Genomic DNA, 57,671 nt, shown 5'->3' on the forward strand with positions numbered 1-57,671 from the left:
CGGGGTTAACCCCGCCCGTTGCTTCACCTGCGCTCATGCGCGAAAACCACGGTCGGTCTCTGGTTGCCGCTGGATGAAAGACCGGGGTCACGTCAGATGCAAAACGCTTTGACGTCGAGGGTACGCACCAGCCTTTATCGGCGAAATGATGAGGAGAGACAATTGTGGCTGAGAAAGCTGCGTTTATCCTCTTGGTTGAGGATGACCCTGACATAAGCGCCATCGCGGTCATGGCGTTACATCTTGATCCAGGCTTCACGGTGACAGCCATGCGCACGGGCGCCGATGCGCTGCAGCATCTAGAGCGCTCACCCAAACCGGATCTCATCCTGGCTGATAACAACCTGCCGGACATGGAAGGGGTGGCCCTCGTCAAGGCCATCAAGGCTGCCATGAGCGAGGCACCACCGATCGCCTTTTTCACCGCGTCGGTACGATCGTCCGACATCGCGCGTTATACAGACGCGGGCGCGATCGGCACGATCGCCAAGCCGTTTGATCCGATCGGCTTGGCTGCTCAGGCCCGGGCGCTACTCTCTTCGACGTTTAGCTAACGGGTGACGTCGTTTTTCATCTGCGTAGGCAGGATCTTCATTCAGCACTCGCGCGCTAGGAGGATCGCGCATCAGCGGTGAGGGTACTGCAATGACCGATCGAGCCGATCAGGTGGAGGCGTTCGCCTCTGTCTTCGCGGAGTGCTTCGGGATCCGGGCGGTGGAAGTTGCGGAGCGCCAGCGCGAGCAAGCACGCGGTACGGTTCGAGCGCGATGGCAGCAGATCGTCGAGGTGCTTCCCGTGGCTGCGTTTTCACCAGCGTAACGCCAGATCCTGCTCAGCCTTCTGGTCTCGCGAGAGTGGTTCAGGGCGCGCGGGGTGAACCGCTAGGCGCCGCGCCAGGTTCGATGGATCTGAGTTAAGCCGCGAGCCTGCGATCCACGGCCTGTCCGATCTCGTCCCACCGCTTAGCCGCAGCTAGATCGTGCGCGCGAATGGCCGCTATGATCTGATCAACTACCTGCTGCCTCGCGCGGGCTCCGTGGCGCGCGACAAGGGCAGCCGCCGTCTGTTCGATGTCATTGTCGTTTGAAAAGCGCACGCCGAGCAGATGGCGAGTGAGCGTGAGCGGCGCCACAGCAGACTTGATGAGCTGATCCCTTGCTGGGACGGTGCAATCCCGCGCCTAAGCCAGCGCGGCGCCGGCCCGCGCGGCAGAAGCTACAAACACTATGAGGTAGGCTCGGCGACAACCCCGGCGCGTCTCACCGGACCCCGCGGATCGCACATGCGCCGCCTTACCTTTTCTCCATGTGTGCTTCGGTCACGCCGCGATCGATGATGCCGTCCGATCGCCGGTCTACCGAGCTTTCCGCGGCCCGTTCAAGCCGGGTGGCTAGCCCTCTCGGCTACTGATAGCCGCCGTTCTCCTCGCGCTCTCGCGCGGCATCCTCTTGCACTTTCTCCATTTCCTCGGTCTCCTGCTCCGGTGTGGGGGCGGCATCGTCGTCGCTGCGATGGTCGGTCATCGACGTCTCCTCTGCGGCCAGAACGCAGCGCAGGCACGACATGTCCGCGACGGTCATGCCGACGTGGTGATTTCGCCTGCGGCGACCGCGATCATCGCTCTTCCTTGATCCGACAGACGATAGTGACCGGGGCGCTCCCGCTCGAACCAGCCGTAGACGTTGCGCGACAGAATGGTGCCGGCGTCCTCCGCCAGGTGGCGCAGATCACGCGGCCGCGCCCCGGCGTCGCGCATCGCCGCCGCGCAGGCGAGCGCGCGCTGACGATAGGCGGTCATGATCGGCTGGCGCGATGAGCCTCCGGCAGTCGGATCGCCCTGACGCATGGTATGTTCTTTCACGAGCCGGCGACGCAGCGGTAGGTTGGGGCGCGGGCGATATGGCACGGGCTCGCAGAGCACCGCGACGAGGTCCAGACGCAGGTCGACAGCGAGCAATCCCACACCCAGCAGGCGGCACAGGCGTGTGACCCGCTGATCCTGGTCGCGGCCGCGGCGCGAGGCGGCCACAGCGAGATAGACGATATCTGCGCCGCGCATCCGGTCTACGGCCTGGAGCACCAGCTCGAGCGTGAACGACAGCTTGAGCTCCGCGACCACGATGAGCGGCGGCTCGCCAACGCGAAGCCCGACGGCGTCGCAGCCGCAGATCTCGCCCTTGACCGCGAAGCCTTGAGCCTCAAGGAACGTCTTCACTGGTTCGTACAACGCGGTCTCGCGCCAGTCGGTGGCATGTGGCGCGCGAGCCGTCGCGTCAGACCCGCTCATGCCGCACCGCGCACCGCGACGGCGAGATCGCTTCGGACCGGACCGACCGCGGCGACGAGTTCGCCGCCCTCGCTCTCGGCTCGGGTGCGGGTGACGATCGCTCCGGCGCGCGTGTCATAGCAGACGACGTCATAGGCGCCGTCGGCTAGCCCCGGGACGTGCAGCACGGTGGCGCTCGCGTCGTGCCGCGGGGCAAGCGTGCCCTCCGCGTCGATCGCGTCGGTCCGTACGAGCCATGCGAGCGCCTGCCGCTCATCGCCGCAGCCGACCGTCGCCACCCCGCGATCGGCGCAGCGCAGCGCCGCGGAGAGATTGCGGCGACGAAAGGCGCTCCAGTCGATGAGTGGCAGGAAGTCCGCCAACCCTCGCTGTGCCACCCGCATCCCCCGCGTGAGAACATGCGGGTGGCGGTTGGGCCAGCGCATGCCACCGCCCGCGCCGCCGCTGGCGAGATGCGCCCATTGGATGTGGCGGAAATACTCGTCGTCGAAGGCGCTGGGCAGCGTCTGCTTGCGATCCTTGAAGCGGTGGATCGGGCCGTGCTCGGAGTCGAACACCGGGCGCGCGGGTCCGGCGTCGATCACCGCGGCGCGCATCAGCCGGGCAGCTGCGAGCGCCGGAGCGACGGTGTCGCGCGGGTTGTCGATCGTGCCATGCTCGTAGAGGTGGGTGTTGGCGAAATCGAGCGACCGGTGGCGGAAGATCGGCTCCACCAGCGCGGGGAAGCGGATCAGCTCGGGGCCGAAGATCGAGACGGTCTGGAGATTGGCGTAACCGAGCCGGCTGCGCTCATGCGTGCGCAGCCATCTCGACAGGTCATCGATAAAGGGAGCGATCGCGGCCGGGTCGTCGCCGCCGTGCGCCGGGTGGATCTCGTTCCACAAGTCCCAGGCGAACAGTGCGGGGCTGCCGCCCCAGCGGTCGCTCGCGAACGCCAGCCTCTGCTTGATCGCGCGTCGCGTCTCGGGACAGGTCAGCCACGTGTCGCGGCCGGCACACGGGCCGCCGTTCGCGCGAGCATAGGGATGCCGCTGCCAACGGATCCACATGAAGAAGGTGTCATAGGGCGTGAGCAGCACCCTCAGCCCGACGCGCTCGAGCAGGCGGAACAGGTCGTCCCACAACCGCACCATGGCAGGGACGAACCGTCCGGCGGGACGTTCGAGATAGCGGTGCTCGCCATGACAATATTCCAGCATCAGCCGGATGCAGGTGACGCCGTGCGCGCGCAGCTCGAGCAGGTGCCGCTCGACCGCCGCGAGGTCGCGCCGCCGGAACAGTGGCGCGAGGTCGGGCCAGGTGATCGCGTCATTGTGCCCGATCGGCGTCCAGGATGCGCCGTCGTCGGTCGTGAAATAGGGTGAGCCGGGCACCACGCGGACGCGGGCCATCGCCGGGGCGAGCGAACCTAACGGAACATGCACCGGCGCCGGATAGCCAGTCCGGCATGCCGGCACCATCGCGAAATCACCGCGGTGGAGCGACGACGCGGCTTACTTGATGTGGCGCAATCACATTCTGCTGAAGCCGAGGCGGATCGATCGCTGGCCGCTCGGAACGGCGGACTCGACCACGTGGTCGCGCAACCACCGACGCATCGCCGTCGGCATAGCGCCACCTAGCGATCCCTCTCTCGAGCGGCACGTGGGCAACCTCCCTGTGCGATCGCGTCACACAGAAGGATGTCCGACGCAGGATCTCGCGATCCGGGTCAGCGTTAGGCTGCCGCTACATAGGAGCAAACGCATGGCCAGACTGGCAAAATTCACGATTGAGCCCGACGGCGATGGATATCTGCTGCACATCGAGGGCGACGACGGAGAGTCGCTCGAACTGGTCGCCTCGGTCGAGCAGCTCGATCTACTCGGTGAAGCGATCGACCAACTGCTGGAGCAGGAAGACGCCGACGCCGACGACGAATAGCGCCTCCTGACCCGGACGGCGCATCCAGCGCTCGCCCGAGTCCGAGGTGACGAGCTGCCGGATCGTCGCGGCGATCCGGCGCTTCACAGAGGTCTTTCAGCTCATCGCCGGGCCGAGCACCATCGTCGACGGCGAAGGGTCTCCTGCGGCCCCGCCCAGCGGACGGAGATAGCGGATAAGCTATCCGGCGCTGCCGTATTCTGGCCAGACTGCCTGCGAGAAGACGCCACCGTCGACCAGCAAGGTCTGCCCGGTGACGAAGGCGGACTCCGGTCCGGCGAGCCAGACCACCGCTGCGGCCACATCCTCTACCGTGCCGACGCGTCTCATCGGTGTGATCGGCGACCAGCGGCCCGCGTAATCATCCACTTCGGCGCGCGTGCGATCGGTCTCGATCGCGCCTGGCGCCACGCAATTGACGCGTATGCCATGCGGCCCCAGCTCGAGCGCCGACACCTTGGTGAGCTGCTCGATACCGCCCTTGGAGGCGGTGTAGTCGACCAGACGCGGGAAGGCGAGCAGATTGCAACCGGATCCCACGTTGATGATGGCGCCGCCTGTCCCGGCCGCGACCATCCGGCGGGCAGCCGCTTGAGTATGCAGGAAGCAGCCTTTGAGGTTGGTCCGGATCACGCGATCCCAGTCCTCCTCTTCGAGCTCCAGCAGCGGCGACCATGTCTGAACCCCGGCATTGTTGACGAGGACGTCAGGCGTTCCACCCCAGTCTGCGAGAGCGGCGTAGAAGGCGTCGACCTCGCGCTTCACCCCGACATCCGATCGGTGTGCCATGGCGCGCCTTCCCATGGCCTCGACCGCCAAGACGAGCGTCGCGGAGTGATCCTCCCCCGTGGTAAAGTTGAACGCGACGTCACAGCCCCGGCGCGCCAACGCCAGCACCATCTCTCGGCCGAGACCGTCATTGCCGCCGGTGACCACCGCCGTTCTGCCCGAACCTGACATTCACGCATCCTCCTCGAAGATCGTCGAATAAAGCCGTGAAGGGCCATCGGGCGAAGGTCAAATCTCCCGCGGGCGGATAAGCCACTCAGCCGGCGAGTGGAGCATGGGAGAAGATCTGGAGGAGCGAACGGCAGAAGCTGGTGCCGGGGCGGGCCGCTCGAAATGATTGATCGTCGGTGGCGTGAGCGCCACCTGCGCCGAACCCCCCTGCATGCGCCCGCTATCACGTGCGGCCATGTTCTGATGCCGCGGCGAGCAACGTTTCTGCCGCTCCGGCGGGCGTCGGCCGGCCGAACAGATAGCCTTGGGCATGGCCACAGTTCTGCGCGAGCAGATAGGTCGCCTGCTCCGGCTTCTCCACGCCTTCGGCCACCACCGCGATCCCGAGTTGGTTGGCCAAGCCCAGCACGGCGTTGACGATGGCGGCGTCACCTGGGTTCGTCAGGAGATCGGCGACAAAGCTGCGATCGATCTTGATGACGTCGACCGGGAATTCCCGCAGGTGCTTGAGCGAGGCATAGCCCGTGCCGAAGTCGTCGAGCGCGACGGTGACGCCGGCATCGTGGAATGCGGCCAGCGTGTCGCCGACACTGTCTGCTCCGCGGCCGAGGAAGACGGTCTCGGTCACCTCGAGCTCAAGGAGCTCGGCGGGCAGCTCGTAACGGCCAAGCTGCCCCATGATGCGGTCGTACAGATCGTCGCGGCGGAACTCGGCAGGTGACAGGTTCAGCGCCACGCGCGTGGGCGGCAGGCCCATGTCGCGCCAGCGCGCGAGATCGGCACAGACCCGCTCGAGCATCTGCTCACCCAACGAGATCGCCGCGGTGAGATCGTCGAACGCGGCCGCGATCGTGTCGGGTCCCTGGATGCCCAGAGTGTCATGCCGCCAGCGCAGAAGCGCCTCGAACCCCGACAGCGTGCCGTCGCTCAGTCTCACCTTGGGTTGGTAGAACGGGATCACGCGATCATCGCGGGCGACCATCCGCGCGACCGAAAGCATCGACGTTCGGCGCTGCATGCTCGCCCGCATCTCGGGACGAAAGCGCGAGAGTTCTCCCCGCGCGCTTGCCTTGCCGGAATAGAGCGCGAGATCGGCCGTCTTCAGCAGATCACGCGCGCCGCGCCCATCCTGCGGATAAAAGGCCAGGCCCGCCGTCGCCTGGCAGGCGAGCGTGACCGAGTCGGTTGCGACGGGCGCGCGCAGCGCGCGCAATGCGGCTCGCAGGCGTTCCATCGCAGGCTCTTGTGAGGCGGCCTCGAAGATCGCGGCGAACTCATCGCCGCCAAGGCGCGCGATCACAGCGTCTCCGCCCAGCGCCGCGACGAGCCGCTCCGCGACGGTCCTGAGTAGCAGGTCGCCGGCGTCGTGCCCGACCGTGTCGTTGGTCTCCTTCAGATGATCGACGTCGAACAGCGCGAGCGTGAGCACCGCGCCAGCCGGTCGATCGGCGCGGGCGATGGCTCCATCGAGGAGGCTGTTGAAAGCGGCTCGGTTGACCAGTCCGGTCAGAGGATCGTGCTCGGCCGCCCAACGCACGCGCTGCTCGGCGGTGAGCTGCTCGGTGACGTCGCGGACGGTGACGAGGACGCGCTCAATCCGACCATTCGCCGACTTCACTCGCCAACCACTGGTCTGCATCCAGCGCAGCGCACCGTCGTCGGCGCGGTGAATGCGGACGGTCAGCTCGAAGCGAGGGTGAGCGTCGCCGTGGCTGATCGAGTCGACGAGCTGCTGCAGGATGGATCGGTCTTCCGGAACGACCAGGGCGAGGGCAGTGGCAGGCTCCGCCGGCACCTCGGGAGCGAGACCGAGCATGGCACGGAATACGTCCGACCATAGACGTTTGCCGAGCAGGACATCATAGTCCCAGATACCGACGCCCGCCGCCTCCGCGGCTAAGCGGAAGCGTTCCTCGCTAGCTTGCAGGGCCGCCTCAGCCCGTTTCCGATCGTCGATGTCTTCGAGCGTGCCGAACCAGCCGAGCACCGCGCCCGAGCGATCCACCCGTGGTGAGGCACATGAGCGGAACCAGCGATGGCCGCCGGGCGTGCGTAGACGATAGTCGACGTCGACCGGTGAGCTGGTCTCGAGCGCCAAACGCCAGGCGTGCAGCGTCGGCTCGACATCGTCCGGATGAAGTGCGTGAAGCCAGCCGCTGTCCAGCGCCTCGGCGAGATCGATGCCGGTGACGTCGGTCCACCGGGCGCTAACGGTGCGAATGGCGCCGCTCGCGTCCGCGCTCCAGCTGATGTGCCGGGCCATCTCGACGCTGGTGCGGTAGTGATCTGCCTCTCGCTGAGCGGCGGCAAACGCCTCCAGCAGAGACCTAGAGGCTTTGGAAGGCCTTGAGGCGAGGTCGAGTTTCGATGTTGGCCGCCGCATCGAACCAGCTTTCCAGCCTGCGTTACCCTATACAGCCCGTCAGCGATCACCGCTTGGCGCTGAAGAAACCTGTAGGTAGCAACACTTTAGGCTTGGTTAGCGCAAGCCAGTCCAGCGAGAAAAAGCAGGCAAATCGATAGACATAGGTCTAGCGTGATCCCGGTTGTGAGGCGGCCAAGGGCGTCCTGCGCTGAAGGAGCAGCATACTGCGGACTTGGCGAAGAGGCAGCTCCGCGACGCGCCGGGTCACCGTAAGATCGACAGGCAACCGAAGCTGCGGAACCGGCGAGGCACCGCGGCGACCGCGGTTGGGTCGACGTTCGCATTCTAAAATTCTGGGCTATGTCGCGGCCTACCAGTGTCCGCCTGTCGCGCTGCGGGTCATTCCGATGGGCGTCGCCTACGCCCCATCACGACCGCCGGCCGGCGGACGGAACCTGATCACTCTGCCTTTCAAACGGCCGCTCGCGTGCCGGTTTGCACGCAGCGGTGTTACGACGTCTTGTACGCGCGTCCGGACTGGATCAGCCGCTGACGAGCGGTGTTGCCGGGCACCGCTATGTGGGTCGCCGGGTCGAATTCGTGCCCGGCGCCTGGAGCGTCGTTCGGCACCCAGAGTTCCACGACGGTGTTGGAGTAGCTCACCGGGAGGTAGCGCACCCAATAGCCATCCGGGTGATGGCTCCAACGGCCGCTCGGTACGTCCGAGCTGCCCTTGCCAGTGGGCGCTGCCCCGGCGAGCACGGCGACGCGTTCGAGTTCGCCGAAGCTGGTGCCGGGTGTCACCAGCATGCGACGCAGGTCCGCTTCTGCCTGCATCGCCTGCCGGATCTCGCGCGGCAGATTGTCGGCGATCGGCCCCTGCGACACCATGTCCATCACAGAGCGATTGAGCGCGGCGAGTTGGCGCGGCGGCAGCAGTTGCGCCGCGATCGCCTTGTGCTCCGTCGAGAGATCCTCCAGCTTCGCGCGGGCGACGATCGCCCAGAGAAGCGTCTGGATGTCGTGCTGCTCGATCTCGGGGTGCTGGACCGAGTTGCGCACGATCGTGATGACCGCGTCCTTGGCCGCACCGAGCGGCGGTGCGTAGAGATAGCCGTCTCCGCCGCCCGGCCCGTAGGTTCCGGCGTGAAGGCAGTAGCTCTGGTCGTGGAAGCTGTAGTAGCCCGGCTGGAGGATGAAGCCGCCGGCGGGCGTGCGCTGGAGCGCGGTCAACGGCTGCTTGGGTGCGGGTGGTGCGAACCCGTCCTTCGTCGGGTCTGCCCATCGCGCATCGGCAAGACTGGTCGATATCGGCTCCTTGCGCAATGTCGGAAGGTTGATGCCGCCCGGCACCAGCTTCTTCAGCATGCCGAACTGACCACTCGCCGGCACCGCGAGCGTGGCGACCAATGAGGCGGTCACGGCACCGAGCAGAAAAGCGCGCAATTCCTGTCTCCCCCGAGAATTTTGGGTGCGGTCATTACGCTTGGACAACGCTCAGGGAAAGGGGCGGCGCGCTGAAGCGAGATCCTGACCGTCGACCCGATCACCCGAAGGTCGCACCGGCGATCGCGAGGGGCCTCGCGCCTCAGGCGAGCAGATCGGACTGCTTCGTAGCGCATCGACCGCCGTGGAGCGCATCCTCCCGTCGTCCAGGCGAGCTAACGATGCCGGTTCTGCTAAATCGCCGTGGCGCGAGGCGGCGGTAATTTACAATATTGATGAAAGCCGCGCTGATCCGATCACTGCCGCAGAATAGCGCTTGCTCAAGGCTGCGAAGACTGGATACCAGATAGATCATAACAAAGGGGCGGCGTAGATCGGCCCTCGCATCGGGGAGGATTGAAATGAAGGTTTCAGTCAAGGCGGCGCTGCTCGCCAGCGGGATGATCGTCGCGTTTCCAACCTTGGCGCAGGACATGCCGCAGACGGCGCCGCCCACGGCGGGGGCGCCGGTCACGAGCCCGCCCGGCACGGAGCAGGAGCCGACGCCCGTCGCGGCGCAGGTCGGACCGGGTGAGAGCGAGGCCGCTGACGAGATCGTCGTCACCGGCATTCGCGGCAGCCTCGCGTCGTCGGCGCGGATCAAGCGAGACGCGCAGCAGATCGTCGACACCATCTCGGCCGAGGACGTCGGCAAGTTCCCCGACGCCAACATCGCGGAATCCCTCCAGCGCATCACCGGCGTCGCGATCGACCGATCCGGCGGCGAGGGCCAGTTCATCACGGTGCGCGGGCTCGGGCCCGAGTTCAACACTGTCCTCGTCAACGGCCGCGTGATGGCGACCGACAATCCCGGGCGCGAGTTCTCGTTCGACGTGCTGTCGTCGAACATGATCCAGCGCACCGACGTGTTCAAGTCGAGCGTGCCCGAGCTGCAGGAAGGCGGCATCGGCGCCACCGTCAACGTCATCACGGCGCGCCCGCTCGATGGCCGCAGCGGCTTCCACGTCGCCGCCTCGGCGGGCGGCATCTACGACACGCTGCGCGAGAAGCTCAGCCCCGATTTCTCGGCGGTGACCTCGCTAACCAACGAGGCCAAGACGCTCGGCATCGTGCTCTCGGGATCTTACACCGATCGGCGCAGCCAGCTCGACTATATCCAGACCGATGGATGGTTGTTCGGCCCGCAGAACGTCGTCAACGGCAGCGCTACCTCCACCGGGCTGACGACGGGCGCGCTGGGCAACACCGGCGCCACCGTGAACGTGCCGCAGAACCTCGCCTTCGCGCGCCAGCTCGACCGCCGCCGTCGGATCAACCTGGCGGGCGCGGTCCAGGCGCAGGTGACCGACCAGCTGCTACTGACGGTTGACGGCATCTACTCCAAATTCGACGTGTTCACGCATCGGAACATCTTCGCCAACTTCTACTCGGCGCCCTATATCGGCTTGGAGCTCGACGATACCGCCTCGGCGATCGGCTTCAACCGGCCCGGGCAGCAGTTCCTCGCCGCCAACCCGCTGCTGGCGGACCGCGTGTCGCTCTCGCAGAACGACAACATCGTCAACAACAACGATCGCCGTACCGAGACCTACCAGGTAGGCGGCAACCTTAAGTGGAACCCGACCGAGGACGTCGAGGTTCGGCTCGACGCGTCGCGCACGCGCGCAACGCAGCGCAACCCCACCCAGTTCGTCGTCGTCGGCTCGCTCGCGCAGACCAGTCCGCGGTTCGACCTCAACGTCGGTGACCAGGTCCCCACCGCGTCCAACTTCGGCAACATCACCGATCCGTCGCTGATGCGCGCGCACTTCACCGGCATCGACGCCAATCGCGTGCGCGACACCAGCTCGGAATATCACATCGACACCGACTATAAGATCCACGACAGCGTGCTGCGCTCGGTGCGGATCGGCATGGCCTATTCGGACCGCACCAAGATCCGCCGCTTCTTCAGCAATTCCGACGGCAACTGCGCCTATTGCGGCTATGACATCCCGGTCGACCAGTCGCTGCTGTCGCCGTACACGCTCGACAACTTCCTCAAGGGCGTCTCCGGCGCGCAGAACGCGCCCGGGCAGTTCTTCACCTACGACACCGACGCGGTGATCGCCTTCCTCTCCAATCCCGCCAACCTCGCTCGCGCTCGTCAGGGCCGGACCGCGGCGGAGCAGGCCGCCGAGGCAGCGCGCCTGCTGGCGCTGCCGGGCGGTCCCTATGGCGTGCGCGAGAATGTCGGCAGCACAGCCAACGTCAACGAGCGGCTGCTCGCCGGCTATATCGCCATGTCCTTCGGCGGCGAGCGCTGGAGCGCCAACGCGGGCGTGCGCGTGGTGCGGACCCAGACCGTGTCGCGCGGCTTCGCCCAGCCGGTGATCAACATCACCAACACGCGCGGCGACGACACCTTGGTCTTCACCTACGGCGAGTCGACCCCGGTCTCGATCCGCAACAGCTACGTCAACGCGCTGCCGTCGGCGAACATCAAGTTCAACGTCACCGACAAGTTCATCGCGCGCGCGGCCTTCTCGCAGACCGTCACGCGGCCGACGCTGACTGACCTCGGCGTAGACAATTCGTACGGCGGCCGCGTGTCCGTGCCGCAGTCGAGCGGCGGCAACCCGACGCTAGAGCCGTTTAAGTCGACCAACTACGATGTCTCGCTCGAATATTACTTCAACTCGATCAGCTATCTCAGCGCCGGCGCCTTCTACAAGGACCTTAGCAACTTCCTCGAACTCCAGACGCTGCCGGTCGAGCGCTTCGGCCGCACCTTCCAGGACACGCGGACGCGCAACGGCCAGACCGGCTGGATCCGCGGCATCGAGGTAGGTGGGCAATATTCACTCGACTTCCTGCCCGGTCCTCTGTCCGGCTTCGGCGTCGCGGGCAACTACACCTATGTCGAGAGCAAGGCGGAGCGCGACGCCTCTCTCGCCGACTATGAGTGCGGCTACAACGGACTGTCGCCGCACTCGGCGAACGGCAGCGTGTTCTACGAGAAGTACGGCATCTCGGCGCGCGGCTCGTACAATTGGCGGTCCGAATACCTGCGCTCGTGCCGCTCGGACCAGGGTCGGCCCCGCAACCGGTCGAGCTACGGCCAGTTCGACTTCAACGTCGGCTACGACATCACGCCGAACGTCCAGATCTACGTTCAGGGCGTAAACGTCACCAACCAGCGGATCCACGAATGGTCCGCGATCGAAGAGCGCTTCCTGCTGCTCCAGGAGACCGGCGCGCGCTACAATTTCGGCGCGCGACTGAAGTTCTGACCGCGGCCGGGGAGAGGCACATGACGAAGGTGGCGCTCGCCGCCGCGCTCGCCGGCTGCCTCCTGGCGGCGCCCACGATGGCGCAGGCGGGGCCGCCCGCGGCGACGGAGACGCGCCGCAGCGTCACCGTCGCCGGGCTCGAGCTGACCGTCGCGGGGGCGCTCGACGGCTTCGCGCTCTCGGTGCGCGCCGAGCCGATCGCGCCCGGCGTGGCGCGCGCGGTGCTGACCCTGACGCGCGCCACGCCGGCACCCCCGCCGCGGCTGACGATCCGCTGGTCGCAGCCCTCGGTGGATATGGCGGGGATGTGGACACCCGACGCGAGCCTGGGCCGGACGATCGTGCCCGATTTCGCGTCGACGCGGCTGCGCTCGACGCTCACCGCCGCGGCGCCCGTCCTGGCACTCTACGGTCGCGGCGAGCAGAACCGGCTCACCGTCGCGGTCGAGGAGGCGGTAACGCCGGTGCTGCTCGCGGCCAGGCTGCGCGAGGAGGATGTGCGCGTGTACGGCAGCGTCGAGCTGTTCAGCGAGCGCCACGCGCCGATCACGCGCTACACCACCAGCCTGCGCCTCGACACGCGCGCGATCCCCGTCGCGGACGCGCTCGGCGACGTCGCGGCCTGGTGGTCGCGCCAGCCCGGCAAGGTGCCCGTGCCCGCGCCTACGGCCGCGCGCGAGCCGCTCGATTCGACCTGGTACAGCTATCACCAGGCGGTCGACGAGGCGACGGTGCTGGCCGAAGCCGAGGCGGCGGCGCGTCATGGCTTCAAGGTGATGATCGTCGACGACGGCTGGCAGACCGGCGACACGAACCGCGGCTACGCGCATGCCGGCGACTGGCGCCCGGAGCGGCTGCGGCGCATGCGCGTCGTCACCGACGCGCTGCACGCGCGCGGGATGAAGGGGATGCTGTGGTTCTCGGTGCCGCTGGTCGGCGACGAGGCGGCGGTGCTGCCGCGCTTCCGCGGCAAGATCCTGCGGCGCTGGGCGGAGCAGCGCACCAACGTGCTCGACCCGCGCTACCCCGAGGTGCGCGCCTATCTGGTCGAGACCTTCCGCCGCGCGGTGCGCGACTGGGGCTGGGACGGGCTCAAGCTCGACTTCATTGACATGTTCAGCAGCGACGAGACGACCGTGCTCGACCGCGCCGACGGGCGCGATACCGCCTCCGTCTACGAGGCGGTCAACCGCCTGATGGTGGACGTGATGGCGGCGCTGCGCGCGGTCCGCCCCGATGTCATGATCGAGTTCCGCCAGCCTTATAGCGGGCCGGTGATCCGCACCTTCGGCAACATGCTGCGCGCCTCGGACGCGCCGAACGAGTCGATCCTCAACCGCCAGCGCATCGTCGACCTGCGCCTGCTCGCCGGCGCCACCCCGGTCCACGCCGACCCGATCGTGTGGCACCCCGACGAGCCCAGCGACACCGCCGCGCTCCAGCTGCTCGACACGCTGTTCGCGGTGCCGCAGGTATCGATGCGGCTCGACACGCTGACGCCCGCGCACGCCGCGATGCTGACGCACTATCTCGCTTACTGGCGCGCCAACCGTGCCGTGCTGCTTGACGGGCGCCTTCGTGCGGAAGGACTCAACGCGCAGTACGAGCTCGTCCGCGCCACGTCCGCCGACAAGCAGATCGTCGCCGCTTACGCCGATCGCGCCATCGCGCTGGACGAGCCGGTACGCGCGATCGACCTCGTCAACGCCACCGCGGCGTCGCGGCTGGTGGTGGAGGCGACGCGCGATCTCGGGCGCTACGAGGCGCGCGCCGTCGACGCGGAAGGGCGAGCGGTGTCGCGCACGCTGATCGACCTGACGCGCGGCGCGCATGTCGTCGCGGTGCCGCGGGCAGGGATCGTCGCTCTGGTGCGTCGACCGTGAGCGGCGCATCGCTGACAGCAACGCCGGGCATCACGTCCGACGCGGCGGCGACGTCGACCGACGCGACCGCGCCGGGCAAGAGCCACTATGTCGTGCTCGACGGGCTGCGCGGCGTCGCGGCACTGATGGTGGTCCTGTTCCACACGTTCGAGGCATATGCCGATGGTGACCCGACGCGGCAGATCATCAACCACGGCTACCTGGCGGTCGACTTCTTCTTTCTGCTCTCGGGCTTCGTCATCGCTTACGCCTATGACGACCGCTGGGGGCGGATGGGGAAGCGAGAGTTCTACCTGCGCCGGCTGATCCGGCTCCAGCCGATGGTGGTGCTGGGCAGCCTGGTGGGCGCAGCGCTCTTCTACCTCCAGGCGGGCGAGCTGTTCCCCCGGATCGCGGCGACGCCGGTGTGGCAGATGCTGCTGGTGATGCTGCTCGGCTGCACGCTGCTGCCGCTACCCAAGCAGTTCGATATCCGCGGCTGGGACGAGATCCACCCGCTCAACGGCCCGGCCTGGTCGCTGTTCTACGAATATGTCGCGAACATGGCCTATGCGCTGGTGCTGCGGCGGCTGTCGGCGCGCGCGCTGACCGTGTTCGCGGCGCTCGCGGCAGCGCTGCTGCTGGAGGTCGCGCTGCTCGGGCCACGCCGTGACCTGATCGGCGGTTGGTCGCTCGACGCCGCGGGCGTGCATGTCGGCTTCGCGCGGCTGTGCTACCCGTTCCTCGCCGGCATGCTGCTGATGCGTTCGGGTTGGCGGCTGCATCACCGGCATGCCTTCGCGATCAGCGCCGCGCTGCTGATCGTCGCGCTCGCCCTGCCGCGACTGGGTGATACGCCGCACCACTGGACGAACGGCCTGTACGATGCCGGCTGCGTGCTGCTGCTGTTCCCGCTCGTGGTCGCGCTCGGCGCCGGGGACAAGGCCGCGACGGGACGGAGCGTGCGGATCGCGCGCTTCTTCGGCGACCTGTCGTTCCCGCTCTACATCACGCATTACCCGCTGATCTACGTCTACACCGCCTGGGTGGTCGACCGGAAGGTGCCCCCGCGGATCGGCGTTCCGGTCGGTGCGGCGCTCGTGGTGGCGGCGGTGGCGATGGCCTATGCCAGCCTGAAGCTCTACGACGAGCCGATGCGGCGATGGTTGAGCAGTCGTCTACTACGTCACCTTGGCCGTTGACCGAAGTGGAGCCGATGCGGTCCGGCCGGATGAGAGTGTCAGCGATGAGTCTGAACGAGTGCACGAAATCAGCACACGCTCAGGATGTCTCGCGTGACGGCTCTCGGGTCAGCTCTTAGGTCGCCTCGACAAGCTCGATCACCCAATCTCCCGCCATTAGGCGCTCCGCTTGGGCTTGTGCCACCTCGATCACCTTCTCCTCGCGGTAGATCCGGACAATTTGGCTGCCCGCTGCGTCACGCGCAGATGTGCCAATCTCCTCTGCTCGTACAGCACGTTCCCGCAGCTCGATCCGGCCAGCTCGCGTGACCAGGTCGGTGACGTAGTCAGCAACATGCGGTCCGGTGGTGCATTGGGCGAGCAGCTGTCCACCGAAGCTGACGGGATTGACGATGATGGTCGCGCCTGCGTCACGGGCAAGTAGCTCGTTCTCGATAGCCGCGATCGACACGGCGATGCCCGCACGCGGAGCAAGTCGACGACAGGTGAGGACGATAAGAACGGCGGTGTCGTCCCGGCCCGGGCAGACAATGATGTTGCTGGCAGCCTCAACCTTCGCGATCTCGAGTACCCGATTGTGGGTCGCATCGCCCTCGACCGTTGCGACGCCCCACTCCTCGGCGAGCCGCAATCGGCCGCTATCCTCATCGACGACGACGATGCGCTGGGGAGAATGACCTCGTTCAAGCAACTCGCTGACTGCCGCTGAGCCCGATCTGCCATAGCCGCAAACGATGACGTGATCCTTCAACTCATGTCTGACGAGGCCCATGCGCCACCGCTCCCAGCCTTGCCTCAGCATGAAGCTGTAGGCGCTACCCAGAAATATGAGGAACACGAAGATCCGAATAGGTGTGACGACGAACGTGTCGAACATGCGCGCAGAGTCGCTGACCGGTACGATGTCGCCGTACCCCACGGTCGTGACCGTGACCACGGTGAAATAGACGATGTCTAGGAAGCTGACCGACCCGTCCGTATTGTCCCTGAGCCCGTCCCGATCGACCCAGTGTCCGCCGAGCGCGATGCCGATGAGCACGAGCACCGCGACACCGCGGATCGCCAACGTCGTCAACGGACTCAGTCGTCCAGGACGGTAAAAGCGTGGGCGTATGTCTAGCACCGCGGACCGCGCCGCCATCCGACCTGGGATCAACGCCTGCGGTTTCGATCGGCGATGTCTCACTGAGCGAGGCCAGGAGCGGACTGGATCATACCGGCATTCTCGACGACGCCCTTTGCCACGCGCAAGGCTTTTCGTGCGGCGTGTATGGATGCTTCGGTCTGGTCGTGGTGCCGTCCCCGTCCAACGTACGCGTCACGAAGCCGCGGCGACGCCAGCCCGCGCGTCGGCGCATCGAGGAGGATGGTTCCGCACCGCGCCAGCCGCTTATGCCAACCTGCCTGGCGGCGAAGGCCAAGAACAGCGCTCGTCAGCACAGCGAAGCCCGCGATGTGGAGCACGTCCAATGCGGCGAACGGGCCAAGGATGGTGCCGCGGGCAACCGCCATGAAGGTCGCGACGAGGCCGGGCGGAACCATGATCAATGCGATAGCGGCGCCAGCCTAGCCTAGCCAAGCCGCCGGTGTAGCTCGACGTGCGGGCCTTCAGCAATCAATCAGCCCGGCAGCACGAAGAGGATGATCCAGGACGAGGGGACGATCGCAGGGACGGGCGCATCGGCGCTCTCCGTTCCTGCGGCACGCTGTTCCCCAGCACGATCATGGCGGAGCCTGGATCAGGCCTCGCCGAACAGCTCGCGCTGGCTCTTCTCCAGCTCCTCACCGTAGCGCCTCCGCACGTGCGCCTCGGTCAGCAGGCCAAGCACTTTGCCGCCCTCGTCCACCACCGCCAGCTCCTCGCGCTGCGCCGCGTCGAAGCACGCCATCACCGCGCGGATGTCCGTCTCGGGGCGCAGCATGTCGCCTTGCCCCTGTGCCAGCGTGAACACCTGCGTGTCGTCGTCGATCGCGCCGTCATGCGCCGCGACGGGATCGACGATCCCGGCATAGCGGCCAGCCTCGTCGAGGACGATCACGCGCTTGGTCGAGCCGAGCGGGAAGCGGCGGCGGAACGCGGCGGCGCCGGTGCTGCCCGCGACCATATTGGGCTGGCGCCGCATCATGCGCCCGGCGGTCAGCGCCTTGACCCAGCCGACGTCGCGCGCGCTGCGGATCGTTTCGCCGCGCAGGTGCAGCCGCCACGTCGAGAAGGAATAACCGAAGAACTGGCGCACGATCGTCGACGAGACCAGGCTCGCCGCCAGCACCGCGCCGCTCAGGCTAAAATTCCCCGTCGCCTCGAGCACCAGCATCGTCATGGTGAAGGGCGCACCGATCACGGCGACCGCGAGCGCCGCCATCCCCACCATCGCGGCGTTGCCCGGGTTGAGCATCGACTCCCCCGCCACCCAGCAAAGCGCGCCGGCATAGAGATGGCCCACCAGCGTACCGAGGAACAGCGAGGCGAAGAATAGCCCACCGCGGAAGCCGAAACCGAGCGAGACGATCGAGGCCAGCGCCTTGGTCAGCAGGATCGTCGCCACGAAGGCGAGCGGCACTCCACCGGTGATGTCGAGGTGGAGCGCGCTATGTCCGGCGGAGAGCACCTGCGGCGACACCGCCGCCAGCCCCGCCAGAAGCGCGCCGCCGATCACCGGACGACTCCACCCCGGCAAGCGCGCGCGCGTCTGCGCCTCCACCGCACCCACCGAGCGCATGATCGCGATGCCGATCAGCGCGCACAACACGCCAAGGACGCCGTAGATGAGGTATCCGAAGGTGTGGATCGTCGGCCCGCGCTCGACCGCGACGATATAGGGAGCGGTACCGAGTCGCTGCGCCACCTGCGATCCCGCCAGAGCAGCCGCGACGACCGGCGCGACCGCGGCCGGCGTGTAGGCGCCGATCACCACCTCGAAGGCGTAGAAGGCACCTGCCAAGGGTGCACCGAAGGCGGCGGCGATCGCCGCCCCCGCCCCCGAGCCTACCAGAGTGCGGACGTCGGCGCGGCGCAGCACCAGCCAACGCCCGCTCGCCGAGGCGATCAGCCCGCCGAGCTGCGCGTAGGCCGCCTCCAGCCCGACCGAGGCGCCGAAGCCGTTCGACAGGATCGTCTGCCCCGATACGATCGCGCTGTCGCGCGCGGAGAGCTGCCCGCCGTGCAGCGCATTGGCCTCGACCGCGTCGACTAACGAGCGGCGCCGCGCGCCGACGATCCGATTGAAAGCCACCAGCACCGCGCCGCCGAGCGGCAGCACGAGCAGCTGCCACCAGTCGAGCGCGGGTACGCCGCTGAGCCGCAGGTCATCGGGCAGACGGTACAGCAGGTGCTGCAGCGCTCGCGCCAGCGCGCCCTGCACCACCGTGAGCAGCCCGGCGCCCATGCCGACGAGCACCGCAACCAGCACGAAGAGCAACTCGAATGAGCGCACGCGGGCGCCAAGCGAGCGCGACCAGGCCGGCCAGCGACGCAGACCGCGCGCGATCACGTGCGCTTAGGTGCGGGGCGAGACATGGCACCGCAGTGCCTGCACGCGACGCGCCTGTCACCTCCTCGCACGACGTTTACGGCAGATGACAAGACCACGAGTCTGAACGTTCGAGTCCGATAAGGGGGCGCCCCAAGCTCGCGCTCGGCCGCGGGAACCGTCGGCATCTAGGTTATCGCTCTATCAGGTGGCCGGACAGCTGCGCGGAACGGCTAGGAGGCTTGAACGCCGAGATGAATGAATGGGGTGGATGGCTCCCGCTCACGGCATCGAGGTGCCAAAGTGCGAAGGCTGTCAGGCATTCGCGAGCATATGGGAGCCACCCGTTATCGAGATTAGCACGATCGGCCTTGATCTATGATCCGCTGAAGCTCGGCGCGGTGCCCGAGCCGGGGACGTGGATGAGCCTGATCGTGGGTATGGGGCTCGTCGGCATGATGCTGCGCCGGGCGCGTGCGGCGTCGAGGCTTAGGCGATCCGATACCGCGGCGAATAGCCCTTTCTGTCGAGATGAAGGACGAGCCGACGTTGAAAACCGAGTCAGTTCGCCCGGATGCTCGATACTGGATTGCGAGGCGTCTTTCGCGAACCTGTTAGATCAACCCTCGTGAACATCGAGCAGCACGCGCAGCCGTTCGGCATCTTCGGGTGACGCGGGATTATAGATGATCATCCCCAGCTCCGGCCTGCCTTCGACAGCGAAGGAGGAGAACTCCATCGCGAGCAGCCCTGCGTCGGGGTGGTGGATCCGTTTCACGCCCTCTCCGTGAGCGACCACGTCGTTGTCCTGCCACAGGGCCGCAAATTCGGGGCTGATCCCGCATAGCTCCCCCACCAGCTTCGTGACCTCCGCGCTGGCACTCGCGCCTGCCCGCGCCACGTCGGCGCGAAAGGCGCCGACGACGAACCGAGCGATGCTCTCCCAGTCTTCGTTCCGCCTGCGAACATGGTCGCTGCCGAACATCAGGCGGAGAATGTTGCGTCCTTCACGCGGCAGCTTTGCATAGTCGGTCAGCAGCACCGCCGCCGCACGGTTCCAGCCCACGACATCCCACATCGCCGTTTTGATGATGGCCGGGCTCAACACCATTCCGTCCAGCACGCGCTGCAGCCGGGAAGTGATGCCGTCAACTGCCCGATAGCGCGCCTCGGGCAGACGCCCGAGGCCCAGCATGTACAGGTGCTCGCGCTCGGGTTCGGTCAGCATCAGCCCCTTGGCGATACGGTCGAGCACGTCTGCCGACGGCGCGCCGCCGCGGCCCTGTTCCAGCCACGTGTACCACGTCGGGCTGATATTGGCTCGGCTCGCCACCTCCTCACGTCGGAGGCCAGGCGTGCGGCGCCGACCGCCGCCGAACCCGAACGCCGCCGGATCGAGCCGGGTGCGACGATCGCGCAGATACGTACCGAGCTGGTTGGGCGCCTCGCTCGTCATGGTCGATCCTGTTGCAGCTTATACCCCTATAATCTCACTACTTTAACAGGGTTCAGCTGTCCGCGATATGCCGCTTCGACAAGAAGGAGGCCCATCATGCGTGTGTTCCTGACCGGTGCGACCGGCTTCATCGGCTCGCACATCATCCCCGAACTGCTCGGCCGCGGCCATCGGGTGCTCGGGTTGACGCGTTCCGACGCGGGCGCCCGCCAGCTCGAAGCGGCCGGCGTCGACGTCCACCGCGGCGACCTCGATGCCCCCGCGACGCTCGTTAGTGGCGTCCAGGCGAGCGATGCGGTGATCCACTGCGCGTTCGATCACAACTTCGAGAGGTTCTTCGAGAACACCAGAAAGGATGAGCGCAACATCGCCGCCATGGGTGAGGCGCTGGCCGGCACGCAGAAGCCCATCCTGATCACCTCGGGCGTCGGTATCGGCACTCCGCTCCATGGAGGTCCGGCGACCGAAGACGTGCTCAACCCTCGCCACGCCAATCCGCGCATCGCGACCGAGCTCGCTGGCGCGGCGTTGATCGCGCGGCGCATCGACGTGCGCACTATCCGCTTGCCGCAGGTGCACGACACCACCAAGGCGGGGCTTATCACGCCGTTGATCGCGGAGGCGCGCCGCGCCGGCGCGGTGGCCTATCTCGGCGAGGGACAGTCGCGCTGGTCGGCGGCGCACGTCAGCGATGTGGCGAGGCTGTACGTGCTGGCACTGGAGAAGGGCGAGCCGGGCGCGCGTTACCATGCATCGGTGGAGGAGGGCGTCGCCGCCCGCGCCATCGCAGAGGCGATTGGCAAGGGCGCCGGGCTTCCGGTCCGCTCGGTCGCGGCAGAGGAAGTGGAACACTATTTCGGCTGGATGACGCCCTTTGCAGGCCTCGACATGACCGCATCGAACGCTTGGACCTGCGCGCGGCTTGGGTGGGAGCCGAGCGGCCCCGATCTCCTGACGGATCTCGCCAAAATGGATCATGCGGCGATCACCGCCGGCTGATCAATCGCCGTTGCTCGCTGACTGACCGGATCGTGAAGTCGGCAAGCAACGACACCAGACGCGTGGTCAGCGCATCCCGGCCTGTTCACGGATGACAAGTGACTGGATACGGGAAGACGCGAGGATCGCGTCGGCTAACGGCTTCGAGAATGCCAGGCAGATGGCCCACGTGGTGCTCGCTCCCTCACGGATCGCCGCGCGGGTCGTCTCAGGCGTGGGGTTCCTCGGTGCCGGGTCGATCCTGCTTCGCGGCAACACCGTGCGAGGGATAACGACGGCCGCCAGCATCTGGGCGGTAGCCCCACTTGGCCTTGCCGCAGGAGGCGGGCTCTACGCTGCTGCCGCGATCGCCACCGTCATCATCCTTGCCGGCCTCAAGCCGCTCGGGGGAGCGTGTCGAGCGCGTGTCCAAAGCTGCGTGATCCGCGCCGTGGCCGAAGGTGGCGCGCTGTGCAAGGAGCAGATCAGGAAGCTGTTGCGCGTGAGACGCGGGCAGGTCCGCAGGCTGCTGGTCACGCCGGTCGAGACGGATCAGGCAGCGTGGACGCATCACCTGACGCAAGTATCTCAGGCGGACATACGCGCTGGGGCAGGGCGCCTGCGGACGGTTCTCGTGTCGGCCGCTGAGAAGGCGATCCAGCCTTTTGGGCAGTCGCATCCTCTCATCCGGGCGAGAGTATATCGAAGGGCGCTGCGGGTTTCGCGTTGCGTTCGATCTTCAGCGGACGCGCCGCTCCCCTTGGAAAAGGGGAGCGGTCAGCCGATGATCAGAGCGTGGTAAGCACAACACCAACCACCAGCGCTTGCGCCGCGATCGCCAGCGCGGTGCTGGCGGCGGTCTCAAACATACGCATGGGGTAGTCTCCAAGGCCATATACCGGCCACGCGCTAAGTTAAGATTGTTTCCCTGATACGCAACAATCTGTCTCTGCAATCATGATTGCACAAGGTGCAACGAACCGGTTTGAGCACCGTACAAGTGACCCTTTCAGCACTTGTACCGCTAGCTGGTACGGCCGAAGGTAGGCGAGCGACGGGAGCGTCGGGACGGCTGCTTATGGGTCTTTGGCATCGCGTTGATTGGTGGCGCTTATTCTCCGCCATGCAGCTGAGCGACGAACGCCGCGACATTGTCTCCCAGCTCGGCGGTGGCATAGCCGCCTTCCATCGCCGTCACGATCGCCAGTCCGCTCGCCGCGAGCCGTGCGGCCAGCGCGGTGAAGTCGTCGCGCGCGAAGGTGAAATGCGAGATCGGGTCGCCCACGTAGAGATCCGCGCCGAGCGACAGCACCAGCAGCCGCGCGCCGTAGCACGCGATCGCGTCGAGCGCGCGGTCCAGCGCGGGTTCGTAGCTCGCCCAGCCGGTGCCGCGCGGCAGCGGCAGGTTGAGCGTCGCACCGCGACCCGCGCCCGTGCCGGTCTCGTCGGCATGGCCCCAGTAGAAGGGATAGTCGGTCGCCGGATCGGCGTGGATCGAGACGAACAGCATCTCTGCGTCGGCGTAGAAGATGTCCTGCGTGCCGTTGCCATGGTGATAGTCGACGTCGAGGATCGCCACCGGGCCGAGCCCGCGGCGGCGCGCCTCGGCCGCCACGATCGCGGCGTTGTTGAGGTAGCAATAGCCGCCGAGATAGTCGCGCCCGGCATGGTGGCCGGGCGGGCGGCACAGCGCGAAGGCCCGCCGCGTTGCCCCCGCGGCGACCTCGTCGAGCGCGGTCAGCGCGGTCTGCGCCGACCAATAGGCTGCCTCCCACGTGCCCGCCGCGATCGGCGTGCCCGCGTCGTAGCTGAAGCGCCCGAGCCGCGCGTCGATCCGCGTCAGGTCGAGCGCGCGCCGCCCCACCACCGGCCAGGTATAGCCGATCGCGTCGCCCTGCCGCCGCGCGGCGATCCAGTCGTCGTGCGCGACGCGGAGGAAGGCGAGATAATCGGGGTCGTGCACCGCCGCGAGCGGCGCGATGCCGAAGTCACGCGCCGGCATCGTGGCGCCGAGCGCCGCCACGATCGACTCCGCGCGCGCGGGGCATTCGTTGTAGGCGATCCAGTCGCCGTTGTGCAGCTCGCGCGCGGGGGCGTGCGCCAGCTGGCGCCGGTCGAACACGATCGTCACGCGAGGCTCCCGTCGACGCAACCCTGCGCGAAGGCGTAGAGCCGCGCCATCTTGTGGTTGACCGAGTCGCGACCGGCGCTGCCCTGATGGCCGGCGGCGAGGTCGGTGAGCAGCAGCGCGGGCGCGCGCGCGGTCGAGGCGGCGCGGACTGCGGCGACCAGCTTGGCCGGCTCCCAGTAACCGACGCGATCGTCCTTGAGCCCGGCGGTGGTGAACAGCGGCGGGTAGGGCGCCGGCCGCACGTTCTCATAGGGCGAGATGCTCAGCATGTAGTCGTAGTCGGCGGCGCTCGACAGCGGGTCGCCCCAGTCGGGGCGGAACAGCGGCACCAAGGGATGGTCGGCGTCGCTCATCGTGTTGAGCATGTCGACGAAGGGCACGGTCGCGATTACCCCGGCCCAGAGCGTCGGCGCCAGGTTCATCGCGCCGCCCACCAGCAGCCCGCCCGCGGACAGGCCGTAGGACACGATCCGGTCGCGCGCGGCATGACCCGCTGCGGCGAGATGCTGCGCGCAGGCGACGAAGTCGGTGAAGCTGTTGCGCTTATGGTGGCGCCGCCCGTCGAGGAACCAGCGCCGGCCCTTCTCCGCGCCGCCGCGCACGTGCGCGATCGCGTAGGTCCAGCCCTGCTCCACCAGGACGGTCGGCGCGACGTCGAACAGCGCCTCGCTCGATACGCCATAGGCGCCATAGCCGTAGAGCAGCAGCGGGGCACGCCCGTCCGCGCGCGCGCCGCGGCGCGTCAGCAGCGTGATCGGCACGCGCGCGCCGTCGGGCGCGGTGGCGTAGAGCCGGCGCACGGTGAAGCGCGCGGGGTCGTAGCCGGCGAACCGCTGCGTCGCGATCGTCGTCACGCGCGCGCTCGCGAGGTCGACCGCGACCCAGCGCGGTGGTGCGGCGGGGGTCTCGATCGTGGCGCGACAGGTCGGTGCGGCATAATCCTGCTCACCCGGCACGGTCAGCGCATAAGCGTCGCCGGCGAAGGTGACCTCACGCGCGGCGGCACCGGGAGCGAGGAGCATGAGCCGAGGCAGCGTGTCGCGGCGCTCGACCCAGGCCAGCGCGCGACGAAACGGCACCAGCTGGAGGATCTGCGTGCCGGCGCGGTGCGGCACCAACGTGTCGATCTCGGCGAAGCTGCGGCGATCCAGCCGGGCGACGCGTCCGTCGATCGCCTGCTCGTCCTCGATCAGCGCGATCAGCGCGCCGTCCCATTCATCGATCGCGTAGCGACGCCCGGGCGCGCGCGGGCGGACCAGCGCGGGGGCGCGCTCCTCCGCCTCGGCGGCGACGAGCCGCACCTCGCTCGTGTCCGGGCCCGAGAGCGTGATCGCGACGAAGCCGTCTGCCGCGGTGCGCGCGATCCCCATGAAGATCGCGGGATCGTGCTCCTCGTAGACCAACACGCGCTCGCCGCCGGTCACCGGCGTGCGATACACCCGCGTCGGCCGGTTGCGCGCGTCGCGCCAAATCCAGAACAGCCACCGTGACGAGGGCGAGAACACCAGTCCGCCATAGCCATAGGCGTCGGTGTCGACGACGACGCGCACCGCGCCGCTGGCGAGGTCGCGCACGCACAGCCGGTGCCGGTCGTTGCCGCCGACGTCCTCGGCCCAGGCGTAGAGCCGCCCGTCCGGGCTGACCTGCTGGCCGGTGGTGCGATAATAGGCCTGACCGCGCGCGCGCTCGTTCTCGTCGAGCAGCAGCTCGACCGCTCCGGTGTCGGCGCGGCGGCGGGTGTAGCGCGGGTGCGGGCCCGCGCTGTCGTCGACGCTGTAGGTCCAGCCGCCGCGCGTGACGTCGGGTTCGCCGCCGTCCAGCGGCGCGCGCGCGTCGAGCGCGGCGAGGAAGCGGCGCTCCGCGGCCGCGACGCGGTCGAGCACGGCGCCGGCATAAGCGTTCTCGGCGAGCAGATGGTCGCGGATCGCGGGCGGCATCGTCGCGATGTCGCGCTGCCCGTGGGGCGGGACGTATTTGAGCCAGGCGTAGGGATCGTCGCGCGTCCGCCCGAGCTGGTGCCGCAGCAGCGGCACGCGCGGCGTCACGGGCGGCATCGGCAGAGCGGCGCCCGCAGCGCGCGCCGGACCCTCGCTCGCGGCGAGCAGTGCCGTCGCACCGGCGCCGACGAGGAAGCGCCGCCGCGCGCGATCGGTCGGAGAAGAGGGCATGACGGTCAAGGATCCTCGCGCGCTGCGTCGTCGCCGACGCTAGGGCCAGGCCGGCACGTGCCGCAATCGCACGCGACCGAATGGCCCGATCGCGACGGCGATCGGCCCTGTTCGCGCGGCCACGCCGCAAGAATCAGCGTCAACTACGATCTCCGACAGCATTGTTGAAAAGAATGGGGGCGGCGATGCGCACGATCGTTTCACAACTCGCGGGGGCGAGCATTCTGGCAGCGGCGACGATGACGTTCGCGAGCACCACCGCCGCGGCGCAGACCGCATCGGCGGCGGCGAACGCGGACGCCGACGCGAACGCGGGCAGCGAGCGCGAGATCGTGGTGACCGCGACCAAGCGCGACGAGGCCGCGAGCGACGTCGCCGGCTCGGTGTCGGCGGTGACCCAGGAGAACCTGCAGCGGCTCAACGCGCAGAGCCTATCGGACTATATCACGCGCGTGCCGGGCGTGGTCTTCAACGACTATCAGCCGGGCGTCTCCGAGGTGGTGATCCGCGGTGTCGCCTCGACCACCTATCACGAGGCCAATCAGGCGACCACGGGCTATTACATCAACCAGATCCCGCTGGTGGAGCCGGGCTTCCCGCTCGTCATCCCCGACATCGACGCGTTCGACGTCAAGCAGGTGGAGGTGTTGCGCGGGCCGCAGGGCACGCTGTTCGGCTCCTCCTCGCTGGGCGGGGCGGTCAACTATGTCGTCAACGAGGCCGATCCCACGAAGCTCGACGCCGGTGCCGAGGGCATCGTCTCCAGCACGCGGCGAGCGGGCGAGGCGAGCTACGCCGCGAAGGCGATGGTCAACGTGCCGTTGGTCGACGACAAGCTGGCGGTGCGGCTGGTGGCGTTGCAGCGCTACGACGCGGGCTATCTCGACAATGTCGGCACCGGTGAGAAGGGCAGCAACGACCTGCGCGTGCGCGGGCTGCGCGGCTCGGTGGTATGGCAGCCGGGCGCGACGACCAAGCTCGCCGCGCTCGCGATGTACCAGGAATATGACCTCGACGACCAGACCTACGTGCTGTTCGGCGACAATCCCAAGACGTTCGAGCGGAACACCAACGTCGACGAATATCAGGACACCGAGATCCAGCTGTACAGCCTGCGGCTCGACCAGGAGCTCGGCTTCGCCAACTTCACCGCGATCGGCAGCTACACGCAGAAGAAGGCCGATCTGGCGTTCGACGACTCGATCTTCCTGGGCATCGACGCGCGCACCGGCACGCCGCAGCTCTCCAGCTCAACCGGCAAGTCCACCACCTATTACGGCGAGATGCGGTTGGCCTCGAGCGGCACCGGGCCCTTCACCTGGCTGATCGGCGCCAATTACACCAAGCTGCGGTCCGACTCGACCGACGGCGCGCGGCTCGACGGCATCGCCGAGTATATCGACGCCAACCCCGCCGACTTCGACGGCCAGCCCAGCAGCGTGATCGCGCCGGGGGACCTGCTGCGCCGCACCGTCAGCACCAACCGCGTGCGCGAGATCGCCGCCTTCGGCGAGCTGGCCTACACCTTCCTCGACCAGGTGACGCTGACGCTCGGCGGGCGCGTCTTCGAATATGAGTCGCGGCCGCGGTTGCAGTTCCTGCCCAACGCCGCGCTGATCGCGCCGTTCGACTATCAGCCCGGCTCGCAGAAACAGTCGGGCTTCGTCCCCAAGGTGTCGCTCGCCTACAAGCCGAGCGACCGCTTCACGCTCTACGGCCTCTATTCCGAGGGCTTCCGCATCGGCGGCGTCAACGTCTACAGCGCCGCCTCGGGCACGCCGCTGACGTTCGGCAGCGACAGCACGCAAAACTACGAGGTCGGCGCGAAGTTCGAGTTGGTGCCGGGCGCAATGTCGTTCGACATCGCCGCCTTCCACATCAAGTGGAACGACATCCAGTCGCGGCTGTTCACGCCCGTCACCTTCGATGCCTATACCGTCAACGGCGGCGGGGCGAAGATCGACGGCGTCGAGCTGTCGCTGGTCTTCCGCCCGACCGCCAACCTGACCTACAGCGCCAACGTCACCTACAATGACGCGCGGCTCTCCGGGCTACTGCCCGACAGCAGCGCGCCGGGCGGCGGCTATGCCGCGGGCACGCAGCTGCCCGGCGCGTCGGACTGGATCATCGCCAACCAGCTCGACTGGGAGCTGAGGAGCTCGCCGCTGCGGCCGCGCATCGGCATCGCGCACCGCTATCTCTCGGCGGCGCCGGTCGCCTTCGGCGCGACGCTGCAGAAGGGCGACTACAGCCTGGTCGACCTCAACGCCGCGGTCCGGCTCGGCGACGGCATCGAGGCCGGCGTGTTCGCCAAGAACCTGTTCGACACCTACGGCATCCTCAACGCCCCCTTCTCCTTCGCCGGCAGCGTGACCCGGCCGCGCACGGTGGGCGCCAACCTGCGCCTTGCGCTGCGGTGAGGGGCACCGCGGCCGCCATCGTGTCGGGCCCACGCCGCGGGCTTGTCCCGCCGCGGCGCGCGTGGCAGCTTCGCGACGATGGACCAGCCAGCATCGTGACCGGGCCGGACGGCCGCGCGGCACCGCCGGTACGCGGGCTCACCGACGAATATGGCGCGGGCTTCGTGGACCCGATGCACGCGCACGACTGGATCCAGGTGCTGTACGCCTGCTCGGGCGTGATGTCGGTGGAGACGCCGTCGACCAGCTTCGTTGTGCCGCCGCAGCGCGCTTTGTGGCTGCCGGCGGGGCAGCGCCACCAGGTGTCGTGCCGCGGCCCGGTGTCGCTACGCACGCTCTACGTCGACCCGGCGCTCTACCCCGATCCGCCGCCGTGCCGCGTGATCGAGGTGAGCGACTTCCTCAAGGCGCTGATCCTCAAGGTCGTGTCCTTCGGTGCCGACTATGGCGCGGACGGCCATGCCGGGCGCATCGTCGCGGTGCTGCTCGACGAGATCGCCGCCATGCCGCTGGCGCCTTATGGCGCGGTGATGCCCGCCGACGCGCGCCTGCTGCGCGTCTGCCGCGCCATCCTGGCGCAGCCGGCGGACGACCGCGACGTCGACGACTGGGCGCGCGTCGCGGGGATGGGGCGGCGCACCTTCACGCGCGCGTTCAAGCGCGAGACCGGCATGGGCCTCGCGGTATGGCGGCAGCAGGTGCGGCTGATGGAGGCGCTGTCACTGATGGCGGCGGGGCGCTCCGTCACGACGATCGCGTTCGATGTCGGCTATGACAGCCCCAGCGCCTTCACCGCGATGTTCCGCCGCGCCTATGGCGTACCGCCCAGCCTCTACGCGCTGCCGTGACTCGGCCCGCGCGCGCGCATGATCGGCCCGCGCGGATAGGGGCGGGAGGCACGACGGTGTGCGAGAGCGGCGGGCGAGAACGGGACAGCGCGACGGGCCGCCAGCGCCCGCGCGAGGAGCAGGACGCATGACTCTCACCTCCGAGGCGCTCGCCGCGCACGACGACGTCGACCCCGATATCCGCCGCTTCGTCGTCGCGCTCAACCACGGCTACGGCCAGTTCTCCGACTTCGCCGCGCTCCCGCTGCCCGAGCGCCGCGCCGCCGCGGAGGTGGTGCGCGCGCCATGGCGCGACGGCGGGCCGGTTATGGCCAAGACGCGCGACGGCACGCTCGCCGGCTGTCGCGCCCGCTTCCATTATCCCGGCACGAGTGCGACGCCGCGGCCGGCGCTGCTGTACGTGCATGGCGGCGGCTGGACGATGTTCAGCATCGACACGCACGACCGGTTGATGCGTGAATATGCCGCGCGCGCCGACGTGGTGGTGGTCGGGATCGACTATAGCCTCTCGCCCGAGGCGCGCTTCCCGGTCGCGCTCGACGAGGTGGTCGCGGCCTATCGTGAGCTGCGCGGCGAGGCGGCCGCATACGGCATCGCCGCGGAGCGGATCGCGGTGGGCGGCGACTCCGCCGGCGGCAACCTCGCGGTGGCGATGAGCCTGCGGTTGCGCGCATTGGGCGAGCCGCTGCCCGCCGCGCTGCTGCTCAATTATGGCGCCTTCGATCCGGCACCGACGCCGAGCTACGCGCGCTACGACGGCCCCGCCTATATGCTGACGATCGCGGAGATGGACCAGTTCTGGCGCGACTATGCCGGCGAGCCCGCGACGCTCGACGACCCTCTGGTTGTCCCCGCGCGCGCCGACCTGACCGGCCTGCCGCCCGCCTTCGTGACGATCCCCGAGTGCGACATTCTCGCCGACGCCAACCGCGCCATGGCGGAGCGGCTCCATGCCGCCGGGGTCGCGGTCGAGGCCTGCGTCTACCCCGGCGCGACGCACAGCTTCCTCGAGGCGGTGTCGGTCGCGCCGCTGGCCGACGCCGCGTTCGAGGACGCCGCGCGCTGGCTAGCGGCGGTGCTGGGGCACGCGCCGGCGTGAGCTTCGTCCCGCTCTCGCCGGCCGAGATCGGCGCGCTGATCCGCGATCACCCGCTCGCCTGGGTGGTGTCGGACGACCGCGACGCCACGCTGCTCCCGCTCATCGCCGAGTGCGACGCGAACGGCTTGCCGGTGGCGCTGGTCGGCCATTATCCCCGTCGCAACCCGCAGGTCGCCGCGTTCGAGCGCGACCCGCAGGCGCTGATCCTGTTCCGCGGGCCCGAGGGCTATGTCTCGCCGCGGCTGGTGTCGAACCCGACCTGGGGCGCGACCTGGAACTATGCCGCGCTGCGGATCGTCGCCACGCTCGCCTTCGTGCCGGAGGAGACGGAGAACGCGCTGCGCCGCCTCGCCGCGCAGCTCGAACCCGCCGGCGGGTGGCGCCCCGAGCAGATGGGGGCGCGCTTCGACGAGCTCGCGCACCACGTCGTCGCCTTCCGCGCGCGGATCGTCTCGTGCGAGCCGCAGTTCAAGCTGGGCCAGGACGAGCGCGCCGCGACCTTCGCCGAGATCGTCGCCGGGCACACCGACGCGGCGCTGGTCGCGGCCATGCGGAGGAACCGTCCCGACGATGCGAGCTGAGCGCGCCCCTGCCTCATCGAACGCGATCACGCCCGCGTGCTGAGCGGCCCCTCGGCGCGGATCCTCGCCGGGCTGGTGCTGGGGCTGGTCGCGGGCGCGCTGCTCGCGGGCAGCGCGGTGGCGCCCGCGGTCGCCGGTGTGGCCAAGCCGGTCGGCCGCTTGTGGCTCGACTCGCTGACCATGACGGTGGTGCCGCTGGTCTTCTCGCTGCTCGTCACCGGGGTGATGCGCGCCGCCGAGCAGGCCGCCGGCGGGCGGCTCGCGGCGCGCGCGCTGGGCTGGTTCGCGGTGCTGCTGCTCGCGGCGGCGCTGGTCGGCGCCGCGGCCACTGCGCTGCTGCTCCAGCTCGCGCCGCTGCCTGCGGCCGCGACGGCGCTGCCCGCGGCGGTGAGCGGCCCCGGCCCGGCGGTGCCCGCCGCGTCCGACTGGATCGGCAGCATCGTGCCGACCAACCCGGTGCGTGCCGCGGCCGAGAGCGCGATGGTGCCGCTGGTCGTCTTCGCGCTGCTGTTCGGCCTCGCCGCCAACGGGATCGAACCGGGGCCGCGCGCCGCGCTCGCGCAGGTGTTCACCGGCGTGGCGCAGACGATGCTGCGGATCGTCGGCTGGGTGCTGTGGGTGGCGCCGCTCGGAGTCTTCGCGCTCGCGATCGGCGTCGGACTGATGCTCGGCGGGGGCGCGGCGGGCGTGCTGGCGCATTATGTCGCGGTGATCGTCGGTGCCGCGCTCGCCTCGATCGTGCTCGCTTATGCCGCGGCGGCGCTGTTCGGCCGGATCAGCCCGCTCGCCTTCGCGCGCGCCGCGCTGCCGGCACAGGTGATCGCGGTGAGCACGCAATCCTCGCTCGCCTCCCTGCCCGCGATGGTGGCGGCGGCGCCGGCGCTGGGGGTGCGCGACGAGGCCGCGGGCGTGGTGCTGCCGCTCGCGGTGTCGCTGTTCCGCGCCACCACTGCGGCCGCCAATGTCGCGGTGGCGACGTATCTCGCCGCGGTGCACGGCGTCGCGCTTGCTCCGGCGACGCTGGGGCTGGGCGCGGTGGTCGCCGCGACGGTGAGCGTGGCCGCGGTCGGGCTGCCGGCGCAGGTATCGTTCTTCGCGGTGATCGCGCCGGTCTGCCTCGCCATGGGGGTGCCCGTGACTCTACTGCCGCTGCTGCTGGCGATCGAGACGGTGCCCGACATCTTCCGCACGCTCGGCAACGTCACCGCGGATCTGATGGTGCTGCGCATCGCCGGCGCGCGCGGCTTCGGCACGGGATCGTCACTGTGAGACATATGGCGCAGCTCGGGAAGTCCATAGCATCACCGGCGGTGAAGCCATTAACGAGCGGAGCGCCGCAGCGGCGCCGATGAGGCACAAACACCAGATCGACCAAAGGCCGGAGATGGGAGCATTCCAGATGCTACGAATGATCGCCTCTGGGTTAGGTCAATGGAAGCGCTCACCGCGCGCGAGCCGCTCGAGGATCCGCTGCATCGTGCGAGCCCGGAACTCCGGCCGCTTGGCCGTCTGAAGGCGATAGTAGATCGCGTAGAGGTTCTTGCGATCGAGGGTTCGGAAAAACGCGTCCGCCTCTGGCAGGGCCGCTAGCGCGTCCAGAAAATCCTGCGGGATGACCATCGCGGCCGACCCCTCATAGGCAGTGTCCCAACGTCCCTCGGCACGCGCGGCCTCGACATGGGCGAGGCCGGCCGGTGTGATGCGACCTTCAGCTATCAGCCGCTCGGCATGATCACGGTTCCTGGCGGACCAATTGGATCCCGGCCGACGTGGCGTGAGGCGCTGGAGGTACGAGCGCTCGTCCGCCGATCTCTTTAGGCCGTCGATCCAGCCGAAGCGGATCGCCTCCACGACGCAGTCGGTCCACGTAACGGACCGCTGTCCAGAGCCCTCCTTGTAGATGCGCACCCATAGCTCGCCGCTGGTGGCATGGTGCTCGGCAAGCCAGATGGCAAGTTCCTCGGGGATCTCGAAGGCGAGGGCTTCTGCTTGAGGGAGCGACATCAGCCGAGGCTAACCAGGAACGATCCCGCTGAGAAGCGGCGTGTCGCCGCCTTTCGTGGATGCGCCTCTGCCGCGGGGGGAGGGGTCGCATGAACCCAAGACTGATCTATCCGGATGACTCACCTGAACTGAGGTTGATACTTGACTATGATGGGCGCCTCATATAGTGAAGTCGTTACCGCAGTGAGGAGCTGGTCATGACAAACCCTGCCGCCGTCCATGGCAACTTCACCATCGAGCGGCGCTACCCGGTGGCGCCCGCCAAGGTGTTCGCCGCATGCGCCGATCCCGCGATCAAGAAGAGCTGGTATGCGGAGAGTGAGACGCACGAGATCAAGGCTTTCGAGAGTGATTTCAAAGTCGGTGGTGCCGAGCGGCTTACCTATCAGTTCGGACCGAACACGCCCTTTCCGGGTGTCGAGCTGACGAACGACGGCGTCTTCCATGACATCGTGGAGGGACAGCGCATCATCATATCGTCTCGTATGGCGATCGCGGGCAGGCCGATCTCGGTCGCCCTGGAGACAATCGAGATCGCGGAGGCGGACGGTGGCACAGCCCTCACGTGTACCTTCCAAGGTGTGTTCTTCGAGGGCTCCGACGGTCCCGTTATGCGCGAGCAGGGCTGGAGCGACCTGCTGGATCGGCTCGGCCGCTCACTGGCAGACTGACGTGGCGCGACCACGCCGTGAGGCCGACGCCGAGCCGATTGATCTGCTGCTCCATGCGCTGGGTGATCCGACGCGGCGGCGCATGATCGAACGGCTGGGCCAGCGCCCCCACGCCGTCTCGGCGTTGGCCGACCTGGCCGGGATCACGCTCACGGCTGTCGGTCAGCACATCCGGGTTCTCGAGGAGGCAGGGCTTGTCACCAGTAGCAAGTTAGGTCGTGTCCGGTCATGCCAGCTCGATCACGGTGGTTTGAAGATCGTGGAGCAGTGGTTGAGCGCGCGGCGATCAGCCTGGGACAGGCGGCTCGATGCGCTAGGCTCGGTCCTGTCTGGTCAGTAGGAAGGCGAGCTGTAAGCCCGCGAGCCGCCCTCGTCGGCTTGGCACATCGGCTTCAGGACTCTTGCGCATCGGAAACATTATGGCTGCCCGCAGGGACGAGCTCGCTCGCGCCTTGCCATCAGCGTCCCTTGGGGTGTCGCTACGCTGTGTCCGCCAACATAAGCCTCGAACTCCGATATGATCGAGCGACCAAGGTCGGGAAGCGGGACGTTCGAAACGACCTCCTCGTTGTCGCCGCCGAACAGCAACGCGACGTGGAGTTAGCCGCAATCCCTTACACGCGCGCCAGCGCGCATGACTCGGGCTGACAGTGGCGTATCCTACTGCGGGATCGCACCAGCAACGGCATCGCGACCAGCCTCCACCACGTGACGGGAACGTAGAATAATCTGACAATTCTCTTTCCTTTATCGGACTGCCTGTGCCATCCCGCTGACAAGACGGGCGGAACGCCTCGCAGGGAGAGAGACATGAGCAAGCTGGCCATCATCGTCGCGGCGCTCGCTGGCGCGGCGGCCTGCCCAGTCGCGAGGGCGCAGACCGCCCCCGCCACGCCAGCCGGCAAGATCTATACCAGCGATCTCGTCACGCGCTGGGGCCGCGCCGTCACCCCGGACAACGCCTGGCGCAGCTATCCCCGCCCGCAGATGAAGCGGGCCAGGTGGCTGAATCTCAACGGCCAGTGGGACTATGCCGTGCGCCCCAAGGCGGCGCCGCAGCCCGCGGCGATGGACGGCAAGATCCTCGTCCCCTTCGCGGTGGAGTCGCGCCTCTCGGGCGTGGCGCGTCCCGTCACGCCCGACGATCGGCTGTGGTACAAGCGCAGCTTCGCGGTGCCCGCCGACTGGCAGGGGCAGCGCGTGCTGCTCCACTTCGGCGCGGTCGACTATGAGGCGAGCATCATGGTCAACGGCAGCCTGGTCGGGACACACCGCGGCGGGTCGGACGCGTTCAGCCTCGACGTCACCGATTATCTGAAGTCGGGCGACAACGAGCTGGTGGTGCAGGTCACCGACCCGACCTCGACCGGCGCGCAGCCGCGCGGCAAGCAGGTGCTCAAGCCCAACAGCATCTGGTACACACCGGTCACCGGCATCTGGCAGACGGTGTGGCTCGAGCCCGTCCCCGCGCTCCACGTCGAGGACATGAAGATCACGCCGGACATCGACCGCGGCACGCTCGCGGTCGACGTCGCGCTCAATCGCAGCGCCGCCGACGATGACGCGGTGCGGATCACCGCCTCGCAGAAGGGCCGCACCGTCGCGACCACGCTGGTGCGTGGCAACCGCCCCGCGACGCTGGCGATCCCCGACGCGCACCTGTGGTCACCCGACGATCCCTTCCTCTACGACCTCAAGGTCGAGCTGGTGAAGGTGCGCAGCCCCTACACGGGGCCGGACAACAGCCCGCATCGCCAGCGCGGTGACTCGATCCTCACCGCGCAGGAGGCGGCGCTGTATCGCACCGCCGCGGTGCAGGGCGGCGCGCGCGACACGGTCGACGGCTATTTCGCAATGCGCAAGAGCTCCATCGGCGCGGGCAAGGTGTCCGGCCAGCCGGTCATGATGCTCAACAACAAGCCGCTCTTCCAGAACGGCACGCTCGATCAGGGCTGGTGGCCCGACGGGCTGCTCACCCCGCCGTCCGAGGAGGCGATCCGCTTCGAGATCGACTATCTCAAGTCCTCCGGCTTCAACATGTTGCGCAAGCACATCAAGGTCGAGCCGGCGCAATATTACTATGAGGCCGATCGGATGGGCATCCTGATCTGGCAGGACATGCCCTCGGGCGAGGAGGACGAGAGCCTCGACCAGTTCGTCCGCCCCTCGTCGCAGGGCGAGGCGCTGATGCCGCAGGAGACCACCAACGAGTTCGAATATGAGCTCACGCGGATGATCAGCGACCTGCGCAACCATCCCTCGATCGTCACCTGGGTCGTCAACAACGAGGGCTGGGGGCAATATGCCTCGACGCGCCTCGCCAAGATGGTCCACGAGCTCGATCCCAGCCGGCTGGTCAACAAGGTATCGGGCTGGCTCGACACCGGCGACGCTGGCTCCGACCTGTACGACATCCACACCTACGAGGACGTGCCGAAGGCACCGACCCACCAGACGCATCGCGCGATCGTGATCGGCGAGTTCGGCGGGATCGGCCTGCCGGTGCCGGGGCATCTCTGGTTCCCGGCGCGCAACAATTGGGGCTACCAGACTGCCAAGGACAAGGCCGACTATCAGGCGCGTTATCAGCGCAAATATGACGAGGTGATCCGCCAGGCGCGCGAGCTCGGGCTGAGCGCGGCGGTCTATACCCAGACCACCGACGTAGAGGGCGAAATCAACGGCCTGCTCACCTACGATCGCGCCGAGAGCAAGCTGCCGCCCGCTACCTTCGCGCGAATCCATGCGCCGCTCCACGCCGCCGAGCCGGGCGCGGGAAAGTAGGAGCGCGGTCTGCATGCAGACGCGATGGTGAACCGTGCTCTGCGCTCGCAGGAGTGCAGATCGACCGGCGTCGCGTTCGTGGCCCCGGTCTCCTGCGTGCGCAGGAGCACGGTCCGTCTCAGACTGACTGATCCGAGCCGTGCCGTACTCCCGCGCCACGCGGGAGCACAAAACGGCAGGCGGTGACGCTTGCCACTCCGGCGTGCGTCGCAGCACGCTGACTGTTCGGACGCGGTGGCTCAGGCGCTCGGCGTCCGCGATCCCTTGCGCAGCAGCGCGGCCCAGCGACGCCAGCCGGTCGGGCGGTGGAAGGTGTCGAGCCCGCGATCGTCGAGCGCGCGGACCAGATCGCGCGTGAGCGAGCGCAGCTGCCGCTCGTTCACCGCCAGGCTGACCCGCTCATAATCCTGCCGCCGCACGTCTTCCGCCGAGCGCGCCAGCTGCAGCGTCACCACGTAGCCGTGGCGGGTGCGGTCGCGCTTCCAGCCGACCAGGATCGCGGGCGCCTCGGTCATTCTATACCCCCCGGTGCGCGCCCGCGCGCGGACGCATCGATGCGTCGGAATGCTGGACCCGCCGACCGATGGTGGCAAGGTGCCGCGATCGGCCGATCGGTCCGGCCGTGCGGCGTTCGATGTAAAATGCGCGGTCTGCTCGTTCGACTTCGGTCTTAACCGCCGGCAGTGAAGCAACGTCGCTAGCACCTGCTTAACCAGATCGGCCGCTGATCGCTCTCGCACGCCCACATCGGGCGAGACGCGGGGGTATAGGCGATGACGCCGGGACGGTGGATGGCAGGAATGGCGGTGATCGCGGCGGCGCTGTCGCTCGCGGCGCCGACCCGCGCCGCCACGCCCGCCGGCACGCGCATCGTCAACACCGCACAGCTGGTCGTCGCCGGCGACGCGCCGCGCGCGATCGACAGCAACACGGTCTCGGTCGCGGTCGACGCGCTGGTCGACGTCGCGCTCGCCGCCGACGCCGCCAGCGTGGCGGTGACCGGCGCCGCGACCCTCCCGGTTGCCTTCACCGTCACCAACAGCGGCAACGCGCCGGCGGGTTATAATCTCACCGCCTCGGTCGACCTGGGAGCGAGCGTCACCGCGATCGTGCCCGACGTCGACGGGAACGGCCGCTACGATCCCGCGATCGACAAGGGCGAGGCCACGGTGACGCTCGCCGCGGGTGCCAGCGCGCGCGTCTTCGTGCTGGTCGCCGGTGCCGCGAACGGCGCGACCGTGGCCGCCACGGCGACCGCGCACGCGGGCAGCGGTGCCGCGGGGACGCTGCTCCCCGCCGCGGGCCCCGCCGGTGCCGACGCGGTGGTGGGGACCAGCGGCGCGCGCGCCAGCGCCACCAGCCGGCTCGCCGCCGACGCTGCCGCGGCGCGGCTCGACAAGGCGCAGTCGGTCGTCGCGCCGGACGGCAGCGCGCGCGCCGTCGTCGGCTCGGTCGTGACGTACACACTGGTCGCTCGCTTCGCGCGCGACTGCCCCGCGGTCGAGGTCAGCGACGTCGTGCCCGACGGCACCCGCTTCGTCGCCGGCAGCATGACGCTCGACGACCGCCCGCTGAGCGACGGGGCCGACGGCGACGTCGCGCGGCTCGACGGCAGCACCGTCCGCGTCGCGCTCGGCGACATGCCTGCCGGCACCACCCGCACCATCCGCTTCAAGGCCATCATCCTGTGAGGAGTCTCCGCATGATCCGTCCGCTCCTGCTGCTCGGCGCGGCGCTCGCCGCGCCCGCCGCTGTCGCCGCAGCCCCCGCCGGCCCGCTCCAGGTCACCTCCAAGGTGCTGGTGGAGAGCAAGCAGCGCGCCGCCGACGGCACCACGCGCGTCGCGCTGGTGCCCGCGAAGCGCGCGGTGCCGGGCGACCGCGTCGTCTTCGTGCTGGCCTATCGCAACACCGGTACGCAGCCGCTCAGCAACATCGTGTTCGACAATCCGGTGCCGCGCGGGGTCGCGTATCGCGCGCCGCTGCCGGGCTCGGTCGCGCCCGAGCTGTCGGTCGACGGTCGCGCCTATGGCGCGCTCGATCAGCTGACCGTCGCGGCGAACGGCGCGCGCCGCGCCGCCGCGGTCGACGACGTGACCCACGTGCGCTGGCGCCTCGCGCGCCCGCTCGCGCCTGGTGCGCAGGGCGAGTTCGCCTTCCAGGCCGCGCTCAAGTGATCCCGAAGACCCACGCTTAACAGGAAGGACCCAACATGTTCGTGAGAAGGGCCATGGCCGTGCTGCTGGCGGGAACAGCCCTCGCCGGTCTCGCCGGAGCGGCGCAGGCGCAGACCGCGGCGGCGCAGCTGACCACCGCCGGCACGCGGATCGACAACACCGCCTCGGTGACCTACTCGGTCAACGGCACCAACCAGTCGACCACGTCGACCACCGCCTCGTTCGTGGTCGACAAGAAGGTCAACTTCACCGTCGTCACGGCGCAGACCGGGCCGACCCAGGTCAATCTGGGCGACCAGAATGCGGTGACGACCTTCCGCGTCACCAACCTGACCAACGACGTGCAGGATTTCCTGCTCGATCCCGATCAGCAGAACATCTCGCTCGGGCTGTTCCCCGGCAGCGACAATTTCGATCTGACGAGCCTGCGCGCCTATGTCGATTCGAACGGCAACGGCCGCTACGACGCGGGAGTCGACACGCAGACCTGGATCGACGAGCTCGCCCCCGACGCCTCGGTCACCGTGTTCATCGTCGGCAACGTCCCCAACCAGGCGGGCGCGCAATATGCCTATGACTCGCTCCGGGTCGTCGCCGCGGCGGGGGGCCAGTCCGGGACGCAGGGCAGCGCGCTGATCGCGACCGACCTCAACCTCAACGGCGCCGACGGCACCGTCGACATCGTCTTCGCCGACGATGACAGCGACGGCGCGCTGCTCGGCGACATCGCGCGCAACGGTCAGGGCCGGGCCTATTCGGGCTATTTCGTCGCGATCAACAACGTCGCGCTGAGCGTCGCCAAATCGGCGCGCGTGCTGGCGGACGGGCTCGGCTCCTCCAATCCCAAGGCGATCCCCGGCGCCACCGTCGAATATTGCCTGCGGGTCAGCAACGCCACGCTCAACGCCAGCGCCAACGGCGTGACGCTGAACGACGTCGTCCCCGCGCACACGACTTACGTGCCCGGCTCGATCTCGATCGGCACGCCGGGCGCGCTCGGCATCGCCTGCGTCGTCAACGGATCGACCGAGGACGACGACTCGGATGACGCGACCGAGACCGACGGCGTGACCGCGTCGTTCGACGGCGTCGCCAAGAAGGTGATCGCCAATGTCGGCACCGTCAGCGGCGGCGGCGCGGTGGCGGCGTCGTTCAAGGTGACGATCGACTAAGCCTCGCTCAGCTCCCGCTCGTCATCCACCCCCGGCGCGCTCGCGCGCGCCGGGCAGGGACCCTGCATGCCCACATCGCGCGCCCTCTCTGCCTTCGCCACGCTGCGCACGCTCGCGGCGGCGACGCTGTGCGCGCTCACCGCGCTGGCGACCGGCGCGGAGGGGCAGCTCGCGCAGGTGAGCAACACCGCGCGGCTCAGCTTCGGCGCGCCCGCCGGCCGCACGACGATCGACTCGAACACCGTCACGCTCGCGGTCGACCGGACAAGACGGCCAAGCTCGCTGAGCTTCCGGCTGCTGCCGATCGGCTATCGGCTCACCGGCATGCACTGCGAACCCGACGCCGCGGCGCCGTTCACCCCGGCGCCGATCGAGGCCGTGGATCTCGCCCGCGCGGCGCCGCTGCGCACGATCGATACCAAGCAGCCGATGATCATCGTGCTCGACGCCGCGGCGGACAACCACGATCCCGCCGTACGCGAGACCGACTGGATCGACGTCACCACTGACTCACGCACCGTCAAGCTGCCGTTGCTCGAGACCGGGCCGAACACCGGCGTCTTCGCCGGCGGCGTGCCGGGCGGCGGCACCCAGCTTGAGCTCGCTGCCTGCGACCCGACCCGCAATCGCGGCATGCGGCTGCGCATGTCGTACGCGGGCAACGCGCTGAGCATGGCGTCGGAGGCGTCGGTGCTGGTCGATCCGGCCGGCTACGTGTTCGACTCGGCCACCGGCGCGCTGGTCGACGGCGCCGAGGTGACGCTGCTCGACGGGGACGGCCATGTCGCGCAGGTCTACGGCGACGACGGCGTCAGCGCCTATCCCGCGACTGTCATCAGCGGCGGCTCGGCGCATGATTCGAGCGGCCGCGAGTATCGCTTCACCACCGGCAACTACCGCTTCCCGCTCGTCGCGCCGGGCACCTACCACCTGCGCATCGTCCCGCCCGCCAATTATGTCGCGCCATCGACGCGCGACCCCGCCGAGCTGGCGCGGCTGCTCGACCCGGGGGGGCGGCCGTACATGATCAACGCCGCGTCGTTCGGCGCAGGCTTCACCATCACCACGCCCGATCCCTTCTACTCCGATATCCCGCTCGATCGCACCGGCGACACCATCCTACTGCTGAGCAAGACCGCCTCGACGCGCGAGGCTGCGCCGGGCGACGTCGTGCAATATCGCGTCACCATCACGAACCGCGGCGAGCAGGCGGCGCGCGCCGTCTCGGTCACCGATCTGCTGCCCGCCGGCCTGCGCTACCAGCGCGGCTCGACCCGCGGGGTCGCCGAGCCAGAGCTCGCGCCGGATGGGCGGAAGCTCAGCTTCGCGGTGCCGGAGATCGCGGCGCATGCGACCGTCGAGCTGCGCTACACCGTCTCCATCGCCGCCGGCGCCAAGCCCGGCGACACGGTCAACCGCGTGCTCGCCAGCGGCAGCGCAGGGGCCACCGGCAACGAGGCCGCGGCGGCGGTGCGGATCCGGCCGCTGCTCTTCTCCGACGGCTTCACCGTCATCGGCCGCGTGACCGAGGGCGACTGCCGCGACCCGGTGGCGGGGCGGCGCGGCGTGCCCGGTATCCGGCTGCTGCTCGAGGACGGCACCTATGTCGTCACCGACAAGGACGGCCTGTACCATCTCGAGGGGGTGCGCCCGGGCCGCCACGTCGTCGCGCTCGACCGCGATTCCGTGCCCGCCAGCCACGCCCCGGTGGCATGCGACGCCGACACCCGCCAGGCCGGCAGCGCCACCTCGCGCTTTGTCGAGAGTGAGGGCGGGCTGCTGAAGCGAGTCGATTTCCAGCTCCGCCCGACCGGCCGCACCGCCGCCGCGGCGGCCGCGCTGCCGGTGCCGGTGCTCGCCGACGCCGCCGCGGCGGGCGCCGCGCGCGACTGGTTCGCCGGCCAGGCGCCGGGCATCGCCTTCCTGTTCCCCGAGCCCGAGCATAACCCGCGCGCGCCCGCCGTCCGCGTCGCGATCAAGCACCTGCCCGGCCAGCGCGTCGCGTTGACGATCAACGGCGAGCCGAGCGACCCGCTCGCGTTCGACGGCACCGACCTGGACCCCACCCGCACCATCGCGGTGGCGCGCTGGTCGGGTGTGCCGCTGCGCGCGGGGGATAACCAGCTCGTCGCGCGCGTGCTCGGCGCAGACGGTGCGGTCGCGGCGACGCTGACCCGCACCGTCCACACGTCCGGCGCGCCCGCGCAGGTCGTCGCGGTGGCCGAGAAGAGCCGGCTGGTGGCCGACGGGCTCGCCCGCCCGCTGCTCGCGCTGCGCGTCACCGACGCGAGCGGGCGCCCGGTACGCGCAGGCACGCTGCTCACCGTGCGCGTCGACGCGCCCTACGCCGTGGCGGAAGAGGTCGCGATCGCGCAGGAGCGCCGCCAGGTCGCAGACGGCGGCACCCACAGCGCGCAGGTGGTCGGCGACGACGGTTATGCCTTCGTCGCGCTCGAGCCGACGATGCAGAGCGGCGCGGTGCGCGCGCACGTGGAGATCGCCGACCGCGACACGCGCCGCACCGTCGACCTCACCGGCTGGCTCGCCGCCCCGGCGCGAAGCTGGACCGTCGTCGGCTTCGGCGCCGGCACGCTCGGCTATGATACGCTGCGCCGCCACGGCGGCACGCTGCCCGCCGGCGTGCGCGGCGGCACGGTGCGCGACGGCCAGCTCGCGCTCTACGCCAAGGGGCGGATCAAGGGTTCGTGGCTGGCGACGATCGCCTATGACAGCGATCGCCGCCGCGACCCGACGCGCGGTCTGCTCGGCACGATCGATCCCGACCGCTACTACACCGTCTACGGTGACGGCACGCGCCAGGGCTATGACGCCGCGACCGATCGCAAGCTGTACCTGCGGCTGGAGCGGCGCGAGTTCTACGCGCTGTTCGGCGACTATGAGACCGGGCTGACGCAGACCCGGCTCGGCCGTTACAGCCGCACGCTCAACGGGCTGAAGGCCGAATATGACGGCGAGCGCCTGCTGTTCAGCGCCTTCGCTGCGCACACCGACGAGCGCTACGCGCGCGACGAGATCGCAGGCAATGGGCTAAGCGGGCCGTACCGGCTGATGGCGCGCGACATCGTGCCCAACAGCGACAAGCTGCGGATCGAGGTGCGCGACCGCTTCCGCCCCGACCGCATCGTCGCGACGACGCAGATGACGCGCCACCTCGACTATGACATCGACGCCGCGGCGGGCACGATCCGCTTCCGCGAGCCGGTGCTGACGCGCGACGCCGCGCTCAACCCGGTGGTGATCGTGGTCGATTATGAGACCTATGGCTCCGGTCGCAAGAAGGTGGCGGGTGCGCGCGGCGCGGTGCGGCTGGCGAGCGGCAAGGTCGAGCTCGGCGCCACCGCGCTGCACGACGAGACCACCGCCACCGCCGACCTCGTCGCGGTCGACGTCAAGGCACATGCCGGCGCGGCGACCGAGCTGCGCGCCGAGGCCGCGACGGGCGGGCGCGGCGGGTTCGGCGCGGGCCGCGCCTGGCTCGCCGAGGCGGAGCATCACGGCGCGCGCGGCGACCTGCTCGTCTACGCGCGCCAGCAGGATCGCGGCTTCGGCGTGTCGCAGCAGAACGTCGTGGACGCCGGCGCGCGCCGCCTCGGCGCCGACGGCCGCGTCCAGCTCAGCGGTGCCCTGTCGCTCACCGCGACCGGCTGGTACCAGCAGCAGCTCGACGCGCCGGGCAGCCGCAGCGCGCTCGACGCGCGGCTCGAGTGGCGCCGCGAGACGGGCGCGCTGTTCGCCGGCGCGCAGCTCGCGTCCGATCGCGGCGTCGACGGCCAGGCGCGCGACTCGCGGCTGCTGACGCTCGGCGGCACGCGCGCGGTGCTCGACGGCAAGCTGACCCTGACCGGCCAGACCCAGGTGGCGCCCGGCGGTGACAAAGCCAGCGTCGACTTCCCGGTGCGCCATCAGCTCAGCGCCGCCTATCGCGTCGCACCGACGGTGCGGCTGATCGGCGGCTATGAGATCGCCGAGGGCAGCAGCTACACCGCGCAGACCGCCCGGCTCGGCTTAGACGTCGCGCCCTGGACCGGCGGCAAGCTGATGAGCACGCTCAACCAGCAGGCGGTCGGCAGCGAGAACGCGCAGCGCGTCTTCGCGCAATATGGGCTCAGCCAGTCGCTGCCGCTCGGCTCGCGCTGGATCGTCGACGCGACGCTCGACGCGAGCAGCACGCTGCGCGGCCACCTGCCCGAGGGTGCCACCGTCAACGCCTTCCAGTCGGGCGTGACCGGCACCGCCACGCAGGACGGCACGGGCGCGGACTATGCCGCGGTGACGCTCGGCGCGAGCTATCGCGCGGGGCGCTGGTCGTGGAACGGTCGGGCCGAATATCGCGCCAGCGACGCCGGCGACCGGCTCGGGCTCACCAGCAGCGCGCTGCGCTCGCTCGGCGAGGGGCGGACACTCGCGGCGGGGCTGCGCTGGTACAGCGTGACGCAGTCGCCCGACGCCAGGGCCAGCTCGCTCGCGGGCGATGTCGCGCTGGCGTGGCGCCCGCTCGACGGCCGCTGGTCGCTGCTGGAGCGGCTCTCGCTGCGCCACGACCAGGCCGACGCGGGTGTCACCGACCGCAACGTGCTCGGCGTCGATACGGGCGGCGGTGCCTTCCAGGCGACGCTGCGCACGATCAACAACGTCGCGCTCAACTACCGAAGCGGCGCCGAGGGCGAGGGCCACGGGACCGAGCTGACGCTGTATCACGGCATCAAATGGGTGCGCGGCAGCTTCGGGGCCGACGACTACACCGGGCTCACCCAGGTGGTCGGCGTCGAGCTGCGGCGCGATCTCGGCCGCCGGTTCGATCTCGGGGTGCAGGGTTCGGTGCAGCACGGTATCTCGAGCCACACCATGGCCTTCAGCGCCGGGCCGAACGTGGGCGTGTCGCCGGCACGTGACCTGTGGATCAGCGCGGGCTATAACGTCAGCGGCTATCGTGACCGCGACTTCGGTCAGGATCGCTATACGCGGCGGGGGCCGTATGTGACGCTGCGGTTGAAGTTCGATCGCGACAGCGTCGGATCATTGTTGGGGCGGGCAGGATGATTAATCACGCGGCGCGCTGGCGCATGACGGAGGACGGGATGAGCCAGGGGGCCGATCAGGTGCCGTCGCGCGCGGGCGAGGAGCAGCGCGCCGCGCCGCGCGAGCGCACGCTCTACGCGCTGGGTCGCCTGATGGTCGCGGGACGGCAGCACGTCTGCACCGTCCGCAATCTCGGGCCGGGCGGTGCGGGGATCGAGCTCGATCCGCCGCCCGCGGTCGGCACGGCGGCGACGATCGAGACGCGCGGGCTGATCGCGCGCGCCGCCACGGTGCGCTGGGTACGCGAGACGATGGTGGGGCTGAGCTTCGACGAGCCGCTCGGTGAGGAGGCGCTGCGCGCGGTGGCCGAAACGCCGCGCAGCCCGCGGTTCCGCTACGACGGCCCGGTCGAGCTCGTCACCGACGCGCGGCTCACCGAGCATCGCGCGATCGACCTCGGGCTCGGCGGCGTACGCGTCGCGGGTGCGCCGCCGGCCGACGCCGGCAGCGCGATCGAGGTGGTGATCGACGCCGAGCTGGTCGTCCGCGGCAAGCTCGCCTGGGCCGGGGACGAGGCGTTCGCGATCGAGTTCGCCGCTCCCCTCAGCGTGCGCCAGCTCGCCGGTGCGATCGCGCGGCTGGAGGCGACGCTCAGCCGCTGAGCAGCGCGAGGATCTGCGCGGACAGCGACAGCGGGTCGAACGGCTTGACGATCACGCCCCGCGCGCCGATCGCGCGCAGCGCTGCGACGTCGCGCTCGCGACCGTGCGCGGTCATGAAGATCACCGGCAGACCGGGGCTGCGGTCGTGCAGCGCGGCGAGCAGCGCAGGACCGTCCATGTCGGGCATCGACACGTCGAGCAGCGCGGCGTCGGGATGCGTCGCGGCGAGCGCGTTCAATGCCTCGCCCGCGCTGGCGGCGACGCGCAGCTCGATCGTCGGGTCGAGCCCCAGCGCCAGCTCGACGATGGTGCGGATATCGGGATCATCGTCGACGAAGAGCAGGCGCAGCGACATCAGGCGTCCACCGGCGCGTGACTCTCGGCGAGCAGCCGCCGCACCGTCGCAACCAGCTCAGGCAGGTCGTGGCGTCCCTTGGTGAGCACCACCGCCGCGCGGGCAGCGAGCGCGGGCGGTACCACCTGGCCCGAGTAGATCACCACCGGCACCGGCGCGCCGCTCGCGTCGACCAGCTCGGGCGCGAGCTCGGGCCCGTGGCCGTCGACCACCTGCATGTCGAGCAGCGCGAGGTCCGGCGCGCCGTCGCGCAGCAGCGCGCGCGCCATGGCGAGGCTCGCCGCCGGCAGCACGCGCGCGACTCCGGCGAGCGCCGCGGCGACGGTATCGCGGACGTCGGGGTCGTCGTCGAGGTGAAGCAGCAGCGGCAGCGGCAGCGGCGCGTCGGAGGCGGGCGCGTCTCCGGGCTCCGTTCCTGGTGATGGCAGAGCGAAAGCGAAGCGCGTACCGCCGCCGTCGCGATCCTCGAACCAGATCGTCCCGTCGTGGCGGCGGACGATCTCGCGCGAGATCGCCAGCCCCAGCCCCGAGGCGGGCGCATGGGTCGCGGCGCGGCCGCTCTCAAATCGCTCGAACAGCCGCGGCCGCACCGCCGCCGGCACGCCCTCGCCGCGATCCTCGACCGCGATCAGCGCGCGCCCGGCCTCGACTCGTGCCGCGATCGTCACCGTGGCGCCCGCAGGGGACGCGTGGATAGCATTGGAGACGAGGTTGGTGACGACCTGCAGCAGCCGCTCCGCGTCGCCCTCGACCGGCACGGGGGCGCCCGCGGACGCGTCGGCCAGCACCACGTCCCGGCTGCGCGCGAGGCCGTCGCTGTCGAGCGCGGCGCGCGCCACCACCTCGCGGAGGTCGAGCGGCGTGCGCGCCATCGCCAGCTGGCCGGACTCGATCCGGTCGATGTCGAGTAAATCGTTGATCAGCCGGATCAGCCGCCGCGCGTTATTGTCGGCGATGTCGACCAGCCGCGCCGCCTGCGGCGGCAGGTCCGCCGCGGCACCGCCACGCAGCAACGCGAGCGACCCGACCACCGAGGTGAGGGGGGTACGCAGCTCGTGTCCGATCGTGGAGATCAACTCGTCCTTGGCGCGCTCGACCCGCGCGCGCTCGGAGGCGTCGCGCAGCGACAGCACGAGATGGTCGCCGCTCGGCACGCGCATCACGCCGATCGCCACGTCGACGTGCCGCTCGCTGCCATCGCGGTGGCGCGCGACCCGGTCGGTGAGGAGGGGGCGATCGAGCCGGCCATCGTCCAGCCCGATACGCTCGTGGAAGCCGCCGCTGCCCTCGGCGATGCGCAGCACCGTGGCGACATCGCGCCGCTCCAGCTCCTCGGGGGTATAACCGAGTAGCGCGCCGGCGGCGTCGTTGATCATCTCGATCGTACCGCTGGGATTGAGGATCAGCAGCGCGTCGCTGGTGCCGCGCAGGATCGCGGCATTGCGCTCGCCCTTCTCATAGGCGTCGAGCGCGGCATCGTATGCTTCGCGACGCGAGCGCCACAGCGAGCGAAGCGTCAGTGCCAGCGCCAGTGTCAACATCGCGCCGGTGGCGAGCAGCAGCAGCCGCAGTTCGCTCCGCTGCCGCGCGAAGGCGGCGCGGCGTTCGGCGGTCAGCGCCCGCTCGCTGACACCGGCGCGCGCGAGCGCGGCGCGCAGCCGGTCCATGACACGCCGCCCCTCGCCGTCGGCCACCGCAGCACGCGCGGCCTCGCGCCGGCCGGCGCGAGACAGCGCCAGCGTGCGATCGAGCTCGGCGAACTTGGTGTCGATCAGCGCTGCCACTTCCGGATCAGCGACCCCCTCCACCGCACGTAGCCGGGTGACGAAGCGGCGGGCAGGCGCATAGGGACCGAGAAAGGCGGCATTGCCGGTGAGCAGATAACCGCGCTGCGCGGTCTCGGCGTCCTTCATGGCGGAGAGCAGCATCACCTGCGCGCGCTCACGATCAAACGAACGCGCCGCGGCCGATTGCAGCCGAAGCGAGCGCGCATATTCTGAGTCGGTCCAGGCGATCAGCGCCGCCACCAGCAGCGGGGCGAGCACGGCGACCAGCAGGAAGCGCCGACGCGAGGGCGGCCGCGGTCGCGTCCCCGCGCTCACTTGGGCGTGGCGCCGAGCAGCGGCTGTACCGCCAGCATCGCCTGCGCGCGGTTGGTCACGCCCAACTTGCGGAAGATCGCGGTCATATGCGCCTTGATCGTGGCCTCGGTGACGTCGAGGTCGCGCGCGAGCTGCTTGTTCGAGCGACCGTCGGCGAGCGCGATCAGCACGCCGCGCTGCGCCGGCGATAGCGTCTCGATCCGCGCGCGCAGGTCGCCGAGTTGGGGCGCGGCGCCGCTGATCGGCGGGAAAGCGGTCTGGCCCGAGTCGATCCGGCGCAGCCGCTCGGCCAAGGCGTCGAGCGGCAGGCTCTTGAACAGATAGCCGGCGGCACCGAGCGCGCGCGCCGCCTCGACCAGCGAGGGCTCCTCGCTGGCGGTAACGAGCACGACCGGGGTGCGCGGCGCGTGCATCTGCAAGGTCAGCAGGCCCGAGAAGCCGTTCGCGTCGGGCAGGTGGAAGTCGAGCAGGATGATGCGGAACGGTCCGCGGGCGGCAGCCTCGCTCGCCTCGCTCACGGTGCCCACCGCGACGACCGAGACGCCCGGCAGCGCCGCGCGTGCGGCAAGCGACAATCCCTCGCGCGTCAGCGGGTGATCGTCAGCGACGAGGGCGCGGCCCCCTAATCTCTGCTCCTGTTCTGGCATCATACCGACTTCATTATCTTTTTTGTGGCAGAAAGGGTTTCGCGACGGGGCCGCTCTGTCGAGCGATTTTTCGACCAGAACGGTGGAAGTTTGATGCGGATAAAGAAGAATCACTGTCTCATGCTCGTCGGGCCCGCCGCGGCGACGCTGAACGTCGGCGGCTGGCGGCTGTGCGATGGGGCGGCCGATCCGCGTGTCGGCGCCGAGGCGCCCGACGCCGCGCTCGTCGCGATCACGCCCGGGGCGCCGTCGCCCACGCGGGTTCGTGCGCTCGCCGACGTGCCGTGTCTCCCGGTGCTCGCGCTCGCGCCGGACGACTGGATCGAACGGCACGACTGGCGCGCGCTCGGCTATGACGCGGCAGTGCCGGCGGAGGCATTGCCAGAGGCGCTCGCCGACGCGCTCGCGGATTGGCACCGCGACGCCACGCTGGCGACGCTCGACCGGCTCGAGGCGAGTTTCGGTGCCGCCGAGGTGGCGGCGCTGGTCGAGCGCTTCAGCGTGATGCTCACCGCCGCGCGCGACGAGCACGATCTGGCGGCGCTGGCGGACATGGCGCATCGAGTCGCGGGGATTGCGGGGACGCTCGGCTTCGCCGCGCTCGGGCGGCTGTGGCTGCGCTTCTCCGAGGGCGAGACCGGGTTGGCCGACAGCGCGCGCCGCGCCGCGGCCCACGCGATCGAAACGATCGCGCGGCGCGGCTGAGCCGCGGGCTCAGTCCGTCAGCGGCGCGACGTCGACGCTGACCTCCATCGCCTGCGCGCCCGAGCCGAGCACCACGCCGTCGACCGGCGCGATCTCGGCATAGTCGCGCCCGATCGCGACGACGACATGGTCGCTGGCCATCCAGATGCCGTTGGTGGGGTCGAGCCCGATCCAGCCGCGCGCGGGGCCGCACCACAGCAGCACCCAGGCATGGGTGGCGTCGGCGCCGACCAGCCGCTCCTGCCCGGGCGGCGGCAGCGTGCGGATATAGCCCGAAGCATAAGCGGCGGGCAGACCGGCGGCGCGCAGTCCGGTGATCATCACCTGGGCGAAATCCTGGCACACGCCGCGGCGCTGGCGGAACGCCTCGTGCGGCGGCGTGTCGACCAAGGTGGCGGCGGGATCGAAGACGAAGTCGCGCTGGATCCGCCGCGCCAGCGCGATCCCCGCCTCCAGCGCGTTGCATCCGGGGGCGAGATCGGCGCGGCAATAATCGGCGATCGCGGGATCGAGCGGGATCAGCGGCGAGGGGAAGAGATAGGCCGCCGGTCCCGCCGCGGAGAGGTCGTTAGAGGACCGCGCCAGCGCCGCCACTTCGGCGAGCGACGGGTCGTCCGCCTGCGGCACGGGCACGGCGCGATCGATCGTGACGCGCGCACGGCTCTCGATCGTCAGCGAGCGCACCGGCTCCTCGATCACCAGCCGCGCGACATGCGCCAGCCCCGCCTCGGCCCGCGCCGGGTGGACGCGCCCCGCCGGCGCGACGGTCAGCGTGTAGGACTCGACCCGCTGCCCGGGCCAGTCGATCGGGCGCAGCCGCAGGTTGCAGCGCGCGAACTTGACCGCATTGCCATAGTCGAAGCGGGTGACATGGACGATGTCGTAGCGCATGGCCTGGCCCGCGTCGGCGGCGAGCGGGGCGGGCGCGAGCACGTCGCTCATGCCAGCGTCAACCCGCCCGCGCGCAGCGGCTCGGCGCCCTGCAGGAAGTAGCGTCGCGCCACCGCGTCGGACAGCCGCCCGAGCCGTTGCTCGATCGCGAGCAGCAGTTCGCCGGTCAGCGTCGCGGCCTGCTCGGGCGCGACCATCGCGTAGAGCTCGGTCGCCTCGATCTGCTGTGCCTCGGCCATGCCGTCGTCCTGCAGCACCGGCAGGCGGGCGAGATGGTCGCGGATCGCCTCGACCTGAAACATCAGCGCGCGGGGGTTGCCGGGATCGAGCACGACCAGGTCGAGCACGGGCACACGCGCGATCCCGGTGAGATAGCGCTGGCGGTAGCTGATCTGGCTGTCGCCGAGGTCGAGCAGCGTTGAGAGATCGTCGAGCGAGGCGCCGGTCGCGCCGAACACGCGCGCGGCGCGCGCGATCGCCTGCGCGCGCTCGATGCGGCGGCCGAGGTCGTGGAAGCGCCACGCCGCGGTCCGACCCATATGCTCGGCCGAGAGCCCAGCGATGGCGGCGTAGCGGCGCTGGAGCGAGCCGGCGCGGTCGAGCAGCCCGCGGTGGGTAGGGAAGGGCGCGTCGAGCAGCCGGATCATGTCGGCGGACAGCCGGTCACGCGAGCCGCCCGCGATCCGCTGCGCGTGCGCGTTGATCGCGGCGACCGACTGCCAGCCGTCGGCGCGCGCCTCCATCGCGGTGCGCGCGAAATGGGTGAGGTCGGCGCGGCGCAGCGACGGTGGCGAAGGCGCGGCGCCCGCACCGACCAGCTCGTTGACCAACTTGCCGACCGTCGCGGTGCCGAGCGCGGCGCCGGCGTCGGCGTCGATCGAGTTGCCCAGCATCACGCGGATCACCGCGAGCATCGCCTCGCCGCGCTCGAGGTAGCGGCCGAGCCAGAAGAAATTGTCCGCGACTCGGCTCGGCAATGTGCCCGGGTTGCGGCGGACGTGGAGCGTGTCGACCGCGGGCAGCAGCGACACGGGCGCGACCGGATCGCGGCCGTGGACGCAGACGTCGGCGGACCAGCTGCCCTCGCCCATCACCGCCGCGCGCGGGTCCGGGTGGGCGCCGATGCGTGCGAAGCCGCCGGGCATCACCTGCCAGCACCCGTCGCGGTCGCGTGCGGCGAAGACCCGCAGCGTGAAGGGGCGCGGCTCCATCCGGTCCGCGATCACGACGGGCATGGTCGAGAGGCGGACGATCTCCTGCCCGACATAGTCCTGCGGTCGCGCCGCCATCGCCTCCAGTAGCGCGGCCCGCTGCGCCTCGGACAGGTCGGCACCCGCCACCGGCGCCTCTCCGGGCAGGCCGAGCGTGCGCGCGCCGAACGCGGAGGAGAGCAGCAGCGAGGGCAGCTCGGCGGCGACATGCTGCGCCTCGCGCGGCTGGCCGCACCACCAAGTGGCGATGTTGGGCAGGATCAGGTCCGCACCGGTGAGCCGAGTGGCGAGCTGGGGCAGGAAGGCGCCGAAGGCGGCGCTCTCCAGCACCCCCGCGCCGGGCGCGTTGGCGAGCACGACATTGCCCGCGCCCCAGGCGTCGATCAGGCCGGGCACGCCGATGCGCGAGTGCGAGTCGAAGGCCAGCGGGTCGAGCAGCCGCGGGTCGAGCCGCCGCCACAAAGCGTCGACCCGCTTGAGCCCGCCGATCGTGCGCACGTACAGCCGGTCCTCGAGCGCGGCGAGGTCGTCGCCTTCCACCAGCAGCAACCCCAGGTAGCGCGCGAGATGCGCCTGCTCGGGATAGCTGGGATTGTAGCGGCCGGGGGTGAGCAGCCCGATCCGCGGGTCGCTGCGTCGGCACGCGGCGGCGAGCCCGTCGCGGAAGGCGGCGAAGAAGGGGGCGTGGCGGCGCACGTTGAGCCGGCCCTGCAATCCGCCGAGCGTGCGGCTCACCGCCAGCCGGTTCTCCAGCGCATAGCCCGCGCCGGTGGGTGCGCGCAGCTGGTCGGCCAGCACGCGCCACTCGCCCGAGGGCCCACGCCCGAGATCGACCGCGACGAAGCGGAGGTGGTAGCCGCCCGGCGGCGTCAGGCCGACCAGCGGGCGGAGGAAATAGGGGCTGCCGGTGACGAGCGTGGCGGGCAGGTGGCCGCGCTCGACCAGCTGCGCCGCGCCGTACAGGTCCTGGAGGATCGTCTCGAACAGATCGGCGCGCTGGGCGACGCCGCGCTCGATACGCGCCCATTCGTCCGCCTCGATCAGCAGCGGGATCGGGCTGACCGGCCAGGGCCGCTCGCTGTCCTCGCCGATGATGCGGAAGCCGGTGCCGATGTCGGCGGCGTGGCGCTGCACCCGCTCGCGCGCGTGGCCGAGGTCGTCGCCCGCAACGGCGGCGAGTTCCTCGAGCATCGCCAGCGCTGCAGCGGCGTCGCCCGCACGCATCGCATCGTCGGCGGCGCCGCCGTAATCATCGAGCCAGCGGCGGGCGTTCGTCCCGGCATCGAACAGGGCAGGCTGGGTCGCCACTCGGTCCTCCGTGCGCGGGCGGGGACGACCCTAGGCGATGCCGCGGTGCAGTGCAAAGCCGCGGCGCAATGTTTCAGCGCGCCACCGGCGGGGCGGGGAAGGCGAGCACCGCGCCGGTATAGCGCTCAACCACCGCGCTGATCGGCGCGCCGTCGGGGAGCAGCAGCACGGCACGATTCTCGATCACCGTGTCGGCGACGTCGATCTCGGCGCGGTGCGGCCAGCGCCAGGAGGGTAGCGTTTCCCAGCGCCGCGGTAGCGGCGACCACAGGTGCTGGCTCGTCAGCGTGTAGCGGCGGAAATGGAGCGGCTGTGCGGCACGGCCGAACGGCGTATCGCTGGTGTCGAGCTGGCGGTTGATGTCGGGCGTGAGCCGCGCCGGAACGTACCAATTGTCCGCGTCGGACAGGACGTGCTGCCCGCAGCGCAGCCGGACGTGGCGGTAGCCGACCCGCTCGGTGGCGGAGACCTTGAGCAGGGTGCGGACCTCGGGCGGGGCGGGGCGCTCGTCGCCGCGGATCCGCTCGGCCTTGATCTTGGGGTCGGCGGCCATCTGATGCTCGGCGCACCAGCCGTCGAGCACCAGAGTCGCGCTCTCGCTGGACGCGAGCCGCTCGCTCAGTGCGTGGAGCGCTGCGTCGGCGGCGAGCCGCCCCTGCACCGTGCCGACCCAGGAGGGAGGGAGCGTCGTCGCGGCCGCTGGCGCGACGGCGGACGGGAGGAGGGCGAGGCTGAGCGGGTGGTACATGAGACCACTATAACGTGATCCGACCGCGCGAGCTCGCTGTGGCCCCAGATCCTCCCCGGCACGGGGAGGGGGACCATGCGCAGCATGGTGGAGGGGGGGCGCCGCGAATGCTGCGCTGCGTGGAGAGCCCCCTCCACCACTCGCCTACGGCGAGCTGTCCCCTCCCCGCTAGCGGGGAGGAGCTGCGACCATGGGAGCGGTCCCGCTCTCACCTCTCACACCTCGGGCAGCGCCTGGTCCGCCACGCCCCAGCCCTTGAGCGAGCGGCCGTTGGCGCGCGCGATCAGCTCGGCCGCATCGCCGACGTGCCAGCGCGCCGCGGTGTCGAGGTCGCGCAGCTCGGTCCAGGACACCGGCGCGGCCACCGGTGCGCCGGCGCGCGCGCGCGCGGCATAGGGCATGATCGCCGTCGCGCCGCGCTGATTGCGCAGATAGTCGATGAAGATCCGGCCCTTGCGCTTGGCCTTGCTCATGTTCGCGACGAAGTGTTCGGGCTCGGCCTGCGCCAGCGCGCGCGCGAACCGCTCGGCGAAGTCGCGCACCGCCGGCCATTCCGCCGACGGCGTCAGCGGCACCACGACATGGACGCCCTTGCCGCCCGACAGCAGCGGGAAGCTCGTCAGGCCCAGCTCGGCGAGCTGCTCCTTGAGATGCTCGGCGGCGCGCTTCGTGGCGGCGAAGTCGAGATCCTCGTCGGGGTCGAGGTCGAACACCATGCGATCGGGCCGTTCCAACGCTGTCACGGTCGAGCCCCAGCCGTGGAACTCGATCGTTCCCATCTGGACGCAGGCGACGAGGCCGTCCGCCGAGTCGACGTAGAGGTAGTTCTCGGTCGAGCCGTCCTTCTCGCGGATCGGCACCTGGTGCACGGTGTCGCCGAACGAGCCGGCGTCGTGCTTCTGGAAGAAGCAGTGTTTGGCGCGCCCCTGCGGGCAGCGCACCAGGCTGATGGGGCGGTGTCCGACCCAGGGCAGCATGATCCCGGCGACCGCAAGATAATGATCCGCGAGGTCGCCCTTGGTCACCTCGCTCTCGGGGAAGATGAGGCGGTCGCGGCTCGACACCTTGATCGAGCTGGTCGGCGCCGCGGCGGCCTTCGGCGCGGGTGCGGGCCGCTCCACCACCACCTCCGCGGCGCTCTTGTCGCCGCGCAGGCCGAGGAAGCTGGGGTGGCGCAGCACGCCCTCGGGCGTGGTCTCGGTGAAGGCGATCTCGGCCACGAGCTTCGGGCTGACCCAGCGCGCGCCGCGTACCGCCGCGCGCGGCGCCGCGACCGTGGGCGTCTTGCGCTCGAGCTTCTCCAGCTTGGCGGTCAGCTCCTCGATCAGCGCGCCCGAGAAGCCGGTGCCGACCTTGCCGGCGTAGCGCAGTTCGCCGCTCTCGTTGACGCCGAGCAGCAGCGAGCGAAAGCCGCGGCGCTTGTCCGACGGTGTCCAGCCGACCACGACGAACTCCTGCCGGCGCGTACATTTCACCTTGAGCCACGCCTGGGTGCGCTTGCCGCGATAGGGCGCGTCGGCCTTCTTCGAGACCACGCCCTCGAAGCCCTCGCGGCACATGGTCTCGAACAGTTGCTCGCCGGCGCCGATGACGTGCTCGGCGAATTGGAGCCGCTCCTCGCCGACACCCACCAGCGCGCGCAGCTGCTCCTTGCGCTGGACGTTGGCGAGCCCGCGCAGGTCCTCGCCGTCCTGCTCGAGCAGGTCGAAGGCGAAGAGCGTCATCGCGCCGCCCCCGCTGATCGCGTCCTTGAGCGTCGAGAAATCGGGACGCCCATCCTTGAAGGCGACGATCTCGCCGTCGATCAGCGCGCTGCCGACCGGGAGCGCGGCGGCGGCCGAGGCGATGCCGGCGAACTTGTCGGTCCAGTCGAGGCCGTTGCGCGTGTAGACCTTGGCCTGCGCATCGGCGACCGCGACGAGCGCGCGATAGCCGTCGTACTTCACCTCGTGGATCCAGTCGCTGCCGCTCGGCACCGCGTCGACCAAGGTGCAGAGCTGCGGCGGCTCATAGGCGGGCAGGGCGGCTTTGCGCGCGCGGCTGGCGGGCTTGGCCTTGGCTCTGACAGGCTTCGCTCTCGTCGCGGCGGCCTCCTCGTGCGGCGGCGCACTCTCGGCGATCTCCTGCATCGCGCGGCCGGTGGCGACGCTGGTCAGCGCGGTCTCGACCAACGTGTCGGTGCCGCCGGCGTAGGCATCGTCGATCTTGCGCAGCAACCAGTTCTCGTTCTTTTCCTTCCCGCGCGGGCGCAATCGGATGAGCAGCCACTCGCCCCTCATCCGCTCGCCGTCGAGCACGAAATGGAGGTGGCCCTTGTCGAGGTCGCGCGCGCTCTTGCCCGCGATCGGCGACCAGGTGCCGCGGTCCCACAGCATCACCGTGCCGCCGCCATATTCGCCCTTGGGAATTGTCCCCTCGAACTTCGCATAGGAGAGCGGATGATCCTCGGTGCGCACCGCCAGCCGTTTCTCGTTCGGATCGAGGCTGGGGCCGCGCGTCACCGCCCAGCTCTTGAGCACGCCGTCTATCTCGAGCCGGAAATCCCAGTGCAGGCGCGTGGCGTCGTGCTTCTGCACCATGAAGCTGTTGCCGTTGCCGGGTGCGAGCGTGCCGGCGGGCTCGGCGGTGCGGCTGAAGTCGCGCTTGGCGTTGTAGCGCGCGAGCGGGTCGGTGGGGGACGGCTTTTCCTCGCCCTTCTTCCTCGTCACGCGACCCAATCCTCAAGTGGGTGGCTGCTGCGATAAGCAATCGCCTCATCAACTGGCGTCATCCCGGACTTGTTCCGGGATCCACCGTGCCGCGTACTCAGGCGGTGTTGCTCGCGCGGACGAGTGGATCCCGGACCAGGTCCGGGATGACGGAGGAGGAGAATGACACTCACGCGCTCTTCTTCGCGGCCGGCTTCCTAGCCGCGGGCTTCTTCGCTGGCGCGCGCTTCGTCGCCGGCTTGGCCGCGGTTTTGCCAGCGCCCGCGTTCTCGTTGGCAGCGCCCCGCGACCCCTCCATCGACTTCTTCAGCGCCGCCATCAGGTCGACCACGTTCGAGCCCGAGCGCCCGCCACCCTCGTCCTTGTCCTCGATGATCTTGCGCCCGTGCGCCTTGCGCTTGCGCTCGATCAGCCCGCGCAGCGCGTCGACGTAGCGGTCGTGGAACTCCTGCGGGTCGAACGCGCCGCTCTTCTTCTCGATCAGCGCCTCGGCCAGATCGAGCAGCTCGGGGTCGGGCTTCTCGTCGGGGATGTCGCGGAAATAGCCCTGTGCCTTGTTGACCTCGTCGGCGTAGCGCAGCGTCTCCAGCACCATGCCGCGCCCGCACGGCTTCAGGCTGACGACGTACTCGCGCCCGCGCATCGCCAATTGCCCGAGACCGACCTTCTTGGTCCGCCGCAGCGCCTCGCGCAGCACGATGAACGCCTCCTCGGCGAGATCGTCGGCGGGGACGACGAAATAGGGCTTCTCATAATAGAGCACGTCGATGTCGCTGGCGTCGACAAACTGGGTAAGCTCCAGCGTCTTCTTTGACTCGAGCTTGACCGCGTCGATCTCGTCCTGCTCGAGCAGGACATATTCGCCCTTTTCGACTTCGAAGCCCTTGACGATCTCGTCGGTGTCGACCGGGCCCATGCCCGGCACCACCTTCTCATACTTGATCCGCTTGCCCGAGGGTTCGTGGATCTGGTGGAAGCTGACCTGCGCGCCCGACTTGGTCGCCGAGTAGATCTCCACCGGGATCGACACCAGCGCGAGCCGGATCTGTCCCTGCCAATATGCCCGCGCGGCCATGTCGTTTCCCTTGTTCCGGAGGCGATTCAATCATTTGCCGCCAGACGGGTTCCCTCGACGCGGGTCACGCCCGATCGGGCGTGGAAATCGCGGCCCTTTTCGCCTAGATGCGCGGCATGGCCGACGATCCGATCGCGCTCTTCGACCGCTGGCTCGCCGAGGCGGAACAGAGCGAACCCAACGACCCCAACGCGATGGCGCTCGCCACCGCGGATGCCCGCGGACGTCCGTCAGCGCGCATGGTGCTGCTCAAGGGGCACGGCCCCGATGGCTTCGTGTTCTACACCAACCGCGGCAGCCGCAAGGCGGAGGAGGTCGGCGCCAACGCCCAGGCCTCGCTGCTCTTCCACTGGAAGTCGCTGCGCCGTCAGGTGCGCGTCACCGGCAGCGTAACTCGCGTCAGCGACGCCGAGAGCGACGCGTATTTCGCCTCGCGCGGTCGCGACTCGCAGCTCGGCGCCTGGGCCTCGGACCAGTCGCGCCCGCTCGACTCGCGCGCTACCTTCGAGGCGCGCGTCGAGGCGATGCGCGAGCGATTCGACGGGCAGGACGTGCCGCGCCCGCCGTTCTGGGGCGGCTATCGCGTCGCCGCCGAGGAGATCGAGTTCTGGCAGGACCGCGCGCACCGGCTGCACGAGCGGCGCCTGTTCACCCGCGCGGGTGACGGCTGGAACGAGGGGCTGCTGTTCCCATGACCAACGAGGAACGCCGTCGCGCCGTTCCCTTGGCGATGCGCGCCGCGCTCGCCAGCGTGGCGATGGCCAGCTCGCTGCTGGTGGTGAAGGGCTATGCCGCCTGGCACACCGGCTCGGTCGCGATGCTGGGCAGCTTGGCCGACACCGGGCTCGACCTGCTCGCCAGCCTGGTGACGCTGTACGGCGTCAAGCTCGCCGCCGAGCCCGCCGACCACGACCATCGCTTCGGTCACGGCAAGGCCGAGGCGC

48 protein-coding genes (1 of these 48 running past the window's edge) are annotated in these 57,671 nt (G+C 69.6%); 25 read left to right on the forward strand and 23 right to left on the reverse strand.

Going from position 1 to position 57,671, the window contains the following annotated elements:
• The first annotated feature begins 164 nt into the window (after positions 1–164).
• Together FHY03_RS15295 and FHY03_RS15300 are read left to right on the forward strand one after the other, a co-directional pair.
• On the forward strand, positions 165–554 hold the full coding sequence (locus tag FHY03_RS15295) for a response regulator (protein WP_183923644.1): 390 nt from the start codon (positions 165–167) through the stop codon (positions 552–554).
• A 91-nt stretch (positions 555–645) separates the two neighbouring features.
• The gene (locus tag FHY03_RS15300; RefSeq protein ID WP_183931603.1) at positions 646–819 is read left to right on the forward strand and encodes a hypothetical protein; all 174 of its coding nucleotides are present in this window, start codon (positions 646–648) and stop codon (positions 817–819) included.
• A 94-nt stretch (positions 820–913) separates the two neighbouring features.
• On the opposite strand, the gene FHY03_RS15305 is transcribed toward FHY03_RS15300, so the two are convergent.
• From FHY03_RS15305 to FHY03_RS15320, 4 genes are all read right to left on the reverse strand, one after another.
• The gene (locus FHY03_RS15305) at positions 914–1,132 is read right to left on the reverse strand and encodes a hypothetical protein (RefSeq protein ID WP_183931604.1); all 219 of its coding nucleotides are present in this window, start codon (positions 1,130–1,132) and stop codon (positions 914–916) included.
• Positions 1,133–1,403: 271 nt separating this feature from the next.
• Positions 1,404–1,580 carry a hypothetical protein gene (locus FHY03_RS15310; protein WP_183931605.1) on the reverse strand — a complete coding sequence of 59 codons (177 nt, stop codon included), beginning with the start codon at positions 1,578–1,580 and terminating at the stop codon, positions 1,404–1,406.
• Positions 1,577–2,287: a DUF2161 family putative PD-(D/E)XK-type phosphodiesterase gene (locus FHY03_RS15315; protein WP_183931606.1), complete on the reverse strand. Its 711-nt coding sequence runs from the start codon at positions 2,285–2,287 to the stop codon at positions 1,577–1,579. Before FHY03_RS15315 ends, FHY03_RS15310 begins: the two co-directional genes overlap by 4 nt.
• Entirely contained in the window at positions 2,284–3,678 is a 1,395-nt protein-coding gene (locus FHY03_RS15320; protein ID WP_183931607.1) for a hypothetical protein, read from the reverse strand. Before FHY03_RS15320 ends, FHY03_RS15315 begins: the two co-directional genes overlap by 4 nt.
• A gap of 355 nt (positions 3,679–4,033) precedes the next feature.
• Between FHY03_RS15320 and FHY03_RS15325 the strand changes: the two genes are divergently transcribed.
• Positions 4,034–4,210: a hypothetical protein gene (locus FHY03_RS15325; RefSeq protein WP_183923638.1), complete on the forward strand. Its 177-nt coding sequence runs from the start codon at positions 4,034–4,036 to the stop codon at positions 4,208–4,210.
• A 180-nt stretch (positions 4,211–4,390) separates the two neighbouring features.
• On the opposite strand, the gene FHY03_RS15330 is transcribed toward FHY03_RS15325, so the two are convergent.
• The 3 genes from FHY03_RS15330 to FHY03_RS15340 all read right to left on the reverse strand — a co-directional run bounded on the left by FHY03_RS15330 (position 4,391) and on the right by FHY03_RS15340 (position 8,945).
• Positions 4,391–5,170, reverse strand: a complete 780-nt coding sequence (locus tag FHY03_RS15330; RefSeq protein ID WP_183923636.1) for an SDR family NAD(P)-dependent oxidoreductase — start codon at positions 5,168–5,170, stop codon at positions 4,391–4,393.
• 223 nt (positions 5,171–5,393) lie between these two features.
• Positions 5,394–7,553 (reverse strand): bifunctional diguanylate cyclase/phosphodiesterase, encoded by a 2,160-nt coding sequence (locus tag FHY03_RS15335; protein ID WP_260159303.1) that lies wholly within the window; start codon positions 7,551–7,553, stop codon positions 5,394–5,396.
• A gap of 492 nt (positions 7,554–8,045) precedes the next feature.
• Positions 8,046–8,945, reverse strand: coding sequence for a hypothetical protein (locus FHY03_RS15340; protein ID WP_183931609.1), 900 nt, complete (start codon positions 8,943–8,945; stop codon positions 8,046–8,048).
• Positions 8,946–9,382: 437 nt separating this feature from the next.
• On the opposite strand from FHY03_RS15340, the gene FHY03_RS15345 reads away from it, so the two are divergent.
• From FHY03_RS15345 to FHY03_RS15355, 3 genes are read left to right on the forward strand one after another with little or no spacing between them, the layout of a single operon-like run.
• Positions 9,383–12,253, forward strand: a complete 2,871-nt coding sequence (locus FHY03_RS15345) for a TonB-dependent receptor (RefSeq protein WP_183931610.1) — start codon at positions 9,383–9,385, stop codon at positions 12,251–12,253.
• Positions 12,254–12,273: 20 nt separating this feature from the next.
• Positions 12,274–14,136 (forward strand): glycoside hydrolase family 36 protein, encoded by a 1,863-nt coding sequence (locus FHY03_RS15350; protein ID WP_183931611.1) that lies wholly within the window; start codon positions 12,274–12,276, stop codon positions 14,134–14,136.
• Complete coding sequence (locus FHY03_RS15355) at positions 14,133–15,317, forward strand: acyltransferase (RefSeq protein WP_221190255.1); 1,185 nt, start codon at positions 14,133–14,135, stop codon at positions 15,315–15,317. The genes FHY03_RS15350 and FHY03_RS15355 overlap by 4 nt, the downstream gene beginning before the upstream one ends.
• Before the next feature lie 115 nt (positions 15,318–15,432).
• On the opposite strand, the gene FHY03_RS15360 is transcribed toward FHY03_RS15355, so the two are convergent.
• The 3 genes from FHY03_RS15360 to FHY03_RS15370 all read right to left on the reverse strand — a co-directional run bounded on the left by FHY03_RS15360 (position 15,433) and on the right by FHY03_RS15370 (position 18,808).
• On the reverse strand, positions 15,433–16,392 hold the full coding sequence (locus tag FHY03_RS15360; protein WP_260159311.1) for a TrkA family potassium uptake protein: 960 nt from the start codon (positions 16,390–16,392) through the stop codon (positions 15,433–15,435).
• 107 nt (positions 16,393–16,499) lie between these two features.
• On the reverse strand, positions 16,500–16,859 hold the full coding sequence (locus tag FHY03_RS15365; RefSeq protein WP_183923624.1) for a hypothetical protein: 360 nt from the start codon (positions 16,857–16,859) through the stop codon (positions 16,500–16,502).
• A gap of 197 nt (positions 16,860–17,056) precedes the next feature.
• Positions 17,057–18,808: a chloride channel protein gene (locus FHY03_RS15370; protein WP_311721887.1), complete on the reverse strand. Its 1,752-nt coding sequence runs from the start codon at positions 18,806–18,808 to the stop codon at positions 17,057–17,059.
• A gap of 233 nt (positions 18,809–19,041) precedes the next feature.
• Between FHY03_RS15370 and FHY03_RS15375 the strand changes: the two genes are divergently transcribed.
• Positions 19,042–19,419 carry a PEP-CTERM sorting domain-containing protein gene (locus FHY03_RS15375; RefSeq protein WP_183931765.1) on the forward strand — a complete coding sequence of 126 codons (378 nt, stop codon included), beginning with the start codon at positions 19,042–19,044 and terminating at the stop codon, positions 19,417–19,419.
• Here FHY03_RS15375 and FHY03_RS15380 read toward each other — a convergent pair.
• Positions 19,407–20,243 carry a helix-turn-helix transcriptional regulator gene (locus FHY03_RS15380; protein ID WP_183931613.1) on the reverse strand — a complete coding sequence of 279 codons (837 nt, stop codon included), beginning with the start codon at positions 20,241–20,243 and terminating at the stop codon, positions 19,407–19,409. The two genes, FHY03_RS15375 and FHY03_RS15380, sit on opposite strands and share 13 nt — an antisense overlap.
• A gap of 96 nt (positions 20,244–20,339) precedes the next feature.
• On the opposite strand from FHY03_RS15380, the gene FHY03_RS15385 reads away from it, so the two are divergent.
• Entirely contained in the window at positions 20,340–21,242 is a 903-nt protein-coding gene (locus FHY03_RS15385) for an SDR family oxidoreductase (protein ID WP_183931614.1), read from the forward strand.
• 160 nt (positions 21,243–21,402) lie between these two features.
• The gene (locus FHY03_RS15390; RefSeq protein ID WP_260159341.1) at positions 21,403–22,023 is read left to right on the forward strand and encodes an MgtC/SapB family protein; all 621 of its coding nucleotides are present in this window, start codon (positions 21,403–21,405) and stop codon (positions 22,021–22,023) included.
• A 309-nt stretch (positions 22,024–22,332) separates the two neighbouring features.
• Here FHY03_RS15390 and FHY03_RS15395 read toward each other — a convergent pair whose 3' ends face one another.
• Both FHY03_RS15395 and FHY03_RS15400 read right to left on the reverse strand, forming a co-directional pair.
• Complete coding sequence (locus FHY03_RS15395; RefSeq protein ID WP_183931616.1) at positions 22,333–23,352, reverse strand: histone deacetylase family protein; 1,020 nt, start codon at positions 23,350–23,352, stop codon at positions 22,333–22,335.
• The gene (locus FHY03_RS15400; RefSeq protein WP_221190257.1) at positions 23,349–25,520 is read right to left on the reverse strand and encodes a prolyl oligopeptidase family serine peptidase; all 2,172 of its coding nucleotides are present in this window, start codon (positions 25,518–25,520) and stop codon (positions 23,349–23,351) included. Before FHY03_RS15400 ends, FHY03_RS15395 begins: the two co-directional genes overlap by 4 nt.
• A 185-nt stretch (positions 25,521–25,705) precedes the next feature.
• Between FHY03_RS15400 and FHY03_RS15405 the strand changes: the two genes are divergently transcribed.
• The 5 genes from FHY03_RS15405 (at position 25,706) to FHY03_RS15425 (ending at position 31,737) form a co-directional block, all read left to right on the forward strand.
• Entirely contained in the window at positions 25,706–27,940 is a 2,235-nt protein-coding gene (locus FHY03_RS15405) for a TonB-dependent receptor (RefSeq protein WP_183931617.1), read from the forward strand.
• Between the two features lie 95 nt (positions 27,941–28,035).
• A complete protein-coding gene (locus tag FHY03_RS15410) occupies positions 28,036–28,788 on the forward strand; it encodes a helix-turn-helix transcriptional regulator (RefSeq protein ID WP_311721891.1) in 753 nt (250 codons plus the stop codon).
• A gap of 127 nt (positions 28,789–28,915) precedes the next feature.
• Positions 28,916–29,887, forward strand: coding sequence for an alpha/beta hydrolase (locus tag FHY03_RS15415; protein WP_183923613.1), 972 nt, complete (start codon positions 28,916–28,918; stop codon positions 29,885–29,887).
• Entirely contained in the window at positions 29,884–30,468 is a 585-nt protein-coding gene (locus FHY03_RS15420) for an FMN-binding negative transcriptional regulator (protein WP_183931618.1), read from the forward strand. The genes FHY03_RS15415 and FHY03_RS15420 overlap by 4 nt, the downstream gene beginning before the upstream one ends.
• Before the next feature lie 36 nt (positions 30,469–30,504).
• On the forward strand, positions 30,505–31,737 hold the full coding sequence (locus FHY03_RS15425; RefSeq protein ID WP_311721895.1) for a cation:dicarboxylate symporter family transporter: 1,233 nt from the start codon (positions 30,505–30,507) through the stop codon (positions 31,735–31,737).
• A gap of 159 nt (positions 31,738–31,896) precedes the next feature.
• On the opposite strand, the gene FHY03_RS21135 is transcribed toward FHY03_RS15425, so the two are convergent.
• Positions 31,897–32,472: a YdeI family protein gene (locus FHY03_RS21135; RefSeq protein WP_183931619.1), complete on the reverse strand. Its 576-nt coding sequence runs from the start codon at positions 32,470–32,472 to the stop codon at positions 31,897–31,899.
• A gap of 197 nt (positions 32,473–32,669) precedes the next feature.
• Here FHY03_RS21135 and FHY03_RS15435 point away from each other — a divergent pair, with 197 nt between their 5' ends.
• From FHY03_RS15435 to FHY03_RS15445, 3 genes are all read left to right on the forward strand, one after another.
• Positions 32,670–33,143, forward strand: coding sequence for an SRPBCC domain-containing protein (locus tag FHY03_RS15435; RefSeq protein WP_183923607.1), 474 nt, complete (start codon positions 32,670–32,672; stop codon positions 33,141–33,143).
• Between the two features lies 1 nt (position 33,144).
• Positions 33,145–33,483 (forward strand): metalloregulator ArsR/SmtB family transcription factor, encoded by a 339-nt coding sequence (locus FHY03_RS15440; protein WP_221190258.1) that lies wholly within the window; start codon positions 33,145–33,147, stop codon positions 33,481–33,483.
• Between the two features lie 470 nt (positions 33,484–33,953).
• Positions 33,954–35,927 carry a glycoside hydrolase family 2 protein gene (locus FHY03_RS15445; RefSeq protein WP_183923597.1) on the forward strand — a complete coding sequence of 658 codons (1,974 nt, stop codon included), beginning with the start codon at positions 33,954–33,956 and terminating at the stop codon, positions 35,925–35,927.
• Between the two features lie 239 nt (positions 35,928–36,166).
• Here the strand turns inward: FHY03_RS15445 and FHY03_RS15450 are convergent, their stop codons facing one another.
• Positions 36,167–36,442, reverse strand: coding sequence for a hypothetical protein (locus FHY03_RS15450; protein WP_183923595.1), 276 nt, complete (start codon positions 36,440–36,442; stop codon positions 36,167–36,169).
• 276 nt (positions 36,443–36,718) lie between these two features.
• On the opposite strand from FHY03_RS15450, the gene FHY03_RS15455 reads away from it, so the two are divergent.
• From FHY03_RS15455 to FHY03_RS15475, 5 genes are all read left to right on the forward strand, one after another.
• Positions 36,719–37,618 carry a hypothetical protein gene (locus FHY03_RS15455; RefSeq protein ID WP_183931620.1) on the forward strand — a complete coding sequence of 300 codons (900 nt, stop codon included), beginning with the start codon at positions 36,719–36,721 and terminating at the stop codon, positions 37,616–37,618.
• Between the two features lie 11 nt (positions 37,619–37,629).
• The gene (locus FHY03_RS15460; RefSeq protein WP_183923591.1) at positions 37,630–38,103 is read left to right on the forward strand and encodes a DUF11 domain-containing protein; all 474 of its coding nucleotides are present in this window, start codon (positions 37,630–37,632) and stop codon (positions 38,101–38,103) included.
• A gap of 53 nt (positions 38,104–38,156) precedes the next feature.
• Positions 38,157–39,275 carry a hypothetical protein gene (locus FHY03_RS15465; protein ID WP_221190259.1) on the forward strand — a complete coding sequence of 373 codons (1,119 nt, stop codon included), beginning with the start codon at positions 38,157–38,159 and terminating at the stop codon, positions 39,273–39,275.
• A 66-nt stretch (positions 39,276–39,341) separates the two neighbouring features.
• The gene (locus FHY03_RS15470) at positions 39,342–44,336 is read left to right on the forward strand and encodes a DUF11 domain-containing protein (protein WP_183931621.1); all 4,995 of its coding nucleotides are present in this window, start codon (positions 39,342–39,344) and stop codon (positions 44,334–44,336) included.
• Positions 44,337–44,374: 38 nt separating this feature from the next.
• Positions 44,375–44,977, forward strand: a complete 603-nt coding sequence (locus FHY03_RS15475; protein WP_183923587.1) for a PilZ domain-containing protein — start codon at positions 44,375–44,377, stop codon at positions 44,975–44,977.
• Here FHY03_RS15475 and FHY03_RS15480 read toward each other — a convergent pair.
• From FHY03_RS15480 to FHY03_RS15490, 3 genes are read right to left on the reverse strand one after another with little or no spacing between them, the layout of a single operon-like run.
• Positions 44,967–45,332: a response regulator gene (locus FHY03_RS15480; RefSeq protein ID WP_183923585.1), complete on the reverse strand. Its 366-nt coding sequence runs from the start codon at positions 45,330–45,332 to the stop codon at positions 44,967–44,969. The genes FHY03_RS15475 and FHY03_RS15480 overlap by 11 nt on opposite strands.
• Positions 45,332–47,434, reverse strand: coding sequence for an ATP-binding protein (locus FHY03_RS15485; protein WP_183931622.1), 2,103 nt, complete (start codon positions 47,432–47,434; stop codon positions 45,332–45,334). The genes FHY03_RS15480 and FHY03_RS15485 overlap by 1 nt, the downstream gene beginning before the upstream one ends.
• A complete protein-coding gene (locus FHY03_RS15490) occupies positions 47,431–48,084 on the reverse strand; it encodes a response regulator transcription factor (protein ID WP_260159318.1) in 654 nt (217 codons plus the stop codon). Before FHY03_RS15490 ends, FHY03_RS15485 begins: the two co-directional genes overlap by 4 nt.
• A gap of 117 nt (positions 48,085–48,201) precedes the next feature.
• Between FHY03_RS15490 and FHY03_RS15495 the strand changes: the two genes are divergently transcribed.
• On the forward strand, positions 48,202–48,786 hold the full coding sequence (locus FHY03_RS15495; protein ID WP_183931623.1) for a hypothetical protein: 585 nt from the start codon (positions 48,202–48,204) through the stop codon (positions 48,784–48,786).
• A 9-nt stretch (positions 48,787–48,795) separates the two neighbouring features.
• Here the strand turns inward: FHY03_RS15495 and FHY03_RS15500 are convergent, their stop codons facing one another.
• From FHY03_RS15500 to FHY03_RS15520, 5 genes are all read right to left on the reverse strand, one after another.
• A complete protein-coding gene (locus FHY03_RS15500; RefSeq protein WP_183923736.1) occupies positions 48,796–49,677 on the reverse strand; it encodes a transglutaminase family protein in 882 nt (293 codons plus the stop codon).
• Positions 49,678–49,724: 47 nt separating this feature from the next.
• Positions 49,725–52,196 (reverse strand): circularly permuted type 2 ATP-grasp protein, encoded by a 2,472-nt coding sequence (locus tag FHY03_RS15505; RefSeq protein WP_311721903.1) that lies wholly within the window; start codon positions 52,194–52,196, stop codon positions 49,725–49,727.
• Positions 52,197–52,269: 73 nt separating this feature from the next.
• Positions 52,270–52,944, reverse strand: a complete 675-nt coding sequence (locus FHY03_RS15510; RefSeq protein ID WP_183931624.1) for a hypothetical protein — start codon at positions 52,942–52,944, stop codon at positions 52,270–52,272.
• 215 nt (positions 52,945–53,159) lie between these two features.
• Positions 53,160–55,652, reverse strand: coding sequence for a DNA ligase D (gene ligD / locus FHY03_RS15515; protein ID WP_183931625.1), 2,493 nt, complete (start codon positions 55,650–55,652; stop codon positions 53,160–53,162).
• A gap of 169 nt (positions 55,653–55,821) precedes the next feature.
• Complete coding sequence (locus FHY03_RS15520) at positions 55,822–56,727, reverse strand: Ku protein (RefSeq protein ID WP_183923573.1); 906 nt, start codon at positions 56,725–56,727, stop codon at positions 55,822–55,824.
• 116 nt (positions 56,728–56,843) lie between these two features.
• Between FHY03_RS15520 and pdxH the strand changes: the two genes are divergently transcribed.
• Both pdxH and FHY03_RS15530 read left to right on the forward strand, forming a co-directional pair.
• Positions 56,844–57,422, forward strand: a complete 579-nt coding sequence (gene pdxH, locus FHY03_RS15525) for a pyridoxamine 5'-phosphate oxidase (protein WP_183923565.1) — start codon at positions 56,844–56,846, stop codon at positions 57,420–57,422.
• A protein-coding gene (locus FHY03_RS15530; protein ID WP_183923563.1) for a cation diffusion facilitator family transporter crosses the window boundary here: on the forward strand, positions 57,419–57,671 show its start. Its footprint extends 701 nt past the window's final position; the window shows 253 of its 954 coding nt (coding positions 1–253); its start codon is at positions 57,419–57,421; its stop codon lies off the right edge, out of view. Before pdxH ends, FHY03_RS15530 begins: the two co-directional genes overlap by 4 nt.

This window comes from Sphingomonas sp. BK345, from assembly GCF_014193845.1.
Lineage (GTDB): Bacteria > Pseudomonadota > Alphaproteobacteria > Sphingomonadales > Sphingomonadaceae > Sphingomonas.

Bases quoted from the DNA above. Each gene is read 5' to 3' on its own strand.
- FHY03_RS15300 (WP_183931603.1), top strand. From the start codon at position 646: ATGACCGATCGAGCCGATCAGGTGGAGGCGTTCGCCTCTGTCTTCGCG.
- FHY03_RS15310 (WP_183931605.1), bottom strand. From the start codon at position 1,580: ATGACCGTCGCGGACATGTCGTGCCTGCGCTGCGTTCTGGCCGCAGAG.
- FHY03_RS15315 (WP_183931606.1), bottom strand. From the start codon at position 2,287: ATGAGCGGGTCTGACGCGACGGCTCGCGCGCCACATGCCACCGACTGG.
- FHY03_RS15320 (WP_183931607.1), bottom strand. From the start codon at position 3,678: ATGGCCCGCGTCCGCGTGGTGCCCGGCTCACCCTATTTCACGACCGAC.
- FHY03_RS15325 (WP_183923638.1), top strand. From the start codon at position 4,034: ATGGCCAGACTGGCAAAATTCACGATTGAGCCCGACGGCGATGGATAT.
- FHY03_RS15330 (WP_183923636.1), bottom strand. From the start codon at position 5,170: ATGTCAGGTTCGGGCAGAACGGCGGTGGTCACCGGCGGCAATGACGGT.
- FHY03_RS15335 (WP_260159303.1), bottom strand. From the start codon at position 7,553: ATGCGGCGGCCAACATCGAAACTCGACCTCGCCTCAAGGCCTTCCAAA.
- FHY03_RS15345 (WP_183931610.1), top strand. From the start codon at position 9,383: ATGAAGGTTTCAGTCAAGGCGGCGCTGCTCGCCAGCGGGATGATCGTC.
- FHY03_RS15350 (WP_183931611.1), top strand. From the start codon at position 12,274: ATGACGAAGGTGGCGCTCGCCGCCGCGCTCGCCGGCTGCCTCCTGGCG.
- FHY03_RS15365 (WP_183923624.1), bottom strand. From the start codon at position 16,859: ATGGTTCCGCCCGGCCTCGTCGCGACCTTCATGGCGGTTGCCCGCGGC.
- FHY03_RS15375 (WP_183931765.1), top strand. From the start codon at position 19,042: ATGAATGAATGGGGTGGATGGCTCCCGCTCACGGCATCGAGGTGCCAA.
- FHY03_RS15380 (WP_183931613.1), bottom strand. From the start codon at position 20,243: ATGACGAGCGAGGCGCCCAACCAGCTCGGTACGTATCTGCGCGATCGT.
- FHY03_RS15385 (WP_183931614.1), top strand. From the start codon at position 20,340: ATGCGTGTGTTCCTGACCGGTGCGACCGGCTTCATCGGCTCGCACATC.
- FHY03_RS15390 (WP_260159341.1), top strand. From the start codon at position 21,403: ATGGCCCACGTGGTGCTCGCTCCCTCACGGATCGCCGCGCGGGTCGTC.
- FHY03_RS15400 (WP_221190257.1), bottom strand. From the start codon at position 25,520: ATGCCCTCTTCTCCGACCGATCGCGCGCGGCGGCGCTTCCTCGTCGGC.
- FHY03_RS15405 (WP_183931617.1), top strand. From the start codon at position 25,706: ATGCGCACGATCGTTTCACAACTCGCGGGGGCGAGCATTCTGGCAGCG.
- FHY03_RS15415 (WP_183923613.1), top strand. From the start codon at position 28,916: ATGACTCTCACCTCCGAGGCGCTCGCCGCGCACGACGACGTCGACCCC.
- FHY03_RS21135 (WP_183931619.1), bottom strand. From the start codon at position 32,472: ATGTCGCTCCCTCAAGCAGAAGCCCTCGCCTTCGAGATCCCCGAGGAA.
- FHY03_RS15435 (WP_183923607.1), top strand. From the start codon at position 32,670: ATGACAAACCCTGCCGCCGTCCATGGCAACTTCACCATCGAGCGGCGC.
- FHY03_RS15445 (WP_183923597.1), top strand. From the start codon at position 33,954: ATGAGCAAGCTGGCCATCATCGTCGCGGCGCTCGCTGGCGCGGCGGCC.
- FHY03_RS15450 (WP_183923595.1), bottom strand. From the start codon at position 36,442: ATGACCGAGGCGCCCGCGATCCTGGTCGGCTGGAAGCGCGACCGCACC.
- FHY03_RS15455 (WP_183931620.1), top strand. From the start codon at position 36,719: ATGGCAGGAATGGCGGTGATCGCGGCGGCGCTGTCGCTCGCGGCGCCG.
- FHY03_RS15460 (WP_183923591.1), top strand. From the start codon at position 37,630: ATGATCCGTCCGCTCCTGCTGCTCGGCGCGGCGCTCGCCGCGCCCGCC.
- FHY03_RS15465 (WP_221190259.1), top strand. From the start codon at position 38,157: ATGGCCGTGCTGCTGGCGGGAACAGCCCTCGCCGGTCTCGCCGGAGCG.
- FHY03_RS15470 (WP_183931621.1), top strand. From the start codon at position 39,342: ATGCCCACATCGCGCGCCCTCTCTGCCTTCGCCACGCTGCGCACGCTC.
- FHY03_RS15475 (WP_183923587.1), top strand. From the start codon at position 44,375: ATGAGCCAGGGGGCCGATCAGGTGCCGTCGCGCGCGGGCGAGGAGCAG.
- FHY03_RS15480 (WP_183923585.1), bottom strand. From the start codon at position 45,332: ATGTCGCTGCGCCTGCTCTTCGTCGACGATGATCCCGATATCCGCACC.
- FHY03_RS15490 (WP_260159318.1), bottom strand. From the start codon at position 48,084: ATGATGCCAGAACAGGAGCAGAGATTAGGGGGCCGCGCCCTCGTCGCT.
- FHY03_RS15495 (WP_183931623.1), top strand. From the start codon at position 48,202: ATGCTCGTCGGGCCCGCCGCGGCGACGCTGAACGTCGGCGGCTGGCGG.
- FHY03_RS15500 (WP_183923736.1), bottom strand. From the start codon at position 49,677: ATGCGCTACGACATCGTCCATGTCACCCGCTTCGACTATGGCAATGCG.
- FHY03_RS15510 (WP_183931624.1), bottom strand. From the start codon at position 52,944: ATGTACCACCCGCTCAGCCTCGCCCTCCTCCCGTCCGCCGTCGCGCCA.
- FHY03_RS15520 (WP_183923573.1), bottom strand. From the start codon at position 56,727: ATGGCCGCGCGGGCATATTGGCAGGGACAGATCCGGCTCGCGCTGGTG.
- pdxH (WP_183923565.1), top strand. From the start codon at position 56,844: ATGGCCGACGATCCGATCGCGCTCTTCGACCGCTGGCTCGCCGAGGCG.